This is a genomic window from Citrobacter sp. Cpo091, assembly GCF_030332645.1.
GTDB classification, from domain to species: domain Bacteria; phylum Pseudomonadota; class Gammaproteobacteria; order Enterobacterales; family Enterobacteriaceae; genus Citrobacter; species Citrobacter portucalensis.
Genome location: NZ_JAOWHL010000028.1, coordinates 1,153,429 through 1,209,983 on the forward strand (window position 1 = coordinate 1,153,429; position 56,555 = coordinate 1,209,983).

Here is a 56,555-nt window from a genome sequence, read left to right on the forward strand (position 1 = left end):
ACTGAAAGTCAGGGCATTGAAGCGATGACCCCTGTCCGGCTGAAAATCGATGAGGCGTTGACGTCTGCCCGGGACTGCCCGCAGGGATGCGGGCAGAGGGGATGGCCTGCATGGATGCAGGCTCGGCCCCGACCCGACAGGCAGACGGCATAAGACGAATAACTCGCGCAGCGACGATTTTCCCGCCGGGAGCCTGGGTTGCAAGGGAGGTGGCGGTGAGCCTCCCTTGCACGTTCACAGGTATCTGCGCTTCAGAGAAATGACACCACTGAGGTGAACGGAACCCTGAGCAAGAATCACATGTTCATCATACATGCTTAACTGATGAGCATTAGCCATGTAGCCGCCTTTTTGCTTAGCTTGCCTGCGAGGAGGCATCTTCAGTCCCCGGCAGCGGTTCCGGTAACTGAGGCGCAAATCCGCGCAGCCCCACCACGTGAACGTGTTCGGTGTTCTGGAAGACTTTACGCACCAGTTTGTAGGTGGTGCCTTTCTCTGGGCTGATGTTTTCCGGCGCAGCGATAATCAGCTGCATCTGCAAACGCTCACACAGCTCAAACAAGGTCGCAATAGAACGCGCATCGAGTCGTGCAGCTTCATCAAGGAACAGCAGGCGGCAAGGAGAGATATCTTTCCCGCGCAATCTGCGGCCTTCATCTTCCCAGCTTTGCACCACCATCACCAGAATAGACATCCCGGTCCCGATCGCTTCACCCGTTGACAACGCACCAGACTCAGCACGCAGCCAGCCGTCAGAGCCACGGTTAACCTCAACTTCCATTTCCAGATAGTTACGGTAATCCAGCAGCTCTTCACCAATGGTTTGTGGCGTGCGTTGCCCCATGTCTATCTGCGGATTCAGACGCTGATACAGCTTCGCCAGCGCTTCTGAGAAGGTCAGGCGATTGCTGTTAAACAAATCCTGATGCTGTTCATGCTGCTCTGAAAGTACGTCCAGCAAGGTAGCATGTGTTTCACGCACATTGACGTTCAGGCGAACGCTGTTGACCTGGCCAAACGACACGCTTTGCAACCCCTGGTTCAGCATGCGAATACGGTTCTGTTCACGCTGAATGGTCTTACGAATAATGTTCGCCACGCTGCGTGAGCTGATCGCCAGCTTCTGTTCGCGTGAGGTTAACTCTTCCGTCAGACGGCTCAGCTCAATCTCCATCTGTTCAATGGCTTCAACCGGATCATCGGTACGAATAATATCCTGGCGAATACGTTCACGCAGATGCTGGTAAACCGCGACGAAGAACTGAATTTTGCGCTCTGGACGTTTTGGATCTTCAGACAGACGCAACACATCGCGCAGGTGCTCGTTATCTGCAACCGCCAGACGTAGCGCACCGAGCGCCTTATCCGACATGGAACGCAGTTCGTCACCGGAAAGATAGGCCAACTCGCGGCGGTGCAGACGACGTTCCACACCGTTATCTTTCACCATCCGCATGACTGCACACCAGCCGGCTTTGGCGGTGACTACCTGCTCGCGCATTTCATGATAATCACGTTCCAGCTTGCGCAGTCTGCGGGTCAGGTTTTCCATCTCCGCTTCGCAGAAGGTCAGTGCTTTCTCAAGTTGGTTGCGGCGTGCACGGTTGTTGCTGAGCTGCGCATGCAGTTCGTCACGGCGAATACGCGCGCGCTCTTCGGCACCGCTGTCCGCACGAACGCCGATATCCTGCAGTTCACGTTGTAAATCGTTAAGCAGCTCTTTTTTGGTGTCATAAGAGCTTTTCAGCGATGCCATGACCTGGTTGTACTGGCTTAACTGTGCGGCGTGGCTGCGCAGCGCTTCACGAGCGCGGGTACGTTCGGCTTCCGCCTGTTCCAGGCGTTCACGCAATTTTTCGTTCAGATCGCTATTGCCGCTCAGCATTTCGGCTGAGTCGGAATAACTAAAGTGCGCCCGACGCTGTACGACTTCGGTCAGCGCAAAAGCCTGCTGACGCGCATCGCGCTGCATCTGCTGGGAATACGCATAGTCTTCCTTCAGCTGTTCAAACTGCTCAGGGTCATTTTGCAGAACCGAAACGATAGGTTCCAGTTTCGCCAACTGATTGCCATGTTGCTGTACAAAACGCGCGGCTTCCTGAGCTTCATCCAGACGCTCGCGAATTTCGTCTACGCGATCGGCTAGCGTATCATCTGCCAGCAGATTCAAGCGCGGCAGCAGGCGGTTCAGCGCAGAGACGCCCTCTTTCGCCTGTTCAAACTGCATACGGCTTTGCTGGTTATCATTTTCATGATTGGTCAGCGCACGTTCCAGTTCAACGCGACGGCTATTCAGTTGGCGAATTTCCGCTTCTGGATCGGCTTCAAACGCCACCGACAGATGGCTGCCGATAAAGCGACTGAACGCCTGATGCAGACGTTGGGTTTTCTGGACGTCAAAGGAGAGCGTGGCGAAACGTTCAGACAGCCCTTCACGCTCGGCATGCAGGGTTTCGATACGGCTTTCACGTGCTGCACGCCCAAAAATAGGCACCGTCGGGAAGCGAGAATAACGCCACTGACGCTCGGCAGTTTTCACCACCACCGCATTTTCCAGTTCATCAACGCTGAAGACGCTGTCATCAAACGACTGCGGATCCCCTTCGATGAAATAGAGATCTTCCGGGCAATCCATCAGCCCTTCAAGCTGTTCGGTAATCAGCGACAGATCCGGTACCACAATGGCATGACGCGAAGGACCGTATAGCGCAGAGAAGTACGGTGCATCTTCAAGGCTAACGTCATCATAAATTTCTGACAGCAGTACGCCGCCAAAGCGTTCCGCCAGCGCGTTCAGACGCTGATCTTCCGCCCCGCCCGGCTGACTTAAACGTTCAATCTCTTCATCAACGGCATTTTTACGTGCACCGACTTCATCACGCTCAACAATGGCCTCACGCTCGCGCTTCAGCAATTGTTGCAGATACTCGGTCACGTCCTGGCTGGAGGTAAACTCTTCGCCACACTGCTCGCTAAGCTGATTCAGGCTATTTTGCGCAGCCAGCCAGACAGGTGCCCGCTTCATCAAATGCTGAATACGGGATTGCAGTTGTTCCTGCTCCTGACGCAGTGTCATACGCTGTTCGCTGGCAGACGAGACGCTGTCCGACAAGGCGGCGATGCGCGCTTCCAGCTCCTGGTGCAGCGCTTCCAGCTCATCGATATCGAACTGTTTACCCTGACGCTTGCAGAATTCGGCCAGCAGACGCTCGGCATCCTGCTGTTCGCGCAGACGCTGCTCCAGTTCGCTCAGTCGCATACGCAACGGCTGAACCTGTTCTGCCAGGTGGCGCTGTTCCACGCCTTCGCGCAGCAGTTCACGCGCCACGCTCCAGGCTTCACCGCGCGCCAGCGGGCCGTTGATAGCCGCCACCAACTGATAAGCCTGTTCGAACTGGCTATGCGCGGTTTGCGCCACGCTCATTTTTTGTTCTAGCGTCAGCAGCTTTTCAGTGGCTTCCTGCTCTTTGGCCTGGAAAGTCTCCAGCCATTCGGCGGCGCTGTCGGCTGTCAGGTCCGGTAAGTGGCAGAGTTCTTTCGCCCGGTTTAGGGCCTGGATCGCCTGGGTATACTGGATGGCTCGCGTTTGCTGGACGTCCAGCGCTTGCTGGTAATCGGCAAGCTGGCTTTTCAGCTCATCCACTTCCAGCTCAGCGGCTTCTGCGCGGGCTTCGTTTTCATCCTGGCGGTCAACGGCTTCCGCGACCACCTCGTTTTGTTCTTCAAGACGGACCTGCAATTCTTCGAGATCCGCCTCGTAGCGTTCAATTTTTTCCTGCTGACGCAGCGCGGTTTGCACCAGATTCAGGTGATCGCTCGCGGCCTGGTAATCAGCTTCCAGATCGCCTTCCGCACCGTTGTGCTCACCCAGTTCACGCGCCATATCCACGTGTTTGTACTGCTCTGCCGCCAGCTGCTTGCGAGAGGTATACAGTTCACGACGATATTCCAGTGCTTTATCCAGATGGATACGACGTTCATTGGCGTGGCGCATATAATCTGCGGCCACATAGTTGGTCGCTTCACTGATTAAATGCTTAAACAGGTCGCGGTCAGACTGCGTTACGCGAATCGCTTCCAGCGTCATACGGTTTTCACGCAGCGCGGCTTCCATATCCTGGAACGCTTTACGTACGCCGCTGTTTTCCGGCAGCAGGTAGTCACGCAGTGAACGGGTAATGGCGCTGGAGATCCCGCCGTACAGCGAGGCTTCAATCAGACGGTAGAATTTACTACGATCGGACGCAGAGCGCAGACGACGGGCAATGATGCCCAGATCGAACATCAATGAGTGATAATCGGTTATTGAGTTGAACTGCTTAAACTGCACGCCTTCCATCTCATCAAGCTTCTCTTTCAGCTCAGGTAGAGACAGTACGCGCGCCTGGCGTTCGTTCAGCGTTTCCGTCACCAGTTGGGTTGGCTGTACCGACATCGGCAGCCCCTGAATGGCAAACGGTTTGATATCCACTTTGCGATCGCGACCAGCAACCTGTTGCAGACGCACACCCACGACCACGCGCTGATGACGCGAATTAAGGACGTCGAGCATTGAATAACAAACCCCTGCTTTCAGCTTACCGTGCAGGCCTTTATCACGTGAACCGCTGGTTGCACCGGCTTCGGTGGTGTTACGGAAATGCAGCAGGGTTAAGTCCGGAATGAGCGCCGTAACAAATGCCGCCATGGTGGTGGATTTACCCGCACCGTTACCACCGGACAGCGTGGTGACCAGCTCATCGAGATCAAACGTACGGGCAAAAAAACCATTCCAGTTAATCAGCGTAAGTGAGCGAAATTTACCGCGTTCAATCATTATTCTTCTTCTCCACTGTCCGGCTGATTCTCTTCGGGCTCATCGTTGAGCTGCAGACGGTTCTCGACCGCCATCGCTTCACCATCACGAATTAAGCGACGCTGTGCTTCACGCGGATCGTCACCGCTACGCACATCCGCACCAAAGCGGAAGACAGATTCCGTAATACGGAATTTGCTGCTGTCGTGGCCCAGAAACCACACCATGCCTAAGCGGCGCAAGCGGTTGAGCGAAGAACGCACTTTTTCCTGTAGCTTCTGGCGGTCAACGTCAGAACCGGTTGAACGGTTGTTCACCAGCTTCAGTAACTTCGCTTCATCTGCCAGCGTTAGCAGCTCGTCGTACAGCTCTTGCTGGGTAAAAATCCCTTCGTTCGCCAGGCGTTCCGGGCTGAGATAGAGATAGCAAAGAATTTTACCCACCATCATGTCCAGTTCAGACAGGACCGAACGCGGAATGAGCGTCGTTGAACGCGGACGAAGGTAGAAGAACCCTTCCGGCGCACGGATCAATTCCACGTTATAGCGGCTGTAAAACTCTTCAAAATATTCCTGAAAATCCATCAGGAAGGCATGATTATCCAGTTCATCCAGACCGATATGGCGGCCCGAACGTAAGGCACTATCCAGTGCCGGAAATAACGGATTCGCCAGCGCCTGCGCCAGCTTTACCGGCATCACTTGTTCAATATTTGTCAATGACATGCGCCTGTACCTTGGCTCCGTAATCATTAATCGGCTGCCATTTGGCTGGCAGTCCGGTGAAGTCTGCTTGCGCTACGCCAAGGCGTACCGCCTGATCGATAACAATACGCGCGACGTCGAAATGACGCGCACGTGGGTATTGCGCCAGATACTCGCGCACTACCAAGCCGAGATCCAGTGGTGTTTGTCTGGATTTGTAGATAGCCAGCTGTTCTTCGATGATCGCCGCCAGCTGCTCACGGATCTCGTTAAATTCTTCATATTCCAGGTCTTCCGGAAGTTCACCGGTGACCTCTTCGTCACGCAGCACCATCTCCTCGTCACGCATATCCAGCAGACGATCGGCGTTGGCATAGGTCAGCGCCCATGGGTCGTCAAAGTAGGTCTGCACGGACTGACGCAGACGCTGGGCGAAGACGCGGTTTTTATCCATGTCGATCGCGGTACGGATAAATTTATGCACGTGACGATCGTAGCCGATCCACAAGTCAATTGACTGCTGGCCCCAGCTAATAATGCGGTCGAGCTTGCTTTGTAAATCAAACACCAGCCGATCGACAAAATGCAAATCGTCATGCGTCATCGTGGCGTCCTGGATGCGTAACAGGTTAGCCTGCAGCTTATCCCCTGCCGCTTCCAGCGTATCTTGCAGCTCACGCAGCGTACCAGATGTTTCAGACAGCAGCATTTCACAGCTGGAAATCGCCGCCCGCCAGTCTTTGTTTAGCAACTGTGCGATGTCGTCTTTTACCTGCTGCTGCTGTTCATCCATGATGCGCTGGGTCAGATCGATACTGTCGAAAATCTCCGCCACCGAGTATTTCAATGGCGCATAGACGTTGCGATGCCAGTGGAACTCATCACCACCTTCCGCTGCCGCATCCGCCGCGCGCTTCAGTTCGCCTGCCACAATTGACAGCTGCATAGAAAGACGCAGCGTAGAGAATTCGCGCTGACGAATATAGTAATCTGTGATGCCAATCCCGAGCGGCGTTAAACGGTAAATGGCATTGCCTTCAGCCTGCTCGCTGGTAAAGCGGTTCAGCAGACGTTGACGCACCATATCGTTGATCGCGTTGTTGGCGCGGACGCCGATGGTTTCGCTGGTTTGCTCAAACGCATCACTCACATGGCGGAACGCATCCACCAGTTCACCTTCACTCATCTCACCGTCAAGTCGCTCACCGTTTAGTGTGGCAACAGCCAGCAGGAACGAAAGTCTGTCTACCGGCAGAGAGATGGAGAAGTCATTTTTTCTGGCCCAGGCAACCAGTTCGGGGACTGTCTGGGAAAATTCACTCATAGGTTATCCTTGCATCTGCGGCTCGGGCCGGACGTTTAATCGCGGTGACATGAATATAGCGCCCAAGGCTGATATACGGTTCCTGGCGGCAATAACGTGTTTCTATTTCTGTTAAAGCATCAAAACAGTCATGCTGTTTTTGTTTATCACGCAGATAATCATGAAACACCCTCACGCCCGTTTTACCGGTTATCTCCCAGCCAATCTCCTCCAGCCAGCCATAGACCTGCTGAGGGTCGCGCGGAAAATCGGGAGACAACGTGCGCCGTTTCTTTTTATACATTCCCTGCTGTACATAGCCGAAATTACCGACCAACACATTACGCATCAACAGACCGTTTGCATTGTAGAACATCAGCGATAAAGCACCGCCCGGGCGTAACATCGACCACAATGTTTTTAAGACGGCTTGCGGATCGGCTACCCATTCCAGCACAGCATGAAACAATATCAGATCAACCTGAGAATCCAAATGCTGTGGGATGTCCTGAGCGGCACAATGTATAAAATGCATGTTGTCGCTCACACCTTGCTCTTCTGCCGCCCGTTGCGCTCGCGCCACCATCTCAGCAGAAAGATCGCACAAGGTGACGTGATGGCCCCGCTGCGCCATCAGAATGGCTGTCTGTCCTTCTCCGCCACCCGCATCAAGCACACGCAACGTTTGGCCCGCGTAGTCGGCAAGAAGTTTGTCCAGATCCTGCCAGAGGATCGTCTGACGAAGCTGACCTTTGGTGGTGCCGTAAATGTTACGGGAAAACTTCTCTGCAATGTCATCAAAATTGCGATCCCGCATCGGGCTCTCCACATGCTGGCTTTAGGGTGACTAAGTAAAACCGCTATTTTGTCACACCCACGCCGAGAATGAACCTTCCTGGTGTAATATCCCTGCTGATCCCCTGCTGTATGGTTAAAAAAGGAACCAAAAAGGATGCTTTTTACGCTGAAGAAAGTGATTGGCGGTATGATGCTGCCACTTCCGCTAATGCTCATTATCATGGGTATAGGCCTGGCGCTGCTCTGGTTTAGCCGCTTTCAAAAAACAGGGAAAGTGTGCATTAGCCTGAGTTGGCTGGCACTGTTACTTCTAAGCTTGCAGCCCGTCGCCGACAGTCTGCTGAAACCGATTGAGGATAGCTATCCAACCTGGCAGGATACACAAAAAGTGGAATACATTGTGGTGCTGGGCGGAGGGTATACCTGGAATCCACAGTGGGCGCCGAGTTCAAACCTGATCAGCAACAGTCTTCCGCGTCTGAATGAAGGTATTCGCCTCTGGCGTGCTAACCCGGGATCGAAGCTTATCTTTACCGGTGCTGCGGCAAAGAGCAATAACGTCAGTACTGCAGAAGCGGGCGCCCGCGTAGCGCAGTCACTGGGTGTGCCGCCCGGTGATATCATCACGCTGGATAAACCTAAAGACACCGAAGAAGAAGCCACAGCGGTTAAGCAGGCCATCGGCAGCGCGCCGTTCCTGCTGGTGACCTCCGCATCGCACTTACCGCGAGCAATGATTTTCTTCCAACAGGCCGGACTACATCCGTTGCCCGCGCCAGCCAACCAGTTAGCGATTGACTCACCGCTTAATCCGTGGGAGCGCGCGATCCCCTCTCCCGTCTGGTTGATGCATAGCGATCGTGCTGGTTACGAAACGTTGGGGCGTATCTGGCAGTGGCTAAAAGGATCGGAGCATTGACAGGAATGTTGCCTGATGGCGACACTAACGCGTCTTATCAGACCTACGTGTTCAGCGCAGAATTGTAGGCCGGGTAAGGCGTTCACATGTTCATCAGGCGAGCCACGGCAGCAGTGATTTCGTGGCCAGGTCAAAGTTGGAGCGGTTAAAACGTCCGGTGTTGACCAGTTGCGCCACCTCATCCCATAACACATACAGCCAGCGCCGCCAGATGAAGGACTCCGCCACGGGCGCGCGTTGCAGGTATTGCCAAAGCAGACTTTCCGCCAGTGCATTATCCATTAAACGGAACAATTCATACTCTCTGGGCGCCCACAGCATCAAACCCGGTCCGACCATCGCCAGAAGCTGATCGCTACGGGCGTCTTTGAGCATGCTACGTAAACTAAAATTACCGTGGATCAGCACGCAGTTATCATTGAATCCTTCAAATAAAGCGGGCAAACACTCACGGGTACGAAACAGGATCCGCTTATCCTGCATCGTCAGCCCGGTATTGTTGAACTGATTTAACGTGGTCCACAACACTTCAACACGCTGACGATACCAGGATGGCCAGATATTCTCTTGCGTGTTATCCACCATTCCCACGCAGCCACGGCTATCCTGCCGATGCCATGACAGCAGACCTTCTACGATCTGATCTTTTAAATGTTCCCAGCGTTCGGGCGTTCGGGCTGGCGCTTCCACCGGCACACCGCGTAAACGCTCAAGCAGTAGCACATCAGGACCGGGATGCTCTTCGTGGGTTAAGACCCCGTAAATGACGGGCATTCGCACCGTACCACTGCGCGCCAACATGGAGGTTTTCCATGCCAGCTGCTGCGCCATACCTGGCGTGGTGAAACTTCTCGCCATCAGCGGCATCGGATTTCCCTGGCTGTCGTACAGTGACCACAGGGCCGTATCCACTTTTTCATTCACGCATTCTATGCGACTGAGTTTTTCGCCCAGCAGGTGGCTGAGTTCGGCACGCAACTGTTCCATTTCAGATTGCCCTCATAAATGCTACTGCTTTCATAATGAGCGTCGTGCAGACAGATGTCACCCGGATGAGATCAATTGATGAAAAGAAAAGTGGAGGGAAAGCGCAACGATACGACACTCCTCCCAAAAATACGCCTCAATATGGGGGGAGTGCCGTGAGAAAAACTAATGCATTTCGGCGCGAACGCGCTCAAGATCTTCGGCAGTGTCTACGCCGGTACCCGGGACTTCTTTTGCGACGGCAACGTGAATTTTTTCGCCGTACCACAGCACTCGCAGCTGCTCCAGCATTTCGATATGCTCAAGCGGGCTAGGCTGCCAGTTAACATAGCGGCGAATAAAACCGGCGCGATAGCCGTAAATGCCCAGATGGCGCAGGAAGGTGTCCCCCACCGTTTCCAGACTTTTGGCGAAACGATCGCGATCCCATGGGATGGTCGCGCGTGAAAAATAGAGAGCATATCCTTCAGCGTCCAACACGACTTTTACCGCATTCGGATTAAATGCCTCTTCCGCACTGTGAATCGGAGCCGCAAGAGTCGCCATACCGACCTGACGTTGCGCCAGATTCTCAGCCACCTGGCGAATAATGACCGCAGGAATCATCGGCTCATCACCCTGTACGTTCACAATAACGGTATCATCGCTAAAACCACATTTCTCAACGACTTCCGCCAGGCGCTCCGTACCAGACTGGTGATCGGCGCGAGTCATGCACACTTCGCCACCCACCGCTTCTACCGCGCGAGCGACATCCTCGTGATCGGTAGCAACGATGATACGTTCAGCGCCAGATTCACGCGCACGCTCCAGTACATGCACGATCATCGGTTTACCGTTGATATCCAGCAACGGCTTACCCGGCAGACGTGTGGACGCATAGCGCGCAGGAATAATGACCACAAAACTCATGATTTACTCTCATCAGCAGTCAGAACGCGGGCTTCGGTTTCCAGTAACACGGGAATGCCATCACGCAGTGGGAAAGCAAGGTTATCCAGTTTACAAATCAGTTCCTGTTTTTCCTGGTTAAACCAGAGTTTGCCATTGCATACCGGGCAGGCAATGATTTCAAGCAGACGATGATCCATAGTTCCTCCAGATGGACCGGATTGTGAATCCGTAAATATTAACATAATCGCTTAAAGGGCTGGGTCTATTTCCCAACCATGGCGTGCATCAGCAAATAAACCTTCAGGATAACGTCCCAGCGTCACGCGTGTTGCCTGTTGCCAGCGGGCAAAATCGTCAATCGCCTGAAACAATCCTTTTTGCAACGTCACTCCAGGCTTAACCCCATCCTGTAACCACAGCGAAATAACGTCCAGCACACCTGTTTTGCGGTGCATTTTGGCATCCATCCGCCCAACCAACTGTCCACGATGCAGCAACGGCAAGACAAAATAACCATACTGACGTTTCGGTGCTGGCGTATAACACTCCAGCCGGTAGCTAAAATCGAATAGCTGCTCTGCCCGTTTACGATCCCAGACCACCGGATCAAAAGGTGATAATACTGCACTGTGGGTCGCCGTTAATTTGCCCGCCAGCGCCTGTTCAAGCAGCGGCTGAAGGTGGCTATGCAGCCACAAAGTTCCCAGCCCCTCAACGTCGACAGGAATAATCTGCCGCTGTTCCGCCCGTTCGTTGCACCAGTTTTTTAGCGCCGGGCGCTTCAGGCGGTAGTAGTCTGCCAGCCATTGTTCGCGGAAAATCCCCAGACTGCGGGCGCTGTTATCCAGCATGACACTTTCCGCATCTTCCTGCGAAAGTGGGTCGCGTTCATCGTCCCAGTGCGGCATGACGCGATGGGTTAAATCATACACTCGCTGGAAATTACGCCGTTCCACGACCATCACTTTCCCGGCGGTGAACAACCCTTCAAGATGACGCTTCTGCGGTTTCCATTCCCACCAGCCGCTGGTCCCTTTGCGTGGATGCTCAAAATCAGCTGAGCGTACCGGCCCGTTATGCTGGATGTGCTGGAGCAGTTGCTCAATCTCATGCGCATGTTCTTTCATCCACGCCGCTTTATATTTCCAGCCCATATTCTCCGGGGCCAGCATGCGGTGACGTATCAGCATAAAATCGCTGCGCGGCAAAAAACAGGCCTCGTGCGCCCAGTATTCCATCAGTTCGCCCTGCTGTAACGAGTCGTCCAGCCATTGGGGGGAATAATCGCCTAAACGACTAAACAGCACCAGGTAAGGACTGCGCGCCACAATATTGATGGTGTCGATTTGCAGTAACGACATGCGCGAAATGGTCGCGAGAATATCTGCCGGGGTTGCCCGGCGGCGTGTTTTTTTCAGCAGACCTTGAGCAGCAAGGTGAAGATGACGGGCATCCGTCAGAGAAAGGCGCGGCAACGACATTTATGGCCTCATAATTGATTCGCTGCCGCAGCGTGAATCAGTTAGCGAGTCAGCGAGATTAAGCTATTCAGCAATACATCAGGCCGATCGCCTGACAAATGTGCATCAACGGGTAAATACCACCAGTTTTCATCGGCAAATGCCCGGCACTTAACCGCATCTTTTTCCGTCATGACCAGCGTTTGCCCGGCGTCTACAAACGCACTGACGTCACTGTAGGTCAGAGACTGATGGTCTGCCAGCGCAATGCTTTTTTGCACGCTGGCACCACATGCTTTCAGCGTGGCAAAAAAACGCGGTGGATGACCAATGCCCGCCATGGCGACAATATTGGACAATTGCGCCACATCACGGCGTTCACCTGTACGTAAATTAACGGCCAGCCCCGGTTCAAGTCGCATAGGGATTTCCCCTGGTTGCGCAACGCCACCGTTAACAATAGTTGCATCCACCGATTTAAGGCGACCTGCGCGTTCCCGCATTGGACCAGCGGGAAGCCACCAGCCGTTGCCAAACCGACGTTCGCCGTCAATGACTACGATTTCAACATCTCGCGCCAGACGATAGTGCTGTAGTCCATCGTCCGTCACAATAATCTGCACGTCGTGTTGGGCCAAAATGGCTTTTACCGCATCCGATCTTACCGGGGATACCGCTACCGGCACGCCGGTACGTTGGGCGATCAGCACAGGTTCATCGCCCGCTTCTGCGGTAGTAGTATCAGCGGTTAGCAACAGCGGGTAAGCAGTCGCTTTCCCGCCATAACCACGCGACACCACACCCACGCGAATCCCGCGTTGTCGCAGTTGTTCAACCAACCAAATCACCACCGGCGTTTTACCGTTTCCGCCCGCGGTAAGGTTTCCGACCACCACTACCGGGACTGGCGCGCGCCATGCGCGTTTAAGCCCCAACTTGTAGCATAAGCGGATCGCGCCACTCACCAGGCCATACAGCCAGGAGAGTGGAAGTAACAATCGCCACAGCGGCGATTCACCAGACCAGATACGTGCGATCATTGACCAAATTGCATTTTGTGTAATTGCGCATACACCCCGCGCTGCTCAATCAGCTCGCTATGGGTTCCGCGTTCGACAATCAGACCATCCTCCACCACGATGATTTCGTCGGCTTGTTCAATGGTTGAAAGACGGTGAGCAATGACCAGAGAAGTACGGTTTTTCTGTAGCTCATCCAGCGCAGACTGAATCGCGCGTTCAGATTCAGTATCAAGAGCCGATGTTGCTTCATCAAGGATCAGAATTGGGCTGTCACGCAACAAGGCACGGGCGATAGCGATACGCTGACGTTGTCCGCCGGAAAGCAGGACGCCGTTTTCACCAATCACCGTATCCAGGCCATTATCCATCTTGTTGATGAAATCCATGGCGTAGGCCATCTGTGCCGCTTTTTCGATCTGCTCACGGCTGTACATATCGGTACGAGCGTAGGCGATGTTGTTGGCAACCGTATCGTTAAACAAGTGCACATTCTGCGAAACCAACGCAACCTGATCGCGCAGTGATGCCAGGGTATATTCGCGCAGATCGTGTCCGTCCATCAGAATCTGCCCTTCATCAATATCGTAGAAGCGCGTAATCAGGCTGGCGATGGTGGATTTCCCTGAGCCCGAACGGCCGACCAGAGCAACAGTTTTACCCGCGGGAATATTCAGGTTGATGTTACGCAGAGCCGGTACTTCACGTCCCGGATAAGTGAAAGTCACGTTGCGGAACTCGAGATCGCCGGTAGCACGCTCGATCACACGTTTACCTTCATCTTTCTCCTGTTCGCTATCCAGAATCGTAAATAAGGTCTGGCATGCCGCCATACCGCGCTGGAACTGCGCGTTGACGTTGGTCAGCGATTTCAACGGACGCATTAATGCGATCATTGAGGAGAAGACAACCGTAATTGTCCCTGCTGTCAGGTTTTCCATTACGCTTGGGAAGCTAGCCGCATATAACACGAAGGCCAGTGCCAAAGACGCAATCAGCTGGATGATAGGGTCGGAGATAGAAGAAGCGGAAACCATCTTCATACCCTGCAAACGCATCTTGTTGCTGACCTTATCAAAGCGCTTGGTTTCAACTTCCTGACCACCAAAAATCAGAACTTCTTTGTGGCCTTTCAGCATCTGCTCCGCACTGGTCGTAACCTGACCCATGGTGTTTTGCATGTTTTTACTGATGCTACGAAAGCGCTTGGAAACCACACGGATTGCCACTGACACAATTGGCGCCAGTACAATCAGGATCAGTGACAGCTGCCAGCTGTAATAGAACATCATGATAAACAGGCCAATAATTGAGGCCCCTTCACGCACCACGGTGATCAGCGCGCCGGAAGACGATGACGCAACCTGTTCTGAATCATAGGTAATACGCGATAACAATGTCCCTGTAGACTGTTTATCAAAAAAGGAGACGGGCATGCCCATCATATGGCCAAACAGGCGGCGGCGCATGGTCATGACCACTTTGCCTGACACCCATGAGATACAGTAGCTGGAGACATAGCTGGTTAAGCCACGAACTATCATCAGCCCAATGACCACCAGCGGCATCCACAGCAGCACCGAGCGATCCGTTTTACCAAAACCATCATCCAGTAATGGTTTAAGGAGCGATAACATGAAGGTATCGCTGGCCGCGTTAAGGACTAACGCTATACCCGCCACGATCAGACCCGATTTAAAAGGCGCTATGGTTGGCCATAGTCGGCGAAACGTCTGCCACGTAGAGAGATCTTTATCGTTATGCATTCAAAAAACCAGCATTTGTTAGAATAGCCGCATATTCTACCCGTTATCCTCCGACACGCCAAACCACTGATGATACCAACGAGGTAAAATCTGATCCCGCATGCTGCGTATGCGCCAGTTTTTTTGATAAAAATCCAGCGTAATCTGCCCCTGATGGGGGGTATCCAGCCATTGATAATTTTGTTGCCGATAACGTTGCTTCACTTTCCAGGACGGCAGACGCCAGGCGTTGTAACGGGATGCAGAGGCGAGTGCGACCTGCCCGTCAACCCGCTGAATGAGTGCCAGTGATGATGAAGTATTGCTGCCATGATGTGGAACCTGCATCACCGTCGACTGTAGGTGCTGCCAATAGTGACTTAGCATTTTTTGTTCAGCAGGAGATTCGATATCGCCGGTCAGCAGAATACTCTGATATCCGTCATCGACCTTAACCACGCAGGAGTGGTTATTCCCCTGGTCTGTATTTCCACGCACAGGCCAGTGCGCACTGAAGGTTAACCCTTGCCATTGCCAATGCTCTCCGCGAAAACACGGGAGATGACCTTTCCAGCTCAGCGAACTTCTTACCCATAGCGACGGCCAGGCTTGTTGTAAGGAGTGCAACCCGCCGCGGTGATCCATGTGCTCATGGCTTAAAATAATTCCTTCTGGCTCCAGATTATGCCAACGCAACCAGGGAATAATCAGCTGTTGTGCGCTATCGCCTTCAGGCCATGCCAGACCGGTATCGTAAAGCAGCGCTTTCCCATTTCGCGCGATCACCATCGCCAGCCCCTGCCCGACATCCAGCATATGCACTTGCCACACATCAGTACGCGGTGCACGCCAAAGCGGCCCACTCAGCAAAAGGAGCACAGAGAAACAGATCACCGGTAGCGTACGCAAGATATTTAGTCGCCATGCGATAATCATCATTCCGGGTAAAAATGCCAGCCATTGCCAGCGCGCATCAATATTGATCCACCCTTGAGGCAGACTTCTGAGCCCCCAAAATAGCAGCGCCAGAGAACGATCCGCTAGATACCACAGGCTTGATTCAACCATCACCGTCCCGGCTAAATGCATGATCATGCCTGCTAATATCAAGGGTACGGAAACAAACGTGACCAAAGGGACGGCAAACAAATTAGCCAGAAACGAGGTCAGACTAAAACCGTGAAACATTGCGATTTGCACGGGAAAAAGCAGAAGCGTAATACCCAATTGCAGATGAGCCAGCGCCAGAAATTGACGTCCAGCACGCGACAGCGGCCAGTCCGGGAGCGGTACCCATTGGTACCAGAACAGCAGTGCCGCAACGGCGGATGCAGACAACCATAGGCTTTGCGAAAGAACAGCAACAGGATCCACCACCACGATGGCTGCCAGACAGCAGATCCAGACCGACCATCCACTCCACTGCCTGCCGCTAAGTCTCAGCGCCCCCCAGACTAGCAGCGCAACAACCGTTCGTAATGCCGGGGGTTGCAGCCCCGTCAGCCAGGCATAAAATGTGGCGCAGACAATCCCACCCACTAATGGCATCTGCCAGCAAATCCACCTTGTTGGCATAAAAAACTGTCCAGCACGAATCAATCCTGCGGCCAGTAATGCTGCAAACGCAATATGCAGCCCGGAGATAGCCATCAAATGAGCCGTGCCGGTATCACGCATAATCGTTTTCACCTCTTGTGACACAGACAAGCGCTCCCCCATTCCCAGACCCAGTATGACCTGCTGCCAGGGAAAGTCGGTGAGTGCCGTTTTCAGCGAGGCGAGATACCGCGAACGCAAACTGCATTGTGGTGTGATTACCGAAGCCTGCAAGAATCGTCCCGTCAGCAGTTGATGCTGCGCCAATGCGTGACGCTTGCTATCAAATCCGCCTTCGTTTAATTGACCGTGTACAGCTCGGACTTTCAACGTCATCGCCCATGTCTGACCCGCACAAACATCACCGGGTAAATACTGCCCGTACAAGACGATTCCTTGCGCAGGAAAGATTCGTTTCCCCTGAAGGTGAGTGATCTGGCCGTAGTGCGTTGTCATATTGTCAGTTCCGGTTATCCGCACAATGGCTTGCTGGGTTTTCGCAGGCAGCGTATTACCGGCCCACATAGCCTCTTTCGCGGCCAGGATTCCCCAAAGAAAAAACAGCAGGGTTAGTCCGGCGGAACGCATATATTTGTAGGGGAGAAAACAGAGCAGACATGCCAGACAAAATACAATGCCGATACACAACATGCCTGGCAGCATAGGTAATAGCATGAGTGGGAGAATGCCGAGTAATGCGCAGATACTCACCGTTGTTATTTTCATCAATCACCTCCCTGTTACAGGGAGTGTGCAGTACTCTTCGACGGTTGTCTGGCATCAATTTATCGTTATACGACCTGAGTTCCGCAGACATTTAGTGATGGTTGTAACGTACAAATTAACTGGGATGAGGATTCCAGGATAGGTGGACAGAAATGAAAAAAGCACCCATTTGGGTGCTTTTCTCGGCGTTAAGTCTCGCTAAAAACTTAACCGTAAATATTGGCGCGATCGCGCAGTTCTTTACCTGGTTTAAAGTGCGGAACGTATTTCCCTTCCAGATCCACTTTATCGCCGGTCTTCGGATTACGTCCGGTGCGTGGTGCGCGGTAATGCAAAGAGAAGCTGCCGAAACCGCGGATTTCAATACGCTCGCCCTGCGCAAGAGTCGAGGCCATATGTTCCAGCATCTCTTTAACTGCATCTTCAACCGCTTTCGCGGGAATATGAGGTTGCTGGGTTGCAAGTCTTTCAATCAATTCTGACTTGGTCATGATTCCTCCGGTTCCTTAAAGGCATAATTAGCTGCTGCATTGATTAAGGGCGGCCGTAGCCGCCCTTTGTCATTGATTACAGGACGAATCCTGTAATCTGTCAAGCTACTCGTCACCCTTTGTGCCGTTAACAGCACAAAGGATTTAGAGCACTCGATATTACTCGCCTTTAGCTGCTTTGAAAGCTTCAGCCATTGCGTTGTTAGAGAAGTTAGCATCTTCCTGTTTGTTAACAGTTGCGATTGCATCTTTCTCATCAGCTTCGTCTTTAGCACGAACAGACAGGCTGATTGCACGGTTCTTACGATCAACGCCGGTGAATTTAGCTTCAACGTCGTCGCCTACGCTCAGAACCAGAGTTGCATCTTCAACGCGGTCACGTGAAGCTTCAGAAGCGCGCAGGTAACCTTCAACGCCGTCAGCCAGTTCTACGGTTGCGCCTTTAGCGTCAACTGCAGTGACTTTACCGTTTACGATTGCGCCTTTCTTGTTCAGTGCAACCCAGTTGTTGAACGGATCTTCTGCGAGCTGTTTAACGCCCAGAGAGATACGCTCACGCTCTGCGTCAACCTGCAGAACAACTGCTGCGATTTCGTCGCCTTTTTTGTATTCACGAACTGCTTCTTCGCCTGCAACGTTCCAGGAGATGTCAGACAGGTGAACCAGGCCGTCGATGCCGCCGTCCAGGCCGATGAAGATACCGAAGTCAGTGATAGACTTGATTTTACCTTCAACACGGTCACCCTTGTTGTGGGTTTCCGCGAACTGCTGCCATGGGTTGTTTTTGCACTGCTTCAGACCCAGGGAGATACGACGACGTTCTTCGTCGATATCCAGAACCATAACTTCCACTACATCGCCAACGTTAACAACTTTGGACGGGTGGATGTTTTTGTTGGTCCAATCCATTTCGGAAACGTGAACCAGGCCTTCAACGCCTTCTTCGATTTCAACGAAGCAGCCGTAGTCGGTCAGGTTGGTCACGCGACCAGTCAGTTTGGTACCTTCCGGATAACGCTTAGCGATAGCTACCCATGGATCTTCGCCCAGCTGTTTCAGGCCCAGAGATACACGAGTACGCTCGCGGTCGAACTTCAGCACTTTAACAGTGATTTCGTCGCCAACGTTTACGATTTCGCTCGGATGCTTAACGCGTTTCCATGCCATGTCGGTGATGTGCAGCAGGCCGTCAACGCCACCCAGATCAACGAATGCACCGTAGTCAGTGAGGTTCTTAACGATACCTTTAACTTCCATGCCTTCCTGCAGGTTTTCCAGCAGCTGATCGCGTTCTGCGCTGTTTTCGGATTCGATAACGGCACGACGGGAAACAACAACGTTGTTACGCTTCTGATCCAGCTTGATTACTTTGAATTCAAGCTCTTTGCCTTCCAGGTGCAGCGTGTCGCGGACCGGACGAACGTCTACCAGGGAACCCGGCAGGAACGCGCGAATACCATTCAGCTCAACAGTGAAGCCACCCTTGACTTTGCCATTGATAACACCAGTAACGGTTGCAGCTTCTTCGTAAGCTTTTTCCAGCGTGATCCAAGCTTCGTGACGTTTAGCTTTTTCACGGGACAGCAGGGTTTCACCGAAGCCGTCTTCTACTGCATCCAGAGCAACGTCAACTTCGTCACCAACCTGGATTTCCAGCTCGCCCTGGGCGTTTTTGAACTGCTCTGCCGGAATGGCGGACTCAGATTTCAGACCAGCGTCAACCAGTACTACGTCTTTGTCGATAGCAACAACAACACCACGAACGATGGAACCCGGACGGGTTTCGATTTCTTTTAAGGATTCTTCAAACAGTTGAGCAAAAGATTCAGTCATGTTTAATCTTCAGGTTTCATATTTAACGTCCACCTGGCTCCATGCCGGATGGGGTTGTTTAACATACCCGCTGTCAATCCATTGCAACGGGGGTACTGCAAATTCGGTCGCACTTAAGCGAGAGCCAGTTTTTGGCGCGCGTATTGTAACGCTTTTTCAATCACTTGCTCAATGCTTAATCGGGTTGAATCCAAAACTAAAGCATCAGCAGCGGGAACCAGCGGCGCTACAGCACGATTACGATCGCGATAATCGCGTTCTTCGATCTCGGCCAAAAGGCGTTCAAAGTTAACACTAAAGCCCTTCTCCTGCAACTGTAGCATACGTCTATGCGCACGTTCTTGCGAGGAGGCGTCCAGAAAAATTTTCACCGGCGCATCCGGAAACACCACGGTGCCCATATCACGTCCATCAGCAATCAGACCTGGGGATTCGCGAAATGCGCGTTGACGACGTAATAACGCTTCACGCACGCGGGGAAACGCCGCAACCTGAGAGGCGGCATTCGCTACTTCCTGAGTACGTATTTCACCGCTGACATCTTCACCTTCAAGAATGACTTCCAGGTTGCCGTCTGTTGAGATAAAACGCACATCAAGGTGTGAGGCAAGCGGTACCAGAGCATCTTCAGATGTGACATCAACATGGTGATGTAACGCTGCGAGCGCCAGTACGCGGTAGATCGCGCCTGAATCTAACAGATGCCACTGCAATGCTTCCGCCATTGCCTTGCACAAGGTGCCTTTACCTGCACCACTTGGGCCATCAATGGTAATAACCGGGGCAATTGCCGTCATCTTTTTCTCCTTAAAAGGGCGTACATTAACGTGAACGCCGCGCATTATACGCGCCAACGCCAACGATCGTTATCTTTGTGTGAAAAATGCAGAATCATTGAAGCTGAGTGTAGAATAAATAGGCAATCGGAGATGTCAGAATGTGCCGCACCCGAAAGTGCGGCAATAAAATCAGGCAGATGTACTAATACGAGCCAACTGTTCGAAATAATCCGGGAAGGTTTTGGCGGTACATTTTGGGTCAAGAATGGTCACCGGCGTGTCAGACAGCGCCACCAGCGAGAAACACATCGCCATGCGGTGATCGTTGTAGGTCGCGATGTCCGCAAATTGCAATGTTGCAGGCGGGGTGATGCGGATAAAGTCATGCCCCTCTTCCACTTCCGCGCCCACTTTGCGTAACTCCGTCGCCATCGCGAACAGACGATCGGTCTCTTTGACGCGCCAGTTGTAGATATTACGTAATGTCGTGGTGCCTTTAGCGAACAGCGCCGCCGTTGCAATGGTCATCGCCGCATCAGGAATATGGTTCATATCCATATCCACTGCGTTCAACTCGCCGTGAGTACAGGCAATAAAATCGTCGCCCCATGTAATGGTTGCACCCATTTTCTCCAGTACATCGGCAAAACGAATATCACCCTGCATGCTGTTGCGGCCAATCCCGGTAACTTTTACCGTACCGCCTTTAATAGCACCCGCCGCAAGGAAATAGGAAGCGGAAGAAGCATCACCTTCAACCAGGTATGCACCCGGTGACTGATACTGCTGCTGCCCCTTCACGACAAAGCGCTGGTAGTTTTGATTTTCAATTTCAACACCAAACGTTTTCATCAGGTTCAGTGTGATATCAATGTAAGGTTTGGATACCAGGTCACCTTTAATTGCGATCGTCGTATCCTGCGGCGCCAGCGGCGCAGTCATCAGCAACGCAGTGAGGAACTGGCTGGAAACGCTACCGTCTACCTCAACCTGGCCTCCGGTAAAGCCACCGCGCAGACGTAAAGGTGGATAGTTTTCCTGCTCCAGATAGTCAATTTTGGCTCCGCCCTGGCGCAGCGCATCAACCAGATGGCCAATCGGGCGCTCTTTCATGCGCGGTTCGCCCGTCAGCACGATGTCATTGCTGCCCAGACATAACGCTGCGGCCAGCGGGCGCATTGCGGTTCCGGCGTTGCCAAGGAACAGCTCAACTGCACCTTCTGCGTGCAACGCACCGCCATTGCCAATTATCTCGCAGCGGGTACGATCGGCAGAAAGGGTATAGCTAATCCCTAACGCATTCAGAGCATTGAGCATATGGCGAACATCATCGCTGTCCAGCAGATTGGTCAGGACAGTGGTGCCATTGGCTAATGCAGCCAGCAGCAAAGCGCGGTTAGAAACACTTTTGGATCCAGGCAGATTGATGGTGCCATCCACCCGCGCAATGGGTTGTAACGTCAGGGATTCCATGAAACTCGACTCTCAAAAACAGACATAAAAACCCCACAGACGGGCTGTGGGGATGAAAAGTACAGCAGATTAGCCGCGGCGGCGTTCGAAATCGACCATGAAATCGGTCAGTGCTTTAACACCTTCAAGCGGCATGGCATTGTAGATGGACGCACGCATACCGCCGACTACACGATGCCCTTTCAGCGCGTGCAGGCCCGCAGCAAAAGACTCTTCCAGGAACAGTTTATCCAATGCGCTGTCAGCCAACTGGAACGGTACGTTCATGCGTGAACGGTTGGATTTCGCTACATCGTTACGGTAGAAATCGCTGTTATCGATTACGCCGTAGAGCAATTCCGCTTTTTGCTGGTTAATTTTATCCATCGCATTAACACCGCCCTGCTTTTTCAGCCATTTAAAGACCAGGCCAGACAGATACCAGGCAAAGGTTGGCGGCGTATTGAACATGGAATCGTTGTCATTCAGCACGGTATAGTCGAGGATTGACGGGCATGAGACATGAGCTTTACCCAGCAAATCTTCACGGACGATGACAATCGTCAGACCGGCCGGGCCGATATTTTTCTGTGCCCCGGCATAAATTACGCCATAACGACTAACGTCAAGCGGTGCGGAAAGAATGGTAGAGGACAGATCCGCCGTGACCACAACGTTGCTGGCAAAATTCGGCGTTTCATCGATCGCAATGCCATCGATGGTTTCGTTCGGGCAATAGTGCAGGTATGCCGCGTTATCAGAAAGTTGCCATTCACTCATCGGCTTAACAGCACGCAGGCCGTCCACGGTGACTTTGGCATCAATAACGTTTGGCGTGCAGTATTTTTTCGCTTCTTTAATTGCGCTGGCGGCCCAATAACCGGCATCGACGTAATCCGCGGTGGTTTTATCGCCCAGAATATTTAACGGGATACCCGCGAACTGCCCGCGACCACCGCCATGGCAGAACAACACTTTATAGTTGGAGGGGATGCTGAGAAGATCGCGAAAATCCTGCTCCGCTTCCTCTGCGACCTGGATGAATTCTTTGCCACGGTGGCTAATTTCCATCACTGACGTGCCAAGACCGTTCCAGTCACAAAGATCCTGTTGAGCCAGTTTAAGTACTTCTGCCGGTAACATTGCCGGACCTGAACTAAAATTGAAGACCTGAGCCATTTCCCCTCACCACGTTGTGTTGTTGTCCAATCAACATCCTGTCATTGACGATAATCCGGTGACAGACATTGGTATAAGTTATTCCTGTGGATATCGGTTTTATCATTCAGTGACACGCGCCGCAATGGGTAAAACTGGCAAGGGTAAAAATGTGTCATCGGTCACACAACAGAATCTATCGGATTGACGGGTAAAAACCGAGATTTTTGCTGTCAGGTAACCCGTTTTGCCCGGCTGGCCTTCGACCATTCTGGATTTGCACAGCGCGGACATAATTGATGATCTCCGGCCTTCATTTGCACCACTTCGCTACAACGTATGCAGGCATAGTCCCCTGCTTCAGGCATTACTTTAAATCGTTGCGTACAACGTTTAGGCAAAATACTGAGCCCCGGCTTTACGTCTTCATCGGCAAAGAAGTAGACGCTGATTTGCCCATTCGTCTCCAGAATAGCCAGTTTCACTTGTCCCAATTGCTCCACGCCGTTCAAACGCAGTTCCATAAAGAATTCAAATTCCGTCATATTGGCGCTATTGAGCTTTGACCATGCCAGCTCGCCGTCTTCAATGATCACGACGGGTTTGCCCTCCAGAAGGTCCTCCATTTTTTCACTATGCGCCATTAGCCACATTACCAGCCGATACAGCACAGCAAGAGTAATAAAGACCACCAGCACCGGCAGCATCGGAACATCGTCATAAAACGCCACGTCTCCCGCGGCGGAACCCAGCGTAAGGATGATAAGGACTTCAAAAAGCGACATCTGGCGTACGCCACGACGTCCGGTGATTTTTAAAAACAGAAAAACCAATATAAAGGTGTAAAGGCTGCGTAGCGCAACTTCCCCCAGAAAATCCATGGGCACCTTATCAAGCGCCATACGGTGTAAATCGAAAGCTTTCATTAATATGCTCTAAACGTGATTGGCTGTAAGAAAGCATAGCCAATGCTTTTATTTACGCATGGGCTCCGGCGGCGATAGCGCCGTTCATTGAAAACCCGTATCATTGCGCGCTTTCCGTACGACAAAAGTGATTTTCATGACGCAAACATTTATTCCCGGCAAAGATGCCGCTCTGGAAGACTCCATCGCTCGCTTCCAGCAAAAATTACTCGACCTTGGTTTTCAAATTGAAGAAGCTTCGTGGTTGAATCCCGTCCCTAACGTCTGGTCTGTACATATTCGCGACAAAGAATGCGCGCTGTGCTTCACCAACGGTAAAGGTGCGACAAAAAAAGCGGCGCTGGCTTCTGCGCTGGGTGAATACTTTGAGCGTCTGTCGACTAACTACTTCTTTGCAGATTTCTGGCTGGGCGAAACTATCGCCAATGGCCCGTTCGTGCATTATCCGAACGAAAAATGGTTCCCGCTGACTGAAGACGACGATGTTCCAGAAGGTTTACTGGATGCACGTCTGCGTGCGTTTTACGATCCAGATAACGAACTGGCCGGCAGCATGCTTATCGATCTACAGTCTGGTAATGAAGAGCGTGGCGTCTGTGGCCTGCCGTTTACCCGCCAGTCTGATAACCAGACCGTCTACATTCCGATGAATATTATCGGCAACCTGTATGTTTCTAACGGCATGTCTGCGGGTAACACACCTAACGAAGCTCGCGTTCAGGGCCTGTCTGAAGTCTTTGAGCGCCATGTGAAGAACCGTATTATCGCCGAAAGCATCAGCCTGCCGGAAATCCCGGCCGAGGTGATGGCGCGCTATCCGGCAGTGGTGGAGTCCATCGCCACACTGGAAGCGGAAGGTTTCCCAATTTTTGCCTACGATGGCTCGCTGGGCGGCAAGTATCCGGTGATTTGCGTTGTCCTGTTCAACCCGGCCAACGGTACCTGCTTTGCCTCCTTCGGCGCACACCCGGATTTCGGCGTTGCGCTGGAGCGTACCGTGACTGAACTGCTGCAGGGCCGTGGTCTGAAGGATCTTGATGTCTTCACCCCACCGACCTTCGACGATGAGGAAGTGGCAGAACATACCAACCTTGAAACTCACTTCATCGATTCCAGCGGTCTGATCTCCTGGGATCTGTTCAAGCAGGATGCCGACTATCCGTTCGTTGACTGGAATTTCTCCGGCACCACGGAAGAAGAGTTCGCCACCCTGATGGCCATCTTCAATGCTGAAGATAAAGAAGTGTATATCGCTGACTATGAGCACCTGGGCGTTTACGCGTGCCGCATTATTGTTCCGGGAATGTCTGACATCTATCCGGCAGAAGATCTGTGGTTAGCCAACAACGCTATGGGCACCCATCTGCGTGACACCATTCTCTCTCTGCCAGGCAGTGAGTGGGATAAAGAAGACTACCTCAATCTGATTGAACAGTTGGATGAAGAAGGTTTTGACGACTTCACCCGCGTGCGCGAGCTACTCGGTCTGGCGACCGGTGCGGATAACGGTTGGTACACCCTGCGTATTGGCGAGCTTAAAGTTATGCTGGCGCTGGCCGGTGGCGATCTGGAGCAGGCCCTGGTGTGGACCGAATGGACGATGGAATTTAACGCCTCCGTCTTTAGCGCGGAACGTGCAAACTACTATCGCTGCCTACAAACATTGTTGCTACTGTCTCAGGAAGAAGACCGTCAGCCGCTGCAGTATCTGAACGCATTCGTCCGCATGTACGGCGCTGAGGCAGTTGAAGCGGCAAGTGCGGCACTGAGTGGTGAAGCGCCGTTTTATGGACTTCAGCCAGTAGACAGCGATCTGCACGCATTCCCGGCACATCAGTCTCTGCTGAAAGCCTATGAGAAATTGCAACGCGCGAAAGCGGCACACTGGTCAAAATAGTGACAAACAACTTGCCTCGAGTAGGCTAAATGTATTGTCTGAGCTATATTACGGGGCGCTTAAAGCGCCCCGTTTTTTATTTTGGTCAAACCAAAAAATAAATGTAAAAGCAAGGTTAAATATTAGTAGTTGATATTAAAAAAATTAGCTTATTAATGTGGTTTTTTATCTCAATTACTCCATTTTAATTAACCGTCCCATAGGAGGCTGAAAGAAAAAATTCAACTCACTTTATAATTTTTAAAATTTATTTTTATATGGATAATCAACATGTTACACCGTAATTGCATAAAAACCATGCGTCTTACGGGCCTATAAGCCAGGCGAGATATGATCTATATCAAATTCTCATCTATAATGCTTTGTTAGTATCTCGTCGCCGACTTAATAAAGAGAGAGTTAGTGTGAAAGCTGACAACCCTTTTGATCTTATTCTACCTGCTGCAATGGCCAAAGTTGCCGAAGAAGCAGGCGTCTATAAAGCAACGAAACATCCGCTTAAGACGTTCTATCTGGCAATTACTGCCGGTGTATTCATTTCAATTGCCTTTGTTTTCTATATCACCGCCACAACCGGCACTGGTACTATGCCTTTCGGCATGGCGAAATTAGTAGGTGGTATCTGCTTTTCCTTGGGGCTGATCCTTTGTGTTGTCTGCGGTGCAGACCTCTTCACTTCAACCGTACTGATCGTCGTTGCTAAAGCCAGTGGTCGTATTACCTGGGGTCAGTTAGCGAAAAACTGGCTTAACGTTTATGTCGGCAACCTGATTGGCGCCCTGATCTTTGTGTTACTCATGTGGCTTTCTGGCGAGTATATGACCGCCAACGGCGCATGGGGGCTCAACGTTCTGCAAACAGCCGACCACAAAGTGCACCATACTTTTGTTGAGGCAGTGAGCCTTGGTATCCTGGCTAACCTGATGGTGTGTCTGGCCGTATGGATGAGCTACTCGGGCCGCAGCCTGATGGACAAAGCGTTTATCATGGTATTACCGGTCGCAATGTTTGTTGCCAGCGGTTTTGAGCACAGTATCGCAAACATGTTTATGATCCCTATGGGTATTGTAATACGCGATTTCGCCACCCCGGAATTCTGGACCGCAGTTGGGTCTTCTCCGGAGAATTTTTCTCACCTGACCGTGATGAATTTCATCACCGATAACCTGATTCCGGTTACGATCGGTAACATTATCGGCGGCGGTTTGTTGGTCGGGTTGACATACTGGGTCATTTATCTGCGTGGTAACGATCATCATTAATCTGTTGATGCCCATTACACGCAGTAAATAAAAAATCCACTTAAGAAGGTAGGTGTTACATGTCCGAGCTTAATGAAAAGTTAGCCACAGCCTGGGAAGGTTTTACCAAAGGTGATTGGCAGAATGAAGTAAACGTACGTGACTTCATTCAGAAAAACTACACTCCGTATGAGGGTGACGAGTCCTTCCTGGCTGGCGCAACTGATGCGACCACTGCACTGTGGGACAGCGTGATGGAAGGCGTTAAACAGGAAAACCGCACTCACGCGCCTGTTGACTTTGACACCTCCGTTGCTTCTACCATCACTTCTCACGACGCTGGCTACATCAACAAAGCGCTCGAGAAGATTGTTGGTCTGCAGACTGAAGCTCCGCTGAAACGTGCGATCATTCCGTTTGGCGGCATCAAAATGGTTGAAGGTTCCTGCAAAGCGTACAATCGCGAACTGGACCCGATGCTGAAAAAAATCTTCACCGAATACCGCAAAACCCACAACCAGGGCGTATTCGATGTTTACACCAAAGACATTCTGAACTGCCGTAAATCCGGTGTTCTGACTGGTCTGCCAGATGCGTATGGCCGTGGCCGTATCATCGGTGACTACCGTCGCGTTGCGCTGTACGGTATCGACTACCTGATGAAAGACAAATACGCTCAGTTCGTCTCTCTGCAGTCCGATCTGGAAAACGGCGTAAACCTGGAAGCAACTATCCGTCTGCGTGAAGAAATCGCTGAACAGCACCGCGCTCTGGGTCAGATCAAAGAAATGGCTGCTAAATATGGCTGCGATATCTCTGGTCCGGCTACCAACGCTCAGGAAGCTATCCAGTGGACTTACTTCGGCTACCTGGCCGCAGTTAAATCTCAGAACGGTGCAGCAATGTCCTTCGGTCGCGTATCCACCTTCCTGGATGCTTACATCGAACGTGACCTGAAAGCAGGCAAAATCACCGAGCAAGACGCACAGGAAATGATCGACCACCTGGTCATGAAACTGCGTATGGTTCGTTTCCTGCGTACTCCTGAATATGATGAACTGTTCTCCGGTGACCCGATTTGGGCAACTGAATCAATCGGTGGTATGGGCGTTGATGGCCGTACTCTGGTTACCAAAAACAGCTTCCGCTTCCTGAACACCCTGTACACCATGGGTCCTTCTCCGGAGCCGAACATCACTGTTCTGTGGTCTGAAAAACTGCCTCTGAACTTCAAGAAATTCGCCGCTAAAGTGTCCATCGACACCTCTTCTCTGCAGTACGAGAACGATGACCTGATGCGTCCGGACTTCAACAACGACGACTACGCTATCGCTTGCTGCGTAAGCCCGATGGTTGTTGGTAAACAAATGCAGTTCTTCGGTGCGCGTGCAAACCTGGCGAAAACCATGCTGTACGCAATCAACGGTGGCGTTGATGAAAAACTGAAAATGCAGGTTGGTCCTAAATCTGAACCGATCAAAGGCGACGTTCTGAACTTCGACGAAGTTATGGATCGCATGGATCACTTCATGGATTGGCTGGCTAAACAGTACGTCACCGCGCTGAACGTTATCCACTACATGCACGACAAGTACAGCTACGAAGCCTCTCTGATGGCGCTGCACGACCGTGACGTTATCCGCACCATGGCGTGTGGTATCGCTGGTCTGTCCGTTGCTGCTGACTCCCTGTCTGCAATCAAATATGCGAAAGTTAAACCGATTCGTGACGAAGACGGTCTGGCTATCGACTTCGAAATCGAAGGCGAATACCCGCAGTTTGGTAACAACGACTCTCGCGTTGATGACATGGCGGTTGACCTGGTAGAACGTTTCATGAAGAAAATTCAGAAACTGACTACTTATCGTAACGCTATCCCGACTCAGTCTGTTCTGACCATCACCTCTAACGTGGTTTATGGTAAGAAAACTGGTAACACCCCAGATGGTCGTCGTGCTGGCGCGCCGTTCGGACCGGGTGCTAACCCAATGCACGGTCGTGACCAGAAAGGTGCTGTTGCCTCTCTGACCTCCGTTGCTAAACTGCCGTTTGCTTACGCTAAAGATGGTATTTCTTACACCTTCTCTATCGTTCCGAACGCACTGGGTAAAGACGACGAAGTTCGTAAGACCAACCTGGCTGGTCTGATGGATGGTTACTTCCACCACGAAGCGTCCATCGAAGGTGGTCAGCACCTGAACGTGAACGTCATGAACCGCGAAATGCTACTGGATGCGATGGAACATCCGGAAAAATATCCGCAGCTGACCATCCGCGTTTCTGGCTACGCAGTACGTTTTAACTCCCTGACTAAAGAACAGCAGCAGGACGTTATTACTCGTACCTTCACTCAGACCATGTAATTGGTTTTGACTGAAATCGTACTTTAAAAAGCGTACAATAAAGGCTCCACGTAAGTGGGGCCTTTTTAATAGCCTGCTTTGTCAGCTATCTATACTTATATACTCGATGGATTTCGAGTTGCATTGAGGCGGCAACGGAGTGAATCCCCTGGAGCATACAGAAGTACGTGACTGGGGTGAGCGAAGGAAGCTAACAAAGATGCAGCTTGAAAGACGAAAAGTATGGATAGCAGCCAAAACAGACTCGACACAGTTAATAACTGTGCACTAACACTGGCCCCGGATGGGCCACACCTGGAGAAACACCGCAATGTCAGTTATTGGTCGCATTCACTCCTTTGAATCCTGTGGCACTGTTGATGGCCCGGGCATCCGCTTTATTACCTTCTTTCAGGGCTGCCTGATGCGCTGCCTGTATTGCCATAACCGTGACACGTGGGATACACACGGCGGTAAAGAAGTCACCGTCGACGAATTAATGAAAGAGGTGGTGACCTATCGCCACTTTATGAACGCATCCGGCGGCGGCGTGACGGCGTCTGGCGGCGAAGCTATCCTGCAAGCTGAATTCGTACGTGACTGGTTCCGCGCTTGTAAAAAAGAAGGTATTCATACCTGTCTGGATACCAACGGTTTTGTTCGCCGCTACGATCCGGTGATCGATGAGCTGCTGGAAGTCACCGACCTGGTCATGCTCGATCTCAAACAGATGAACGATGAAATCCATCAGAATCTGGTCGGCGTATCTAACCATCGTACGCTGGAGTTCGCGCGTTACCTGTCAAACAAAGACATCAAAGTGTGGATCCGCTATGTTGTCGTACCTGGCTGGTCTGATGACGATGACTCCGCACACCGCCTCGGAGAATTTACTCGCGATATGGGTAACGTTGAAAAAATCGAGCTGCTGCCTTACCACGAGCTTGGCAAACACAAATGGGTAGCAATGGGCGAAGAGTACAAACTGGATGGCGTCAAACCACCGAAGAAAGAGACCATGGAGCGCGTGAAGGGCATTCTCGAGCAATATGGACATAAAGTGATGTATTGAGTTTTAGCCACCACGAAACGGCTGCCCTGAACGGCAGCCGTTTTGCTATCTAAGCGACAACCACTCGAATTAAAGGAAAGGACGCCATGCGGTTATTCATTTCTGGCATGTTGCTGTTATCTGTCCAATACGTAAATGCCGCCAGCAACTGTGATATCAACGCCATTGTGCAACATGCGTGGCCGGATGCAAAACCGACAGCGGAAGGCAAGCTACTCACACAACATAATCAGGTTATCGATATCACAGGTAACTCACCGCAAAGCGCAATTTGCCGTGTCTGGCCAGCACACCCGGAACTGACCCTAGCGGCGATTCCGCTGATGGCACAACAATATAGCGATTACGATCGCATTGGCGATCTGGAGCTTCTGGTACTGGATTCCACAAGCCTCGACGTAAAACAACGGCTACACCTGCCCGAACGTATGAATGACGATGCCATTCAAATTACCGGTCTGGCGCTGGATACTGCGCGCTGGAAAGTTACCCCAGATCAGACCGCATTTGGCTTACGAGTCGCCCGCACCGGCAGTTCCCGTGTAAATCCTTTTAGTGAAGATGCGCTATCGCTGTTTGTTATTGAAAATAATCAACTACGGGCGGTATTAAACGCAATCGTACTTGAGAATAGCACCGGTGAATGGGACGGGAACTGTGTGGGAACATTCCACGATATTAAACGCACCCTTGCCCTTGCGCCTGATTCACATAATGGGTACATCGATATTCGGGTAAACGAGAAAAACGTGGAATCAACGGCCTATACAGACGCCAACGAGCAGTGCGCATCAAAGGATAAACCGGGGAAAGCCAGTTGGGTACTGCGTTATGATGGCAAACAGTATGCCATCCCAAAAGAACTGTCCCCGTTGTTTTGAGAGGCAAAGCAGGAGATAGCATCACTATCTCCTGCTCTTCTGCCACACTTGTCTTTAGCGTCCTCTTCTCGCCAGTAGCGGGAAAATCAATCCCAGTCCAACCAGCACAAATGGCGTCACGATATTCAGCGTGAGCTGGAATGTCCACTCAGGGGTAAAGGCTTCCATTTTCGGGAAGATCCCGGTCAGACAGGCAAATGCGGTAAAGGCAAAGCACCAGATCCCCACGCTCATCGCAAGCGAGCGGTTGCGAATAAAGACATATTCCGATTTATATTTTTGCGCCAGGCGAATAACGGCAATGAACGCCACAAACACCCATAAATAACGCAATGGCATCACGACAGAGTTAAGATTCAATAGCCATTTATACAGGTTGTTCATGTCGCCAATTCCCAGCGTTGGCAACATAATCAAAATCGCCACCAGCACCAGCGTCAGAATATAACCATTTACCGGCGTACCGGAAGCATTGGTTTTACACAGGCTCTCGGGAATATATTTACGATCAGCATCACCCAGCAGAACTTTAAGCGGTGCATCAATAGAAAATACCAATGCCGCAATCTGTCCCAGCGTATTGGCAATCGCGTAAATAACCATCAGCGAATTACCCATACCATAATACTCACCCAATTTCTGGAAGGCGTAATATTGACCATTCGTCATCAGGTCATCTGGAATATGCCGGGAGTCAAACATCATTCCCATAGCCAGCGACCCGAGAATCGCGCATACCGCTACCATAACAGCCAGAACGAGCATCCCTTTTGGAAATTCTTTGCCCGGATTACGTGTCTGATTAACATATGGCGAAATTTTCTCCGCACCGCCCACGGCAAAGACCAGCATGGAGATCGTGGTAATGTAGGTAAAATCGATGTGTGGGATAAACGATTCCCAGGTGATATTGGTTGTCGCTATTTGCACATCCGTAATTGCAGGTGCGGTTACCGCCATCACGACATACAAAATGGACATCACAAACATCGCGATGCCAGCAACTGACCCAACAATTTTCAGTGACTTCATGCCACGGGACGCAACCCACATGAAAAAGACAAACAGCGCCAGCGTCAGCCCCTGCAACGCCACGACGGTGTACTCTTTAATCAACGAACCATCGCCCTTCAGCGCCCATCCCAGCGCAATCAGAATAGCCTGCGGTTTTTGCGCCAGATAAGGTATATGAACAACCCAATAGGTCCAGGCAGCAAGATAGGCCAACCCTGGCCCCATGGTATGTTTAATCCAGGTACTGACTCCGCCTTTACCCTCTTTAAAGGTTGAGCCAAGCTGCCCGACGATCAACGCATAAGGAATAAAATAGAGCGCGAAAATAAATATCCAGGAGGAAACAACAACCAATCCCTGATTAGCATAGTTGTTAACGACGTTACCAAAACCCCAGACGGTAATAAATGACATCAATGCAATGTTGTACCATCGCAATTGTTTTTCCTGCACACCAGCCATATGCAATCCTTTGTGGAAGCTTTTTGATTATCAATATATGAGGCGTGGGATTATGCGCGGTAAAATGAGCGAGCGGAAACGGAAGGATGTAAAACTATAACCTTCTGCACACTTTATTTTCAGGACAGACATGTGCGATTAAATAATGCAGGTTCCCATAAAGCATACATAAACAGTATGTATGGGAACCTGTTCATATTCTGTTAAATCAGGTCAAATGTGCGCAATAGAATTGGGCGTATGGCCCGTCTTACGCAACAGCATCAGTAAATAAATAAACGATACGCTGGCGATCATGATAAACAGCAAGCTGTCTGAATAATTCTGCATCAGCATCGCAGTAAACGAAGGTCCCAGCAGGCTACCCACGGTATAGCTCAATAACAATGCCTGATTCATGGCGACCAGCTGATGATGTTCCACCTTTTCACAGGCCCAGGCCATCGCGACCGGATAGAGGGTAAAGCCTGCCGCACCCAACATAAACAACGCGGGCGCCATCGCCGCCTGATTCAGCATGGCGATACTCCCGACGATCACCACGAAGACCTGGACTCGTAAAACCAGCAGACGTCCCAGCTTATCCGCCAGACGGCCAATCGGCCATTGCCCCAGAATACCGGCACTTACCAGAACCGCCATCCAGAAACCAATGCTGGCGTTGCTCACCCCCTGATGGTTGAGATACAGCGGCATCAGGCCATACAAAGACCCCAGCACGATCCCGGAAATAATGCAGCCATTAACGCCCAGGCGTGCCTGACGCAACCTCAGCATGGAGACAATAGGCGTAGACTGCTGTTCATCGCCCTGCTGATTAGCAATGCGCGTAAAGAGCAGTGGCAAAACACCCGCCAGGATAGTACCCGTCACCCACGGCAGGACGTTCATCAATTCTGTTGATACTTTACTAACCAGCAATTGGCCTAAAAACGTTCCCACATAATAGATCATCATATAGGCGGCAAGTAACCGTCCGCGATTACGGGACGTCCCGCTGCACATCAGCGCGCTTTCCACGACCACCCAGATCATGGCGCAGCCAACACCGGCGATAAAACGCCATGTCATCCAGCTCCAGAATCCCACCATAATCCCCAGCCCGACACAGCCCGCGGCAAAAATAAGCGAGGCGATGTAATAGCTGCGGTTAAAACCAAGGTGTTTTATTAAATACCCTGTCAGCAACGTCCCTACCAGATTACCGGTAAAGTAAGACGAGCTCACCACGCCTACCTGCCAGGTAGGTAGATTTTCATGGGCGAGCCAAAGCGGGACGAGCGTGTTTAACACGGCGATCGCCAGGGTCAACAGAAGTAGCCCGCACAGCAATAGCATGACGGGACGGGTATAGGTGGACATGAATAAAAACCGTGAGGAAGTTCAAATTTCATGCGCATCATGCCACTGCTAAAAACATTGTCAATCGGCGGAATCAGAGGGCTGAGGCGCTTTCTGGTCGATCGATTTGCATTACTGATTCTTAATGTGAATAGATAAAAAACACAAAATCACATCTACTTGTTTTTATTGATCTAAAACAAAAATCTCGCGTTACGTTCAGTCGAAAAATTTCATGGACTCCCCTTACTTTTATTTCTTACTAAACTCTATGCGGGATGCTGAGCTGCATTGTCTTCAAAATAGAACAGTGAGTTCTTATTTATCTATCTAATCCAAATATCGTTCTTTTCGTAGACTTAAACTCATCAAATTTCCCCCACTGATACTGAACAGGAGAAATACCATGACTAAACCTTACGTAAGACTTGATAAAGACAATGCGGCAGTACTGCTGGTCGACCATCAGGCTGGCCTGCTCTCCCTGGTTCGGGATATCGATCCCGATAAATTTAAAAACAACGTGCTTGCGCTCGGTGACTTAGCAAAATACTTCAACCTCCCAACCATTCTGACAACCAGTTTTGAGACAGGACCAAACGGACCGCTGGTACCGGAACTGAAAGCTCAATTTCCGGATGCGCCCTACATTGCTCGCCCAGGAAACATTAACGCATGGGATAACGAAGATTTCGTGAAAGCAGTAAAAGCGACCGGCAAAAAGCAGCTGATTATCGCTGGTGTCGTGACGGAGGTTTGCGTCGCTTTCCCAGCGCTCTCGGCTATTGAGGAAGGTTTTGACGTCTTTGTTGTCACCGATGCTTCAGGCACGTTTAATGAAATTACCCGCCATTCAGCATGGGATCGGATGTCTCAAGCAGGCGCTCAATTGATGACATGGTTCGGAGTAGCATGCGAACTGCACCGCGACTGGCGCAACGATATCGAAGGTCTGGCGACGTTGTTCTCTAATCACATTCCGGATTATCGCAATCTGATGACCAGCTATGACACGTTAACTAAGCAGAAGTAAAGACTGGGGCAAAACCCTGACCTGACATGTAGCCGGATAGCGCGCAGCTTTAAGGCCTACGGTTATTGTAGGCTTGTTAAAGCACAAGGCGCCATCCGGCATATTATGGATTAACTCGCCACCGCCATACCGACTGTCATATGCAGCCCGTAGAACACGCCACGACCAATCAGCTCGCCGACTAACAGCAGAATAAACGCGACGGAAAGCAACGGAACGGCAGGCTGGTAACCCTTCACTTGCGGTACTATCCAGCAGCACAGCGCTAACGCCAACGCCACGATCCGCCACGCCATCAGCGAACCGTAATCCGGAACCAGCGCAGAGGCCTGTTGAATCGAACTGTGGATTGTCGCCAGTTCAGTCCCCTGCATTACCGACATGATGGCACTCACGACCAGAGCAAGCACTGATATAGCCGGCAGCAGGCGCATCGCCCAACCATCCACGCCAGCAATTCTCAGTAACAGATATCCCAGCAGCGGACCGCCCATAAACATCGTCAGGAAGAAGCCCAGCGGTGTCCAGACGCTGTACCAGGTCGGTACGGTATCGATGGTGTTATACACGCGCACCATCATCCAGACAAAAACCACACCCAGCACCATGGTGACAACTAACCACAGATTGCGTAATGCGGGCGACATTTTCTTCAACATAGCCAGCAGCCAGCCGATACCGCCAACGGCAAAGAAGAGTGAGCCGCTGGCAATTTCGTTACTCAACGCAGATGACCCAACGCGATTGATTGAGTTAAAGGCGCGCATCGGTGAGCCCAGGTGGAGCATGGAAGCAATAAAACCAATGCCCATTAATACCCACAGCCCAAACATGCAGGTAATTACGCGTTGCTGCGATTCTGGGCGTAAGCCCCCTTTCATCAACGCCAGCGCCAGAACAATAAAACCGCCAACCACACACTGTCCGAAGACCGTGAAGATCATCAGCGGCCATTCATGCCATCCACTTCCCATCTTACACCTCCTTCGGATTAGCCAGATAACCTGTGGTATCCCCGGTCGGGCGGCTATTGGCGTTAGGTTTGATGACAATGCTCGGTTTGGTAAAGTGCGCGCCCGGCAGTGGCGCAACCGCAGCCAAAGTACCGTGTTTTTTGCGCAGTTCATCAATTGGGCCAAAATCCAGCGCACGCAGTGGACAGGACTCGACGCAAATAGGTTTCTTACCTTCAGCGACGCGCTCATGGCAGCCATCGCATTTGGTCATGTGCCCTTTGTCAGCATTGTACTGTGGTGCGCCGTAAGGACAGGCCATGTGGCAATAGCGGCAGCCGATGCACACATCTTCATCGACAACGACAAAGCCATCTTCACGTTTGTGCATCGCACCGCTCGGACACACTTTGGTACAGGCCGGGTCTTCACAGTGGTTACACGCAATGGAGAGGTAATAGGCAAAGACGTTCTGATGCCAGACGCCGTTGTCTTCCTGCCAGTCACCGCCGGCGTACTCATAAATGCGGCGGAAGCTGACTTCAGGGGTTAAATTTTTGAAATCTTTGCACGCCAGTTCGCAGGTTTTGCAACCGGTGCAACGGCTGGAATCAATAAAAAATCCATACTGGGTTGTCATCGGTTACTCCTTACACCTTTTCAACCTGAACAAGGTTCGTGTGTGATGGGTTCCCCTTCGCGAGAGGAGACGGACGCTGGGTCGTCAGGACGTTAATACAACCGCCCTGGTCCACGCGTTTTGCGTCCGGGTCATACCACGCCCCTTCGCCCAATGCCACCACGCCAGGCATCATACGTGGCGTTACTTTCGCCTCGATGTGCACTTCACCACGATCGTTAAAGATGCGCACCTTGTCGCCGTTGTTAATGCCGCGTCGCTGTGCATCCATCGGGTTGATCCACATTTCCTGACGGCAGGATGCTTTCAGAACATCCACGTTGCCATAGGTCGAGTGGACGCGAGACTTATAGTGGAAGCCGGTCAACTGCAGAGGGAATTTCTCCACCAGCGGATCGTTTAAGCTCTCAAAACCTGGGGTATAAATCGGCAGTGGATCAATCACATCACCTTCCGGCAGCTCCCAGGTTGACGCGATCTCGGCAAGCTGCTGCGAATAAATTTCGATCTTACCTGACGGCGTGGTCAGCGGATTGGCGTTAGGATCCTCACGGAACGCCTTGTAGGCCACGTGATGTCCCTGTGGGTCGCGCTGTTTAAAGATCCCCTGCTTGCGGAATTCTTCAAACGTTGGCAGTTCAGGAATGGCTTTGCGCGACTGCTCGTACAGATGACGCATCCACTCTTCCTGAGTACGACCTTCTGTAAACTGCTGCTCAACACCAAGGCGTTTCGCTAGCTCACTGGTCATCTGGTAGATAGTCTTGCATTCGAAGCGTGGTTTGATCGCCTGATCGGTGAAAATCACATACGACATATTTCCGCAGGAGGCATCCAGTGCGAAGTCCATCTGCTCCGAAGCGGTGCAGTCCGGCAGCAAAATATCCGCGTATTTCGCCGAGGAGGTCATATGGCAGTCGATGACAACGATCATCTCGCACTTCTTATCATCCTGTAGGATTTCATGTGTGCGGTTGATATCAGAGTGCTGGTTAATCAGACAGTTACCGGCATAGTTCCAGATCATCTTAATCGGAACATCGAGCTTATCTTTGCCACGAACACCGTCACGCAGCGCCGTCATCTCCGGACCTCGCTCAATGGCGTCCGTCCACATAAACATAGAGATGCTGGTTTCGACTGGGTTTTCCAGCGTAGGCATACGTTCAAACGGCAAACTGTATGAGCCCTCACGCGCCCCGCTGTTGCCGCCGTTAATCCCAACGTTACCGGTAAGGATTGCCAGCATAGAAATGGCACGGGTCGCTATTTCACCGTTAGCATGACGCTGCGGTCCCCACCCCTGACTGATATATGCCGGTTTAGCGCTACCGATTTCACGTGCCAGTTTGACGATTCGATCAGCAGGAATACCGGTAATTTGCGCTGCCCATTCCGGGGTCTTGGCGATACCGTCTTTGCCCTGCCCAAGAATATACGCCTTATAGTGACCGTTTTTCGGTGCGTCGGCCGGTAAGGTTTTCTCGTCGTAACCCACGCAGTATTTATCAAGGAACGGTTGATCAACCATGTTTTCGGTGATCAGCACATACGCCAGACCATTCACCAATGCCGCATCGGTACCTGGGCGGATCGGGATCCATTCATCCTCACGACCCGCGCCGGTATCCGTGTAGCGGGGATCGATAATGACCATGCGGGCATTGGATTTTTGTCGCGCCTGTTCAAGGTAATAGGTTACCCCACCCCCGCTCATACGGGTTTCACCAGGGTTATTCCCGAACAGAACCACCAGCTTGCTGTTTTCAATGTCGGACGGGCTGTTACCGTCAGCCCAGCCGCCGTAGGTGTAATTCAACCCGGCAGCGATTTGCGCTGAAGAGTAGTCACCGTAGTGGTTAAGGTAGCCGCCGCAGCAGTTCATCAACCGTGCTACCAGCGTTTTACCCGGCGGCCACGAGCGCGTCATGGTGCCGCCCAGCGTACCCGTGCCGTAGTTCAGGTAGATAGACTCGTTGCCGTAGTCTTTAATAAGACGCTGCATATTGCTGGCAATGATGTCGTAGGCTTCATCCCAACTGATGCGCTCAAATTTGCCTTCTCCACGTTTGCCGACGCGTTTCATCGGGTATTTCAGCCGGTCGGGATTATAAACGCGACGACGCATGGAGCGACCACGCAGACAGGCGCGGACCTGGTGCAAGCCGTCATAGTTGTCATCACCGGTGTTGTCGGTTTCAACATACTTTATTTCACCGTCTACCACGTGCATACGCAGAGGACAGCGGCTACCACAGTTCACCGTACACGCGCTCCATATGACTTTCTCATTGGCCTGTGTCGGATTAAGGGCTTCTGCAGCATTTGCAATACGGGTAAATGGCAGGGTAAACGCGCTACTGGCCACCGCCAGTCCGCCTATCGCCGTCGTTTTCACCAAACCTCGGCGACTGACCTCAGCTGCCAGCATGGCATCGGGGATCTTAGTTTTCATAGTGGCTCACTCTGCTGCTCACAATAAACAAAAGAGAAATACTCGTTATATAGATTTTTATATAGAGTTAATATCAATATACAGACTGGTAGATACTGAATTTGCGAAAAGACAGAGATAAATACTGACTTTCATTCGAAGGCAGTATTACTCCTATGGAGGTAGGCGTTATTGTCCGACGTCAAACGGGCATAAAAAAAGCGCCCTGAGGCGCTTTTTTAGCAAAGAAAGGTAGCTTAGCCGATAAATTCCAGGCCATTCATGTACGGACGTAACACTTCCGGAACCTGAATACGGCCATCAGCCTGCTGATAGTTTTCCATCACCGCAACCAGCGTACGTCCAACCGCCAGACCGGAACCGTTCAGCGTATGTACTAAACGGGTCTTTTTGTCGGATTTGCTGCGGCAACGCGCCTGCATACGACGAGCCTGGAAATCCCACACGTTGGAGCAAGAGGAGATTTCGCGATAGGTGTTCTGCGCCGGGATCCACACTTCCAGATCGTACGTTTTGCATGCGCCGAAGCCCATGTCGCCTGTGCACAGGATGATCTTACGGTACGGCAGGCCCAGCAGCTGAAGAACCTTCTCGGCATGGCCGGTCATCTCTTCCAGAGCGTCCATAGAGTCTTCCGGGCGAACGATCTGCACCATTTCAACTTTATCGAACTGGTGCATACGGATCAGACCACGGGTATCACGACCGTAAGAACCTGCTTCAGAACGGAAGCACGGCGTATGCGCGGTCATTTTGATCGGCAGCGCATCTTCGTCAATGATTTCGTCGCGAACCAGGTTGGTCAGCGGAACTTCTGCCGTTGGGATCAGCGCATAGTTGCTGCTGTCAGCTTCTTCATCCAGCGGACGGGTGTGGAACAGATCGCCAGCAAATTTCGGCAGTTGCCCTGTTCCGTACAGCGTGTCATGGTTAACCAGATACGGAACGTAGTTTTCGCTGTAACCATGCTGTTCGGTATGCAGATCCAGCATGAACTGAGACAGCGCACGGTGCATGCGCGCGATCTGCCCTTTCATCACGACGAAACGAGAGCCGGTAAGCTTAACCGCAGCGGCAAAATCAAGACCTGTGTGCATTTCACCCAGGGTAACGTGATCGCGCACTTCGAAATCAAACTCACGCGGCGTACCCCAACGGCTGACTTCAACGTTGTCATTTTCATCTTTACCCACCGGAACGTCGTCCGCTGGCAGGTTAGGAATGGTCAGCGCAATGTCGCGGATCTCGGCCTGTAAGGTATCAAGTTCAGCTTTCGCGGCATCCAGCTCTTCGCCCAGTTTGTTCACTTCCAGACGTAAAGACTCGATATCTTCCCCGCGCGCTTTTGCCTGGCCGATGGATTTCGATCGAGAGTTACGCTCTGCCTGCAGGTTTTCAGTTTGTACCTGCAGAACTTTACGACGCTCTTCAAGAGCGCGCAGCTTATCTACATCCAGCTTAAAGCCCCGGCTTGCCAGTTTTTCTGCGACTGCGTCTGGCTCATTACGCAGCAGATTGGGATCGAGCATGCTTATCCTGTGCTTATCGAATTAAAATAGGAGAAAGTGACCACAGCCTGCGGTCACAGGGATACAGAGACAACATTACCGCAACGATAACACTAACGGTAGCGTTTTATAGGGCTATTTTGATCCTGTCCGGCGAGCCAGGCGAGCTTTTCGCCAATCTTGCCTTCAAGACCTCTGTTTGTGGGGTGATAATAGCGCGTTTGTGCCATTTCCTGCGGGAAGTACTCTTCTCCGGCGGCGTAGGCATTTGGTTCATCATGGGCGTAACGATACTCCTGACCATAGCCCATTTCTTTCATCAGCTTAGTTGGCGCATTGCGCAGGTGAACCGGCACGTCGTAATCCGGACGTTCGCGGGCATCAGCCAGCGCGGCTTTAAAGGCGGTGTAAACCGCATTACTTTTCGGCGCGCAGGCCAGATAAACAATCGCCTGTGCAATCGCTCGTTCACCTTCCGCGGGTCCCACGCGGGTAAAGCAGTCCCATGCGGAAATTGCCACCTGCATGGCGCGAGGATCGGCATTGCCGACATCTTCAGAGGCAATGGCCAGACAGCGACGGGCAACATACAGCGGGTCACCGCCTGCACTAATGATGCGCGCATACCAATAAAGTGCCGCATCCGGGGCGCTGCCGCGAACCGATTTGTGTAATGCGGAGATGAGATCGTAAAAACGATCGCCTTTATTATCGAAGCGTGCGCTGCGTTCACCGGCAATTTCAGTGAGCAATTCTGGTTTCAATACGCGCTTGCCAGAATCATCAACTTCGGCCATATCGGCCATCATTTCCAGCGTATTCAGCGCTCGCCGCGCGTCGCCATTCACCAGTTCGGCAATCGCCCGACGCGTCTCTGGTGGCAGTACGATATCCTGACCACCGTAACCACGGGCTTTATCTGACATCGCCTGGTCCAGCACCTGTTCAATATCGTCGGTGGTTAACGATTTCAGTAAATAAACACGCGCCCGCGACAACAGTGCCGAGTTCAGTTCAAACGAGGGATTTTCAGTGGTGGCGCCAATAAACGTGATGGTACCGTCTTCAATATGCGGTAAAAACGCATCCTGTTGGCTTTTATTAAAACGGTGAACTTCGTCCACGAACAGGATCGTACGTCGACCCGCGTTACGATTCTGACGCGCCCGCTCAATCGCTTCACGAATTTCTTTTACACCAGACGTGACCGCCGAAATTCGTTCAACATCGGCGTTAGCGTAACGGGCAATAACTTCGGCTAGCGTGGTTTTCCCCGTCCCCGGCGGACCCCATAAAATCATAGAGTGCAGGTGCCCGGCCTCGATGGCGCGCGGCAAGGGTTTACCCGCAGCCAGCAGATGCTGCTGGCCGATGTACTGCGCTAAATTTTCTGGCCGCATACGTGCGGCCAGTGGCTGAAAGGTATTATCAGAAAAGTCGAGCGACAGATTGCTCACTCACACGCCTCTACTTACGTTGATCGTCAACCGTTACACCTTGCGGCGGGGTAAAGGTGAATTTCGAAGGTTCAATCGCACCATTCTGCTGAGATTTCAGCTGATAGCTGCTGCGCTGATCGTCTTGCTCAACGGCACTGAACTGATGGATCGTCCCGTCCCGCCCAACATTGATAGTAAACTGCTTCAGGTTACCGCTGCTGGTTTTTGGCGTCAGCACGAAATCGTCGCCGTTTTGCTTAATGTTGTACTGTTGCCAGTCGCTGGCCTGGTTACGCGCAATCAGCATGAACGGCGTGTTGCCCGTGGCGTCTTTCAACCAGGTCGCAGTCGCCTGCTCAACAAACGGGTTAAAGAACCACAGCGTTTTACCATCGGAAACCAGGATGCTCTCGTCAGGCTGCGTCATATGCCAGTTAAAAAGATTAGGGCGTTTAACCCATAAGTCGCCCTGACCCTCCTGCACCGCAGCGCCGCTACCGTCCGTGACCTTCTGAGTAAAGCTGGCATGGAAGCTGCTGACTTTATCCAGACGGCTTTTCAGGTCGCTGGCAGCGTCAGCCCAGACGCTGCTCACCACAAAGCTAGACAGTAATGCACAGGTGATTGCGATTCTTTTCATCGTTATTCCTCAAAATACGTCACTCCCAACGGGGAGATCCCTCTGCTATCCATTTCAGGCCAAAAATCAGCATGAGGAAAGTAGAAAATACTGAATTACTTAACTTTGCAATCATTCGAAGGGCGGCGGAGCCAGCACTTCACGATTACCATTATGCCCTTGTTCGCTGACTATTCCCTGCGCTTCCATCTGTTCGATGATGCGCGCCGCTCGGTTGTAACCGATACGGAACTGACGTTGGACGCCGGAGATTGAGGCTTTGCGTTTCTGAGTAACAAAGTTCACCGCCTGATCGAACAGCGGATCCAGTTCTTCGCCACCATCAAAGCCGCCACCGCCGCCTTCGCTTTCGCTGTCAGAAGTAATGCCATCAACGTATTGCGGACGGCCGCGCGCTTTCCAGTCCTGAACCACCGCGTGAACTTCTTCATCGCGTACAAAGGCGCCGTGCACACGTACAGGGATCGTCGAGTTTGGTGCAGAATAAAGCATGTCACCCATACCCAACAGCGATTCCGCACCGCCCTGGTCAAGGATGGTACGCGAGTCAATTTTACTGGACACTGTAAATGCGATACGCGTCGGGATGTTCGCTTTAATCAGACCAGTGATAACGTCAACTGACGGTCGCTGGGTTGCCAGCACCAGGTGGATACCCGCCGCACGCGCTTTTTGCGCCAGACGAGCGATTAGTTCTTCCACCTTTTTGCCAACAGTCATCATCAGGTCAGCGAATTCATCCACCAACACCACGATATACGGCAGTTTTTCCAGCACCGGATGCTGAACATCCATGCTGTCGCCCGGCTTCCAGTATGGGTCTGGAATCGGACGTCCCATACGGGCGGCTTCAGCAATCTTATCGTTATAACCGGCAAGGTTACGCACGCCAAGCGCCGACATCAGTTTGTAGCGACGTTCCATTTCATTGACGCTCCAACGCAAGGCATTGGCGGCATCTTTCATGTCGGTCACAACTTCAGTCAGCAGATGTGGAATACCTTCATAAACAGAAAGTTCCAGCATTTTCGGGTCAATCATGATAAAGCGAACGTCTTCCGGCTGCGCTTTGTACAGCATGCTGAGGATCATGGCGTTCACCCCAACAGACTTACCGGAACCGGTTGTCCCTGCCACCAGCAGGTGCGGCATTTTAGCCAGATCGGCCACCACCGGTTCGCCTGCAATATCTTTGCCCAGCACCACAGTCAGCGGAGATGAGTTATCACGGAATTTAGCGTTATCCAGCACTTCTCGCAGATAGACGGTTTGACGTTTTTTGTTCGGTAACTCCAGTCCGACATACGGTTTGCCTGGAATAACCTCGACCACACGTACCGCCGCGGTCGACAATGAACGCGCCAGATCTCGTGACAGGTTAGAAATACGCGCTGCTTTAACCCCTGGAGCCAGATTAAGCTCAAAGCGGGTAATCACCGGGCCAGGAGAATAGTTCACCACATCGGCTTTAATGCGGAAATCCGCCAGACGCGCTTCCACCAGACGTGCCATTTGTTCCAGTGCGAACGTATCTATCGGCTCAACTTCGCTCGGCGGCGGCGTGAGCAGATCTAACGATGGCAGCGGCGTGCTTGGACGGTGCGCCGGACGACTATCCCCATTACGCATCAGCAGCGGATGGATCAGACTATCCTGCGGCGGCGGTGTAACAGGCTGCGCTGGCTGCTGATAATGCTGCTGCGGTGCAACTGGCTGCGCTGGCTGTTGATAATGCTGCTGCGATGCAACTGGCTGCACCGGTTGCTGGTAGTGCTGCTGCGGTGCAACAGGCTGCGCTGGTTGCTGATAATGCTGCTGTGGTGCAACTGGCTGTGCCGGTTGCTGATAGTGCTGTTGCGGTGCAACTGGCTGCGCCGGTTGCTGATAATGCTGCTGCGGCGCAACTGGTTCCTGGTACTGCGGCGCGGGCTCCGGCATTACGCCAGGCGTAAACAACGGCTCATGCGGCCCCTCATCCACCAGCGTTTTCATTGGCGAAAATTCAAAGTCATCGAGGGAGAACGGATTCGCTCCGACAGGCTGTTCACCGGAATAACGCTGCTGCTGAGAAGAAGCAAACTGGCGAGCCAGTTCCGCTTCTGCGGCTGAATCTTCGTCATCAGTCTGGTGGGTTTCGTCCTGATACTCTTCGCCATAACGATGCTGCTGCGACTGAGCGAACTGACGTGCCAGCTCGTCCTGCTGCATTGCATCCATTTCATCGTCACTATACGCATCTGTATCAAGCTGCTCTTCGCGCGCTTTCTCTTCAGCCATACGCTGTGACGGCAGTTTTATGCCATATGAAGCCAGTTCACGACGAGTAGGCACGCGCACACGATTCGGACGCGGCAACTGCGGGCCAATGCCCTCTTTCACCTGCGGACGCGGCGTACCGCTGCCTGCAAGGCTAAAGACAGGTGCTGCGGCAGCGGCACCTGCCCCTAACGCGGCGCTTTTTACGCCAGCGGCCAGCGGTGCAACGGCAGCAACAGACTCAACGGGTGGTATGGATGCAGGCGTCGGCATAGATGGCGTAGACGGCTTAACACGCTCAGGCTCCTGAGCAGGTTCTGGAATCGGCTGATACCATGCGGCCAGTTGCTCACGCTCACGCGCACGTTTCTCTTCGACTTCTTCAAAGTAATAGAGCGGCGGACGAGTCGGTTTAACTTCTTCAACCACCGGCTCAGGTTCCACCACTGTTGGTTGTTCAACCACAGGCTGCTGGAACGTAGTGCTCTGTTGAAAAGTTGGATCCTGCTGATAAACAGGTTGCTGCACAGGCTCCGGCTGATAACCAGGCTGCTGGAATGCGGTGTTCTGTTGAGAGGTCGGATCCTGTTGATAGACAGGTTGCAGCACGGGCTCCGGCTGATAAACAGGTTCCGGCTGCGGCGCGACAGGCTGCGTATAAACAGGTTCAACGGGCTGCTGTGCGTAATATTGCGGCTGCGGACTCTGCTCCACAACCGGTTGTTGCCATGGCTCATACGGCTGCTGCACCGGAGGTTGCGCGTACTGGGCTGGCTGCGGATAACCTTCAGGCGCTGGTGCAATCGCGGCATCACCGGTTTGCGGGCCAGGCACGGGTTGCCAGGCCACAGTTGGGACTGGTTGCTCCATAACAGTGTTGGTCACGGGTGACGTTTGCAGTAACGGATCGACCGGTGCGCTCCAGGCCTGAGCGGCTGTTGTAGCTGCAGCTGCTGCAGCCACAGGCTCGGTCACCGAGTGGCCGTTAAGCAGTGGATCAAGTTCGTCATATTCAGGCAGCGTCGCGCGATTACCGGAAAACAGCACATCATTAGGATCGGCAACCACGCCACGGGCGCTGTATTCAATTTCGTCTTCATCATCCATGCGTTTGCCGGAGAACAGCGCCGCATCGGTATGACGACCAAGCGGGTTGGTAAATTTCTCCGCCAGACGTTTACGGCGCGCTAACGCACCGCGCAGGATACGAGCTCGGCGCGATTCATGGGGTTTGCCATCAGCGGCGTCGACAGACTCTTCTTCGTCTTCATATTCTTCGTCATCGACCCAGGTATCGTCGCGGCGGGTACGGTTGCTGGCAAACGTCAGGATATTGAGTAACCAGCCGCCCAGTTTTTCCGCAATGCTCACCCATGACCAACCGGTGAACAGTGTTAATCCCGCTGCCCAAATGCACAACAACGTCAGCGTGCCGCCGCTGCTGTGCAGCAATGGTTGTAGCGTGGTGCTGAGCAGACTGCCGATCACGCCGCCAGAGGCGAAATACCAGATGTCATCGGCGTTAATTGCGGCCAGCCCGCAGGAAGTGAGAATCAGCGCCAGAACGCCAATAATGCGTAGCGAGACGGCAAAATAATCGACGTATTCGTCGCTGGCCTGATGTCGCCAGGCAAACCAGCAGCCACCGACAATGATGACGGGGATGGTGTAGGCCATGACGCCAAAAATAAAGAACAGCGTGTCCGCCAGCCATGCTCCAGGTATTCCACCCAGATTATGGATAGGCTCATGCCACGCGGTTTGCGACCAACTGGGATCCGAAGGGTTAAAGCTGAGTAAGGCAGCCATCAACCAGACGGCAAAAAGGGCAATAAGGATCAGTAGCGCTTCCAGAAGTCGGCGCCCGCTGCTTAACTTCGTCAATGTGACGTCTTTGTCTTCAGTGTATTCCTGGCTCAAAAACGGCTCTCCAGGTTTCGGGCTTTTCCTGCCCGATGCTAAAACGGACAACAGCACCGGGTTGCCCCGGCACTGTTGCTGTATGGATTAACAGGAGTGTAATCAAACTGCGTCGATTTTGCACCTGTTCCGTGTTAGCGCGTCTTAATTACCAGACGATTGCTCTGTTTGACTTCTTCCATTACTACATAAGTACGTGTGTCATTCACGCCAGGCAGACGCAGCAGGGTTTCCCCCAACAGCTTACGGTATGCCGACATATCCGGTACGCGTGTTTTCAGCAAATAGTCGAAATCACCGGAAACCAAATGACACTCTTGAATTTCTTCAAGTTTTTGTACTGCAGAGTTAAATTGTTCAAACACATCCGGGGCGCCACGATTCAGAGTAATCTCAACAAAAACCAGAAGTGATGCATCCAGATAATGCGGGTTTAACAGCGCTGTATAGCCCTGAATAAAACCCTGTCTTTCCAACCGACGCACACGCTCAAGGCAGGGCGTTGGTGAAAGTCCCACACGTTTAGAAAGCTCGACGTTAGAAATACGCCCATCCTTTTGCAGCTCATTAAGAATGTTACGATCGATACGGTCGAGATCTTTGCCAGGGCGCTTCTTACTATCTACCATTATTATTGTCTCTCTGTATTCCTTCCCTACTCCTGCCTGACTCTACCAACATCACTGTTCAGAGTCGCTACCCATCAAAATAAACCGCAACCCAGAGGGATTTTCGGTTCGCAATGTCTGGGTTTATGGTGAGAAGACCGTTGCCTGTCGGCGGCTATCGACATCACGAATGGCATCTGTCCACACCATGCGTAGATTTCGCTAACACGGTAAACATGGTATCTACATGCATGATTATGCAGCACATACATGACACAGTTTTTTTCTTCCTTGAATGTTTTCGCAAAACAGCAGGGGATTGTCAAAGCAAAACATCGATTTTTAGTACAACATGCCAGTTATTCATTCGCAGTGATGGAAAATCGTCATTTTATCACCTTATAACTGACCGATTTTAAGTAGAAATCGTTATAGTATTACGACTAATTCTGCCGTTCATCGGTTCCCGCTATTACACATATTGTTAACAAAATCGCCATACTCTTTTTTTACGCCTGTAAATTCCCTACAATCCTGCTCATTGCCTGCTAACAACTATGGGGATCTCATGGGCGCAACCAAACACAGTAAACTTCTTATTCTGGGCTCTGGCCCTGCGGGGTATACCGCTGCGGTCTACGCTGCACGCGCGAACCTGCAACCGGTACTGATTACCGGTATGGAAAAAGGTGGTCAGTTGACCACAACAACAGAAGTGGAGAACTGGCCTGGCGATCCGCACGATCTCACAGGCCCATTGCTGATGGAACGCATGCACGAACATGCGACCAAATTTGAAACTGAAATTATTTTTGATCATATCAGCAAAGTTGATCTGCAAAACCGCCCTTTCCGTCTGACCGGCGACAGCGGTGAATACACCTGTGACGCACTGATCATCGCCACCGGTGCGTCAGCACGCTACCTGGGGCTGCCTTCAGAAGAAGCTTTCAAAGGCCGTGGCGTTTCCGCCTGCGCGACCTGCGACGGTTTCTTCTACCGTAACCAAAAAGTTGCGGTGATCGGCGGCGGCAACACTGCTGTTGAAGAAGCGCTATACCTGGCGAATATCGCATCTGAAGTGCATTTGATTCACCGTCGCGACAGCTTCCGCGCCGAGAAAATCCTGATCAAGCGTTTGATGGATAAAGTCGAAAACGGCAACATCGTGCTGCATACCCACCGCACACTGGAAGAAGTGACCGGCGATCAAATGGGCGTAACCGGACTGCGCCTGCGCGATACGCAAAACACTGACAACGTCGAGTCACTTGACGTTGCAGGCTTGTTTGTCGCTATCGGCCACAGCCCGAATACCGCCATTTTTGACGGTCAGCTTGAACTGGAAAATGGCTACATCAAAGTTCAGTCCGGTATTCATGGTAACGCCACCCAAACCAGCATTCCGGGTGTATTCGCCGCCGGTGATGTGATGGACCATATTTATCGCCAGGCGATCACTTCAGCAGGCACCGGTTGTATGGCTGCGCTTGACGCAGAGCGTTATCTCGACGGTCTGGCAGACGCTTGCAAATAAGTTTTACAAATCAGTAACAAAAGTAAAAAGGCGACTATAAGTCGCCTTTATTTTTGCCTCGTTGTAACATTGTCCCGCCCAAAAATTCCAATAACTCACCTGCTAAGCGTGCAATGAATAAAACCCGTCAAAAAGAGCTGACCCGCTGGTTAAAACATCAAAGTGTAATTTCCCAACGATGGCTGAACATTTCACGCCTGTTGGGGTTCGTGAGCGGCCTGTTAATTGTCGCTCAGGCCTGGCTCATGGCCCGAATTCTCGACCATATGATCATGGACAATATCCCCAGAGAGGCGCTTCTGCTCCCTTTCATTGTGCTGGTATTGATTTTCATCCTGCGAGCATGGGTCGTCTGGTTACGTGAACGCGTCGGGTTTCATGCTGGCCAACATATCCGCTTTGAGATTCGCCGCCAGGTGCTTGACCGTCTGCAACAAGCAGGTCCCGCCTGGATACAAGGTAAACCAGCCGGGAGCTGGGCTACGCTAATTCTGGAACAGATTGATGACATGCATGATTACTATGCACGTTATCTGCCGCAAATGGCGCTGGCCGTATGCGTCCCCTTATTGATCGTGGCGGCGGTATTCCCGTCAAACTGGGTAGCCGCCCTTATTCTGCTTGGAACTGCCCCGCTGATCCCGTTGTTTATGGCGATGGTTGGTATGGGTGCAGCCGATGCTAACCGCCGCAACTTTCAAGCTCTTGCTCGCCTCAGTGGCCATTTCCTCGATCGCCTGCGGGGCATGGAAACGCTAAGAATCTTTGGCCGCGGTGAAGCCGAAACAGAAAGCATCCGCGCAGCGTCACAGGATTTCCGCCAGCGCACCATGGAAGTCCTGCGCCTGGCGTTTCTGTCATCCGGTGTCCTTGAGTTCTTTACCTCCCTGTCCATCGCACTGGTCGCGGTTTACTTCGGTTTTTCCTACCTCGGTGAACTCGATTTTGGCCACTACGGGACGGGCGTCACATTGGCTGCTGGCTTCCTGGCGCTCATTCTGGCGCCGGAATTTTTCCAACCCCTGCGCGATCTGGGCACGTTTTATCACGCCAAAGCACAAGCCGTTGGTGCAGCAGACAGTCTGAAAACCTTCATGGAAACCCCGCTTGCACATCCTGAGCGTGGCGATATTGAGCTGACAACAAAAGACGCAGTTTCAATTGAAGCAGAAGATCTGGTCATCACCTCGCCGGAAGGTAAAGTGCTTGCAGGTCCGCTCAACTTTACCCTGCCAGCGGGCCAACGCGCGGTGCTGGTTGGCCGCAGCGGCTCCGGCAAAAGTTCGTTGCTCAATGTCCTGTCCGGTTTTCTCTCTTATCAGGGATCGCTGCGGATTAACGGCTTTGAGCTGCGCGACCTGTCGCCTGATTGCTGGCGCAAACAGCTGTCCTGGGTTGGACAAAATCCGCAGCTCCCTGCCGCCACGTTACGCGATAACGTGCTGCTCGCTCGCCCCGATGCCAGCGAAGAACAGCTGCAAGCCGCACTCGACAGCGCCTGGGTCAGTGAGTTTTTACCACTTCTGCCACAGGGTGTGGATATACCAGTAGGCGATCAGGCTGCTCGACTTTCTGTCGGACAAGCGCAGCGCGTTGCCGTGGCTCGCGCCTTACTCAATCCATGTCAGTTGTTGCTGCTTGACGAGCCCGCCGCCAGCCTTGATGCACATAGCGAACAACGCGTGATGCAGGCATTGAAAGCAGCATCACGCCGCCAGACCACGCTGATGGTGACACACCAACTTGAAGATCTTGCCGACTGGGACGTTATCTGGGTGATGCAGGACGGACAGATCGTTGAACAAGGCACTTATGCCGAACTTAGCGCAGCCAACGGGGCGTTTGCGACATTACTGGCTCATCGTCAGGAGGACATTTAAATGCGCGCTTTGCTACCTTATCTGACGCTGTATAAACGTCACAAATGGATGTTAACCCTGGGGATCGTTCTGGCGATCGTCACACTGCTGGCAAGTATTGGTTTGCTGACGCTTTCCGGCTGGTTCCTGTCGGCTTCTGCTGTGGTGGGTGTCACCGGGATTTACAGTTTTAACTATATGCTCCCTGCTGCCGGGGTGCGCGGTGCGGCAATCACCCGAACCGCGGGCCGCTATTTCGAGCGATTGGTCAGCCACGACGCGACGTTCCGCGTGCTGCAACATTTGCGTATTTATACCTTCAGCAAACTGCTGCCGCTCTCCCCTGCTGGCCTGTCCCGTTATGGACAAGGTGAATTGCTTAACCGCGTGGTGGCGGATGTCGACACGCTCGATCATCTCTATTTGCGCGTGCTCTCCCCGCTTGTGGGCGCTTTTGTCGTCATCATGGTGGTCACGCTGGGGCTAAGCGTTCTCGATTTCACGCTGGCTATCACTCTCGGCGGTATTATGCTGCTGACCTTATTTATCTTGCCCCCACTCTTTTATCAGGCAGGTAAAAGCACCGGGCAAAGCTTGACGCATTTACGTGGGCAGTATCGTCAGCAGTTAACATCCTGGCTGCAGGGCCAGGCTGAATTGACCATCTTTGGCGCCAGTGAACGTTACCGCGCCCAAATGGAAGCCACCGAGTTGCAGTGGCACGAAGCCCAACGACGTCAGTCTGAATTAACGGCGCTATCACAGGCGGTCATGCTGTTAGTCGGCGCACTGGCAGTGGTTGTGATGTTATGGATGGCCTCCGGCGGCGTGGGTGGCAATACCCAGCCTGGCGCGCTGATCGCGCTGTTTGTCTTCTGTGCGCTGGCCGCGTTTGAAGCTTTGGCCCCCGTCACCGGGGCATTTCAGCATCTCGGACAGGTTATTGCCTCTGCGCTGCGCATCACCGAACTGACCGAACAGCAGCCAGAAGTCACCTTCCCGGATGCCGGTTCTCCAGTTTCTGAGCAGGTCACTCTCACGCTACGCGATGTTTCATTCAGCTATCCGGGGCAAGCACAAAAAGCGCTCGACACCCTTTCGCTGCAGGCTCAGCCCGGTGAACACATTGCGATTCTCGGTCGCACCGGCTGCGGTAAGTCAACGTTACTACAATTGCTGACCCGCGCATGGGATCCGCAGCACGGCGAAATTCTGATTAATGAGCAGCCGATTTCAGCCCTCAGTGAAGCCGCGCTGCGCCAGAGCATCAGCGTCGTGCCACAGCGCGTGCACCTGTTCAGCGCGACGCTTCGCGATAACCTGCTGCTGGCAGCTCCGCAGGCCAGCGATGAAGCGTTATCCGCAATCCTGTGCCGCGTCGGTTTGGATAAACTGCTTGAAGGCGATGGACTCAATGCATGGTTGGGTGAAGGTGGTCGTCAGCTTTCTGGCGGCGAGCTCCGTCGTCTGGCTATCGCCCGCGCCTTGTTGCACGATGCTCCGCTGATGCTGCTGGACGAGCCTACCGAAGGGCTTGATGCCACAACGGAAAGCCAAATGCTTGAATTAATTGGCGATGTCATGCGCGATAAAACCGTGCTGATGGTCACACATCGTCTGCGCGGCTTGTCACGTTTTGATCAAATAATAGTGATGGACAACGGACACATTATTGAGCAAGGTAATCACGCAGATTTGTTAGCCCGGCAGGGGCGTTATTACCAGTTTAAGCAACGTCTGTAAGCTATTATTGAACGATCAAACTCGCGTAGTGGAGTTTCGCTGTCATGCGCCTGGTGCAATTGTCCCGCCATTCTATAGCCTTCCCTTCACCGGAAGGCGCTTTACGCGAGCCTAACGGTTTGTTGGCGCTTGGCGGCGATCTCAGTCCAGCTCGACTGTTAATGGCCTACCAGCGCGGAATTTTCCCGTGGTTTTCACCTGGCGACCCCATCCTTTGGTGGTCGCCCGATCCACGCGCCATTCTTTGGCCCGAGAAATTTCATCTCAGCCGCAGCATGAAACGTTTTCATAAAAACTCGCCTTATCGCGTGACGCTCAATTACGCGTTCGGTCAGGTGATTGAAGGCTGCGCGAACGACCGGGAAGAAGGCACCTGGATAACGCATGATGTAGTGGACGCCTACCATCGCCTGCACGAGCTGGGCCATGCGCACTCCATTGAAGTATGGCGACAAAATGAATTAGTGGGCGGTATGTATGGCGTGGCGCAAGGTACGCTATTTTGTGGCGAATCAATGTTCAGCCGTCAGGAAAATGCGTCCAAAACCGCACTGCTTGTTTTTTGCGCTGAATTTATCCGTCAGGGCGGAAAATTAATCGACTGCCAGGTAATAAATAGCCACACAGCTTCGCTGGGCGCCGTCGAAACCCCACGTCGGGAGTACCTTGAACACCTGAGCAGACTGCGCCAGCAGCGGCTACCGAGCCATTTCTGGGTTCCCAGGACGTTATTTTCGCCTCAGGGGTGAATGTTTTCGGCACATTTTTTGTCGGGGTGTTATAATTGTCGCGCAGAGTTGGTTTAGCCCATTACCCCGCCGCCGTTAAGGAACAGTTCGCGTCAGGCAACGCCTATCGTTTATCTCCTCGTTCCCTTACACGTTGCGCTTTAAGTGCGGCTTTGCCGTGTGTGGTTAGAGTAATGCGCCAAACCCGATTTGCTGTGTTTTAAACGCACAAATCTTTACTTATTAAAAGAACTTCGGCATTATCTTGCCGGTTCAAATTACGGTAGTGATACCCCAGAGGATTAGATGGCCAAAGAAGACAATATTGAAATGCAGGGTACCGTTCTCGATACGTTACCTAATACCATGTTCCGCGTAGAGTTAGAAAACGGTCACGTGGTTACTGCACACATCTCCGGTAAAATGCGTAAAAACTATATCCGCATCCTGACGGGCGACAAAGTGACTGTTGAGCTGACCCCGTACGACCTGAGCAAAGGCCGCATTGTCTTCCGTAGTCGCTGATTGTTTTTAACGCCCGAATGGCGTCCAGATAATAAAAGGTCGGTTTAACCGGCCTTTTTTGTGGGCCAAGGTCAGGTATTTAATCCTCAATCATCCGCGCATATTCTTCCGTTAAGAAATCCACTAATGTGCGTACTGACGGCAATAATCCCCTGCGTGATGGAAAGACTGCGTGAATTATTTCTCGCTTCGGTTCCCAGCCGTCGAGCAATGCCACCAGTTCACCCGCGGCTACTTGATCTTTTACCATCAGCTGTGGAAGTTGAACTACCCCCACACCGGCAACTGCGGCTTCACGTAACGCCAGCATATCGGTGGTGATCATACGCGGCGTGAAATGCACCTCCGCACGTGCGCCCTGCGGCCCGAATAACTCCCAACGATGCACATGTTTACCCGTCGCCAGACTCAGGCCAGGCCAACGCGTCAGCTCCGCCGGAGAATGTAGCGTTCCCATTTGCTCGATTAACTGCGGGCTGGCATACAAACGATGCCCCCTGTCCGCCAGCACACGCATCACCAGGTCGCTATCCTCAAATGGTCGGGGCCTGACGCGAATCGCCACGTCCAAACCCTCTCCAACCACGTCCACGCGGCGGTTAGTGGCCTCCAGTTGCACTGATACGTCAGGATAACGCGCCATAAAACGGGCAAGCATAGGCCCGATATGCACATGCAGCAGCGTGACCGGACACGTCAACTTCACCACGCCACGCGGTTCAACCTGTAACGCGGCAATCGCATCCTGCGCTGCCTGCGCTTCCACCAGCATCGCCTTACAGTGTTCGTAAAAGGTTTGTCCAACTTCAGTCACGTTAAACTGGCGGGTGGTTCGCTGAATCAGTCGAACTCCCAGCGTCTCTTCCAGTTGCGCTATCCGTCGGCTTAGTTTTGATTTCGGTTCATCAAGCGCCCGACCCGCCGCCGCGAATCCCCCTTCCTCTACAACATGTACAAACCATGCAAAATCATTGAGATCCGGCTTTGTCATCTAATTGTCCTATTTATGAGACAGTGAGGACTATTTTAGCTACTACTCAGCTCGCTGTCATGAATATAAGCTTATTCACATCAAGATAACGCCACAGAGGAGACAAATATGAAACAAGTAACAGGCGTCTACACCGCACCTCGCCCACACTGGGTTGGCGATGGATTTCCGGTTCGCTCGATGTTTTCTTACCAGTCTCATGCTGAGCAGCTAAGTCCGTTCCTGCTGCTGGATTACGCCGGTCCACATACGTTTACGCCGGGTAACGAAAAACGCGGCGTTGGCGAACACCCTCACCGTGGTTTTGAGACGGTGACCATCGTTTACAGCGGCGAAGTTGAACACCGTGATTCAACCGGTCGCGGCGGCATTATCGGCCCCGGCGACGTGCAGTGGATGACCGCAGGAGCAGGAATATTACACGAAGAGTTCCATTCACCTGAATTTACCCGTCAGGGTGGCGAACTGGAAATGGTACAGCTGTGGGTCAATCTGCCAGCAAAAGACAAAATGGCCGTTCCGGGTTACCAGGGCATCAGCAGCGATGTGATCCCCACTGTCGCCCTGCCAGATGAAGCAGGGAGCGTTCGTGTGATTGCGGGCAGCTATCAGGATACAAAAGGCCCGGCACATACCTTCTCTCCGCTGAACGTCTGGGATATGCGTTTGCAACGTAATCATCAGCTCACGTTGTCCCAGCCGGAAGGATGGAGCGCTGCCCTGGTGGTATTGAAAGGGAATATCACCGTAAACGGCACTACATCTGCCAGCGAAGCGCAACTGGTGGTGCTGAGCCAGCAGGGGAAAACGCTGCATATTGAAGCCTCCAGCGATGCCAGCGTGCTGCTGCTTTCTGGAGAACCGTTGAACGAGCCGATTGTAGGTTACGGTCCGTTTGTAATGAACACGAAACAAGAAATCGCTGAAGCCGTACGCGATTTTAACTCCGGCCGCTTTGGCCAAATCTGAATCGAAGGAGAAGAATATGTCCAGTCCTGCAAACTTTAATGGTTCACGTCCGGTCATCGATGTGAATGATTCCGTCATGCTGCTTATCGATCATCAGAGCGGGCTGTTCCAGACCGTCGGCGACATGCCAATGCCAGAACTGCGTGCGCGTGCCGCCGCGCTGGCTAAAATGGCGACTCTGGCGAAGATGCCGGTGATTACCACGGCATCCGTACCGCAGGGACCTAACGGCCCGCTGATCCCTGAGATCCACGCCAATGCGCCGCATGCCCAATACGTGGCGCGTAAAGGCGAAATCAACGCCTGGGATAACGAAGATTTCGTGAAAGCGGTCAAAGCAACGGGTCGTAAAACGCTGATTATCGCCGGTACGATTACCAGCGTGTGCATGGCTTTCCCTGCTATCAGCGCGGTTGCGGAAGGCTATAAGGTTTTCGCTGTGATCGACGCTTCCGGTACTTACAGCAAAATGGCGCAGGAAATCACCCTGGCTCGTGTTGTTCAGGCTGGCGTCGTGCCGATGGATACCGCCGCAGTCGCTTCTGAAATTCAGGGCACTTGGAACCGTGAAGACGCCGCCGAATGGGCGGAAGTGTATACCAAAGTCTTCCCGGCTTATCAGTTGCTGATCGAAAGCTACAGCAAAGCTCAGGAAGTCGTGACCAGCGGCGAAAAACTGGACTCTCAGCGCTAATCCTTTCCTCCGCGCCTGCCTGGGCGGAGGAATATGTATATTGCGTAACCAAACGAGAGTTAACACGTAAATTCTGCTTGACCGTTTTAGCGCAACTCCCTATAGTAGCGCCCCGTTGCCCCCCAAGCGGTCAGGCAGCAATACAATATGGTGAGGTGTCCGAGTGGCTGAAGGAGCACGCCTGGAAAGTGTGTATACGGCAACGTATCGGGGGTTCGAATC

42 protein-coding genes are annotated in these 56,555 nt (G+C 52.3%); 14 read left to right on the forward strand and 28 right to left on the reverse strand.

Annotated features, from left to right (window positions below; all coding sequences use genetic code 11):
• Window positions 1–355: 355 nt before the first annotated feature.
• From mukB to cmoM, 4 genes are read right to left on the reverse strand one after another with little or no spacing between them, the layout of a single operon-like run.
• Complete coding sequence (gene mukB / locus OGY04_RS09090; protein ID WP_286585143.1) at window positions 356–4,816, reverse strand: chromosome partition protein MukB; 4,461 nt, start codon at window positions 4,814–4,816, stop codon at window positions 356–358.
• Window positions 4,816–5,520, reverse strand: a complete 705-nt coding sequence (gene mukE, locus OGY04_RS09095) for a chromosome partition protein MukE (protein WP_003035809.1) — start codon at window positions 5,518–5,520, stop codon at window positions 4,816–4,818. The genes mukB and mukE overlap by 1 nt, the downstream gene beginning before the upstream one ends.
• On the reverse strand, window positions 5,501–6,823 hold the full coding sequence (gene mukF / locus OGY04_RS09100) for a chromosome partition protein MukF (protein WP_003831939.1): 1,323 nt from the start codon (window positions 6,821–6,823) through the stop codon (window positions 5,501–5,503). The genes mukE and mukF overlap by 20 nt, the downstream gene beginning before the upstream one ends.
• Complete coding sequence (gene cmoM, locus OGY04_RS09105; RefSeq protein WP_003035803.1) at window positions 6,816–7,619, reverse strand: tRNA uridine 5-oxyacetic acid(34) methyltransferase CmoM; 804 nt, start codon at window positions 7,617–7,619, stop codon at window positions 6,816–6,818. Before cmoM ends, mukF begins: the two co-directional genes overlap by 8 nt.
• Window positions 7,620–7,754: 135 nt before the next feature.
• Between cmoM and elyC the strand changes: the two genes are divergently transcribed.
• Window positions 7,755–8,519 (forward strand): envelope biogenesis factor ElyC, encoded by a 765-nt coding sequence (elyC, locus tag OGY04_RS09110; RefSeq protein WP_057067095.1) that lies wholly within the window; start codon window positions 7,755–7,757, stop codon window positions 8,517–8,519.
• 93 nt (window positions 8,520–8,612) lie between these two features.
• On the opposite strand, the gene OGY04_RS09115 is transcribed toward elyC, so the two are convergent.
• The 13 genes from OGY04_RS09115 to OGY04_RS09175 form a co-directional block, all read right to left on the reverse strand.
• Window positions 8,613–9,506 carry a YcbJ family phosphotransferase gene (locus OGY04_RS09115; RefSeq protein WP_003831934.1) on the reverse strand — a complete coding sequence of 298 codons (894 nt, stop codon included), beginning with the start codon at window positions 9,504–9,506 and terminating at the stop codon, window positions 8,613–8,615.
• Window positions 9,507–9,671: 165 nt separating this feature from the next.
• Window positions 9,672–10,418 carry a 3-deoxy-manno-octulosonate cytidylyltransferase gene (kdsB, locus tag OGY04_RS09120; protein WP_003831932.1) on the reverse strand — a complete coding sequence of 249 codons (747 nt, stop codon included), beginning with the start codon at window positions 10,416–10,418 and terminating at the stop codon, window positions 9,672–9,674.
• Window positions 10,415–10,597: a protein YcaR gene (ycaR, locus tag OGY04_RS09125; protein WP_003035793.1), complete on the reverse strand. Its 183-nt coding sequence runs from the start codon at window positions 10,595–10,597 to the stop codon at window positions 10,415–10,417. Before ycaR ends, kdsB begins: the two co-directional genes overlap by 4 nt.
• A 51-nt stretch (window positions 10,598–10,648) precedes the next feature.
• Window positions 10,649–11,881 (reverse strand): winged helix-turn-helix domain-containing protein, encoded by a 1,233-nt coding sequence (locus OGY04_RS09130; RefSeq protein WP_071444994.1) that lies wholly within the window; start codon window positions 11,879–11,881, stop codon window positions 10,649–10,651.
• Window positions 11,882–11,922: 41 nt separating this feature from the next.
• Window positions 11,923–12,900 (reverse strand): tetraacyldisaccharide 4'-kinase, encoded by a 978-nt coding sequence (lpxK, locus tag OGY04_RS09135; RefSeq protein WP_032942888.1) that lies wholly within the window; start codon window positions 12,898–12,900, stop codon window positions 11,923–11,925.
• A complete protein-coding gene (msbA, locus tag OGY04_RS09140; protein WP_048214571.1) occupies window positions 12,897–14,645 on the reverse strand; it encodes a lipid A ABC transporter ATP-binding protein/permease MsbA in 1,749 nt (582 codons plus the stop codon). Before msbA ends, lpxK begins: the two co-directional genes overlap by 4 nt.
• A gap of 36 nt (window positions 14,646–14,681) precedes the next feature.
• A complete protein-coding gene (locus tag OGY04_RS09145) occupies window positions 14,682–16,946 on the reverse strand; it encodes a ComEC family protein (RefSeq protein WP_286585145.1) in 2,265 nt (754 codons plus the stop codon).
• A 206-nt stretch (window positions 16,947–17,152) separates the two neighbouring features.
• Window positions 17,153–17,437 carry an integration host factor subunit beta gene (gene ihfB, locus OGY04_RS09150; protein ID WP_003035780.1) on the reverse strand — a complete coding sequence of 95 codons (285 nt, stop codon included), beginning with the start codon at window positions 17,435–17,437 and terminating at the stop codon, window positions 17,153–17,155.
• 159 nt (window positions 17,438–17,596) lie between these two features.
• Complete coding sequence (rpsA, locus tag OGY04_RS09155) at window positions 17,597–19,270, reverse strand: 30S ribosomal protein S1 (RefSeq protein ID WP_003035776.1); 1,674 nt, start codon at window positions 19,268–19,270, stop codon at window positions 17,597–17,599.
• 113 nt (window positions 19,271–19,383) lie between these two features.
• On the reverse strand, window positions 19,384–20,067 hold the full coding sequence (gene cmk / locus OGY04_RS09160; RefSeq protein WP_003831921.1) for a (d)CMP kinase: 684 nt from the start codon (window positions 20,065–20,067) through the stop codon (window positions 19,384–19,386).
• 171 nt (window positions 20,068–20,238) lie between these two features.
• Entirely contained in the window at window positions 20,239–21,522 is a 1,284-nt protein-coding gene (gene aroA, locus OGY04_RS09165; protein ID WP_060682472.1) for a 3-phosphoshikimate 1-carboxyvinyltransferase, read from the reverse strand.
• A 69-nt stretch (window positions 21,523–21,591) separates the two neighbouring features.
• Complete coding sequence (gene serC / locus OGY04_RS09170; protein ID WP_032942886.1) at window positions 21,592–22,680, reverse strand: 3-phosphoserine/phosphohydroxythreonine transaminase; 1,089 nt, start codon at window positions 22,678–22,680, stop codon at window positions 21,592–21,594.
• Window positions 22,681–22,892: 212 nt separating this feature from the next.
• Window positions 22,893–23,585, reverse strand: a complete 693-nt coding sequence (locus OGY04_RS09175; RefSeq protein ID WP_286585146.1) for a DUF421 domain-containing protein — start codon at window positions 23,583–23,585, stop codon at window positions 22,893–22,895.
• 136 nt (window positions 23,586–23,721) lie between these two features.
• On the opposite strand from OGY04_RS09175, the gene ycaO reads away from it, so the two are divergent.
• The 5 genes from ycaO to OGY04_RS09200 all read left to right on the forward strand — a co-directional run bounded on the left by ycaO (window position 23,722) and on the right by OGY04_RS09200 (window position 31,018).
• On the forward strand, window positions 23,722–25,482 hold the full coding sequence (ycaO, locus tag OGY04_RS09180; RefSeq protein ID WP_111465822.1) for a 30S ribosomal protein S12 methylthiotransferase accessory factor YcaO: 1,761 nt from the start codon (window positions 23,722–23,724) through the stop codon (window positions 25,480–25,482).
• A gap of 404 nt (window positions 25,483–25,886) precedes the next feature.
• Window positions 25,887–26,744 (forward strand): formate transporter FocA, encoded by an 858-nt coding sequence (focA, locus tag OGY04_RS09185; RefSeq protein ID WP_003831909.1) that lies wholly within the window; start codon window positions 25,887–25,889, stop codon window positions 26,742–26,744.
• Window positions 26,745–26,803: 59 nt separating this feature from the next.
• Complete coding sequence (gene pflB, locus OGY04_RS09190; protein ID WP_003035753.1) at window positions 26,804–29,086, forward strand: formate C-acetyltransferase; 2,283 nt, start codon at window positions 26,804–26,806, stop codon at window positions 29,084–29,086.
• Between the two features lie 310 nt (window positions 29,087–29,396).
• Complete coding sequence (gene pflA, locus OGY04_RS09195) at window positions 29,397–30,137, forward strand: pyruvate formate lyase 1-activating protein (RefSeq protein WP_003035751.1); 741 nt, start codon at window positions 29,397–29,399, stop codon at window positions 30,135–30,137.
• 86 nt (window positions 30,138–30,223) lie between these two features.
• Window positions 30,224–31,018: a PA3715 family protein gene (locus OGY04_RS09200; protein WP_286574429.1), complete on the forward strand. Its 795-nt coding sequence runs from the start codon at window positions 30,224–30,226 to the stop codon at window positions 31,016–31,018.
• A gap of 54 nt (window positions 31,019–31,072) precedes the next feature.
• Here the strand turns inward: OGY04_RS09200 and OGY04_RS09205 are convergent, their stop codons facing one another.
• A complete protein-coding gene (locus OGY04_RS09205) occupies window positions 31,073–32,494 on the reverse strand; it encodes an amino acid permease (protein ID WP_286585147.1) in 1,422 nt (473 codons plus the stop codon).
• A 213-nt stretch (window positions 32,495–32,707) separates the two neighbouring features.
• Complete coding sequence (locus OGY04_RS09210) at window positions 32,708–33,856, reverse strand: MFS transporter (RefSeq protein WP_003831907.1); 1,149 nt, start codon at window positions 33,854–33,856, stop codon at window positions 32,708–32,710.
• A 385-nt stretch (window positions 33,857–34,241) separates the two neighbouring features.
• Between OGY04_RS09210 and ycaC the strand changes: the two genes are divergently transcribed.
• Entirely contained in the window at window positions 34,242–34,868 is a 627-nt protein-coding gene (gene ycaC, locus OGY04_RS09215; RefSeq protein ID WP_003035746.1) for an isochorismate family cysteine hydrolase YcaC, read from the forward strand.
• 110 nt (window positions 34,869–34,978) lie between these two features.
• Here the strand turns inward: ycaC and OGY04_RS09220 are convergent, their stop codons facing one another.
• The 8 genes from OGY04_RS09220 to lrp form a co-directional block, all read right to left on the reverse strand.
• A complete protein-coding gene (locus tag OGY04_RS09220) occupies window positions 34,979–35,842 on the reverse strand; it encodes a dimethyl sulfoxide reductase anchor subunit family protein (protein ID WP_286585148.1) in 864 nt (287 codons plus the stop codon).
• Window position 35,843: 1 nt separating this feature from the next.
• Complete coding sequence (gene dmsB, locus OGY04_RS09225) at window positions 35,844–36,461, reverse strand: dimethylsulfoxide reductase iron-sulfur subunit DmsB (RefSeq protein ID WP_003831905.1); 618 nt, start codon at window positions 36,459–36,461, stop codon at window positions 35,844–35,846.
• 10 nt (window positions 36,462–36,471) lie between these two features.
• A complete protein-coding gene (gene dmsA / locus OGY04_RS09230) occupies window positions 36,472–38,916 on the reverse strand; it encodes a dimethylsulfoxide reductase subunit A (RefSeq protein WP_286585149.1) in 2,445 nt (814 codons plus the stop codon).
• A 236-nt stretch (window positions 38,917–39,152) separates the two neighbouring features.
• Window positions 39,153–40,445, reverse strand: coding sequence for a serine--tRNA ligase (gene serS, locus OGY04_RS09235; RefSeq protein WP_003831902.1), 1,293 nt, complete (start codon window positions 40,443–40,445; stop codon window positions 39,153–39,155).
• A gap of 92 nt (window positions 40,446–40,537) precedes the next feature.
• On the reverse strand, window positions 40,538–41,881 hold the full coding sequence (gene rarA / locus OGY04_RS09240) for a replication-associated recombination protein RarA (RefSeq protein ID WP_003836910.1): 1,344 nt from the start codon (window positions 41,879–41,881) through the stop codon (window positions 40,538–40,540).
• Between the two features lie 10 nt (window positions 41,882–41,891).
• Window positions 41,892–42,503 (reverse strand): outer membrane lipoprotein periplasmic chaperone LolA, encoded by a 612-nt coding sequence (lolA, locus tag OGY04_RS09245; protein ID WP_003831898.1) that lies wholly within the window; start codon window positions 42,501–42,503, stop codon window positions 41,892–41,894.
• Between the two features lie 111 nt (window positions 42,504–42,614).
• Window positions 42,615–46,679 carry a DNA translocase FtsK gene (gene ftsK / locus OGY04_RS09250; protein WP_286585150.1) on the reverse strand — a complete coding sequence of 1,355 codons (4,065 nt, stop codon included), beginning with the start codon at window positions 46,677–46,679 and terminating at the stop codon, window positions 42,615–42,617.
• Window positions 46,680–46,813: 134 nt separating this feature from the next.
• Window positions 46,814–47,308, reverse strand: a complete 495-nt coding sequence (gene lrp, locus OGY04_RS09255) for a leucine-responsive transcriptional regulator Lrp (protein WP_002439523.1) — start codon at window positions 47,306–47,308, stop codon at window positions 46,814–46,816.
• Between the two features lie 547 nt (window positions 47,309–47,855).
• Here lrp and trxB point away from each other — a divergent pair.
• From trxB to infA, 5 genes are all read left to right on the forward strand, one after another.
• Window positions 47,856–48,824 carry a thioredoxin-disulfide reductase gene (trxB, locus tag OGY04_RS09260; protein ID WP_003831889.1) on the forward strand — a complete coding sequence of 323 codons (969 nt, stop codon included), beginning with the start codon at window positions 47,856–47,858 and terminating at the stop codon, window positions 48,822–48,824.
• Window positions 48,825–48,937: 113 nt separating this feature from the next.
• The gene (gene cydD, locus OGY04_RS09265) at window positions 48,938–50,704 is read left to right on the forward strand and encodes a heme ABC transporter permease/ATP-binding protein CydD (RefSeq protein WP_286585151.1); all 1,767 of its coding nucleotides are present in this window, start codon (window positions 48,938–48,940) and stop codon (window positions 50,702–50,704) included.
• Window positions 50,705–52,426 carry a heme ABC transporter ATP-binding protein/permease CydC gene (gene cydC / locus OGY04_RS09270; RefSeq protein WP_286585152.1) on the forward strand — a complete coding sequence of 574 codons (1,722 nt, stop codon included), beginning with the start codon at window positions 50,705–50,707 and terminating at the stop codon, window positions 52,424–52,426.
• 44 nt (window positions 52,427–52,470) lie between these two features.
• Window positions 52,471–53,175, forward strand: coding sequence for a leucyl/phenylalanyl-tRNA--protein transferase (aat, locus tag OGY04_RS09275; protein WP_286585153.1), 705 nt, complete (start codon window positions 52,471–52,473; stop codon window positions 53,173–53,175).
• A 285-nt stretch (window positions 53,176–53,460) separates the two neighbouring features.
• The gene (gene infA / locus OGY04_RS09285; RefSeq protein ID WP_002211347.1) at window positions 53,461–53,679 is read left to right on the forward strand and encodes a translation initiation factor IF-1; all 219 of its coding nucleotides are present in this window, start codon (window positions 53,461–53,463) and stop codon (window positions 53,677–53,679) included.
• 79 nt (window positions 53,680–53,758) lie between these two features.
• Here the strand turns inward: infA and OGY04_RS09290 are convergent, their stop codons facing one another.
• Window positions 53,759–54,670 (reverse strand): LysR family transcriptional regulator, encoded by a 912-nt coding sequence (locus tag OGY04_RS09290; RefSeq protein ID WP_003831675.1) that lies wholly within the window; start codon window positions 54,668–54,670, stop codon window positions 53,759–53,761.
• Between the two features lie 108 nt (window positions 54,671–54,778).
• Between OGY04_RS09290 and OGY04_RS09295 the strand changes: the two genes are divergently transcribed.
• Window positions 54,779–55,639, forward strand: a complete 861-nt coding sequence (locus OGY04_RS09295; protein WP_286585154.1) for a pirin family protein — start codon at window positions 54,779–54,781, stop codon at window positions 55,637–55,639.
• A 16-nt stretch (window positions 55,640–55,655) separates the two neighbouring features.
• A complete protein-coding gene (locus OGY04_RS09300) occupies window positions 55,656–56,333 on the forward strand; it encodes an isochorismatase family protein (RefSeq protein WP_003831673.1) in 678 nt (225 codons plus the stop codon).
• Window positions 56,334–56,555: the final 222 nt, after the last annotated feature.

Excerpts from the sequence above, each read along its gene's own strand:
- ihfB (WP_003035780.1), bottom strand. The coding sequence starts at position 17,437 with ATGACCAAGTCAGAATTGATTGAAAGACTTGCAACCCAGCAACCTCAT.
- lrp (WP_002439523.1), bottom strand. The coding sequence starts at position 47,308 with ATGGTAGATAGTAAGAAGCGCCCTGGCAAAGATCTCGACCGTATCGAT.
- OGY04_RS09200 (WP_286574429.1), top strand. The coding sequence starts at position 30,224 with ATGCGGTTATTCATTTCTGGCATGTTGCTGTTATCTGTCCAATACGTA.
- dmsA (WP_286585149.1), bottom strand. The coding sequence starts at position 38,916 with ATGAAAACTAAGATCCCCGATGCCATGCTGGCAGCTGAGGTCAGTCGC.
- ycaO (WP_111465822.1), top strand. The coding sequence starts at position 23,722 with ATGACGCAAACATTTATTCCCGGCAAAGATGCCGCTCTGGAAGACTCC.
- cydC (WP_286585152.1), top strand. The coding sequence starts at position 50,705 with ATGCGCGCTTTGCTACCTTATCTGACGCTGTATAAACGTCACAAATGG.
- pflB (WP_003035753.1), top strand. The coding sequence starts at position 26,804 with ATGTCCGAGCTTAATGAAAAGTTAGCCACAGCCTGGGAAGGTTTTACC.
- OGY04_RS09115 (WP_003831934.1), bottom strand. The coding sequence starts at position 9,506 with ATGGAACAGTTGCGTGCCGAACTCAGCCACCTGCTGGGCGAAAAACTC.
- pflA (WP_003035751.1), top strand. The coding sequence starts at position 29,397 with ATGTCAGTTATTGGTCGCATTCACTCCTTTGAATCCTGTGGCACTGTT.
- infA (WP_002211347.1), top strand. The coding sequence starts at position 53,461 with ATGGCCAAAGAAGACAATATTGAAATGCAGGGTACCGTTCTCGATACG.
- aroA (WP_060682472.1), bottom strand. The coding sequence starts at position 21,522 with ATGGAATCCCTGACGTTACAACCCATTGCGCGGGTGGATGGCACCATC.
- OGY04_RS09175 (WP_286585146.1), bottom strand. The coding sequence starts at position 23,585 with ATGAAAGCTTTCGATTTACACCGTATGGCGCTTGATAAGGTGCCCATG.
- serC (WP_032942886.1), bottom strand. The coding sequence starts at position 22,680 with ATGGCTCAGGTCTTCAATTTTAGTTCAGGTCCGGCAATGTTACCGGCA.
- dmsB (WP_003831905.1), bottom strand. The coding sequence starts at position 36,461 with ATGACAACCCAGTATGGATTTTTTATTGATTCCAGCCGTTGCACCGGT.
- OGY04_RS09300 (WP_003831673.1), top strand. The coding sequence starts at position 55,656 with ATGTCCAGTCCTGCAAACTTTAATGGTTCACGTCCGGTCATCGATGTG.
- rpsA (WP_003035776.1), bottom strand. The coding sequence starts at position 19,270 with ATGACTGAATCTTTTGCTCAACTGTTTGAAGAATCCTTAAAAGAAATC.
- trxB (WP_003831889.1), top strand. The coding sequence starts at position 47,856 with ATGGGCGCAACCAAACACAGTAAACTTCTTATTCTGGGCTCTGGCCCT.
- serS (WP_003831902.1), bottom strand. The coding sequence starts at position 40,445 with ATGCTCGATCCCAATCTGCTGCGTAATGAGCCAGACGCAGTCGCAGAA.
- OGY04_RS09220 (WP_286585148.1), bottom strand. The coding sequence starts at position 35,842 with ATGGGAAGTGGATGGCATGAATGGCCGCTGATGATCTTCACGGTCTTC.
- OGY04_RS09130 (WP_071444994.1), bottom strand. The coding sequence starts at position 11,881 with ATGTCGTTGCCGCGCCTTTCTCTGACGGATGCCCGTCATCTTCACCTT.
- OGY04_RS09145 (WP_286585145.1), bottom strand. The coding sequence starts at position 16,946 with ATGAAAATAACAACGGTGAGTATCTGCGCATTACTCGGCATTCTCCCA.
- lpxK (WP_032942888.1), bottom strand. The coding sequence starts at position 12,900 with ATGATCGCACGTATCTGGTCTGGTGAATCGCCGCTGTGGCGATTGTTA.
- cydD (WP_286585151.1), top strand. The coding sequence starts at position 48,938 with ATGAATAAAACCCGTCAAAAAGAGCTGACCCGCTGGTTAAAACATCAA.
- elyC (WP_057067095.1), top strand. The coding sequence starts at position 7,755 with ATGCTTTTTACGCTGAAGAAAGTGATTGGCGGTATGATGCTGCCACTT.
- OGY04_RS09205 (WP_286585147.1), bottom strand. The coding sequence starts at position 32,494 with ATGGCTGGTGTGCAGGAAAAACAATTGCGATGGTACAACATTGCATTG.
- cmoM (WP_003035803.1), bottom strand. The coding sequence starts at position 7,619 with ATGCGGGATCGCAATTTTGATGACATTGCAGAGAAGTTTTCCCGTAAC.
- OGY04_RS09210 (WP_003831907.1), bottom strand. The coding sequence starts at position 33,856 with ATGTCCACCTATACCCGTCCCGTCATGCTATTGCTGTGCGGGCTACTT.
- OGY04_RS09290 (WP_003831675.1), bottom strand. The coding sequence starts at position 54,670 with ATGACAAAGCCGGATCTCAATGATTTTGCATGGTTTGTACATGTTGTA.
- OGY04_RS09295 (WP_286585154.1), top strand. The coding sequence starts at position 54,779 with ATGAAACAAGTAACAGGCGTCTACACCGCACCTCGCCCACACTGGGTT.
- lolA (WP_003831898.1), bottom strand. The coding sequence starts at position 42,503 with ATGAAAAGAATCGCAATCACCTGTGCATTACTGTCTAGCTTTGTGGTG.
- ycaC (WP_003035746.1), top strand. The coding sequence starts at position 34,242 with ATGACTAAACCTTACGTAAGACTTGATAAAGACAATGCGGCAGTACTG.
- mukB (WP_286585143.1), bottom strand. The coding sequence starts at position 4,816 with ATGATTGAACGCGGTAAATTTCGCTCACTTACGCTGATTAACTGGAAT.
- mukE (WP_003035809.1), bottom strand. The coding sequence starts at position 5,520 with ATGTCATTGACAAATATTGAACAAGTGATGCCGGTAAAGCTGGCGCAG.
- msbA (WP_048214571.1), bottom strand. The coding sequence starts at position 14,645 with ATGCATAACGATAAAGATCTCTCTACGTGGCAGACGTTTCGCCGACTA.
- ycaR (WP_003035793.1), bottom strand. The coding sequence starts at position 10,597 with ATGGATCATCGTCTGCTTGAAATCATTGCCTGCCCGGTATGCAATGGC.
- cmk (WP_003831921.1), bottom strand. The coding sequence starts at position 20,067 with ATGACGGCAATTGCCCCGGTTATTACCATTGATGGCCCAAGTGGTGCA.
- aat (WP_286585153.1), top strand. The coding sequence starts at position 52,471 with ATGCGCCTGGTGCAATTGTCCCGCCATTCTATAGCCTTCCCTTCACCG.
- kdsB (WP_003831932.1), bottom strand. The coding sequence starts at position 10,418 with ATGAGTTTTGTGGTCATTATTCCTGCGCGCTATGCGTCCACACGTCTG.
- mukF (WP_003831939.1), bottom strand. The coding sequence starts at position 6,823 with ATGAGTGAATTTTCCCAGACAGTCCCCGAACTGGTTGCCTGGGCCAGA.